Here is a 57,671-nt window from a genome sequence, read left to right as displayed (position 1 = left end):
CGATGCTGGTCTGGTCGCGCCGCGCGGCACGCTCGGCCGCGGCAATCTCGACCTCGCCGCCGGAAAACAGTTCTTCCTGCAAGATGGCGCCGGCGATCAGGGTCAGCGCGGCGAACAGGAAGAACTTCCACCACGACAGCTGGGTCACCCAGGTGGCGACGGCATCGAAGGCGCGGTAGAGCGACGACAGGATGCCGGAAAAATAGTGGTGGGTCGAGCTGCGCGCTTGCATGTCAGGTCTTGTCGTCGATTCGTGGCGCAGCGAGTGTACCGCGTCCCTGCCGCCCGGTGCCGCTACGCCTTGTATAAATGGCATGCTGGTGTCGCAGGGCGGCCAAATTGTTGGAATGTTGCAACTTTACCCCGCCTGGCGCCCCGCTGCATGCACTTTGCGACAGCCTGCACGATGCGGGGCGTGGAATGCACATCGCGGCACCGGGGCCGCTTGTCCGTTGCCAAAGGCGGCCATAAAACCTGACAATGGGAAACATTGCGCGGTATGATAAAAGCCATTCCCATGCTCTTTCGACGAAAGGATCCGCCGATGTCCGCCGCGCCAACCCCCGACCTTCCAAACAAATTCCGTCTCGTTACCCGCAGCGATTTCGATGGCCTGGTCTGCGCCGTCCTGCTCAAGCACCTGGACCTGATCGACGAGATCCTCTTCGTCCACCCGAAGGACATGCAGGACGGGAAAGTGGCGATCACCAGCCGCGACATCACGACCAACCTGCCGTACGTGGCAGGCGCCCACCTGGCCTTCGACCACCACCTGTCCGAGACGATTCGCAACAGCGGCCTGCGCAACAACCACGTGATCCAGCCCGACGCCCCCTCGGCCGCGCGCGTGGTCTGGGACCATTACGGCGGCGACAAGGTGTTCCCGCTGGCCTGGCAGGACATGATGGCCGCCGTCGACAAGGCCGACAGCGCGCGTTTTTCGCGCGACGAAGTGCTCGAGCCGGCCGGCTGGAACCTGCTGAACTTCCTGATGGACGCGCGCACCGGCCTGGGCCGCTTCCGCGACTTCCGCATCTCGAATTACCAGCTGATGATGGAACTGATCGAGGCCTGCCGCAACCATTCGATCGACGAGATCATGGCGCTGCCGGACGTGCAGGAACGCACCAGACTGTACTTCGAGCACAGCAACCTGTGCAAGGAACAGATCCGCCGCTGCGCGCGCGTGCACGGGAACCTGGTCGTGCTCGACCTACGCGAGGAAGCCACCATCTTCGCCGGCAACCGCTTCATCATCTACGCCTTGTTCCCCGAAACGAACATCTCGATCCACGTGCTGTGGGGCCTGAAAAACCAGAACACGGTGTTCGCCACCGGCAAATCGATCCTGAACCGGACGTCGAAGACCAACATCGGTGCGCTGATGCTGGAGTACGGTGGCGGCGGGCATGAGAATGCCGGAACCTGCCAGGTGGACAACGCGATGGCGGAGGACGTGCTGGGGGCCTTGATTCAGCGGATTACCAGCGAAGGTTGAAGCTGTTTTGCTAGCAGGGTGGGGCTGTTGCCTGCCCTGCTAGTGGTCTCTTGAATCCGCATGGACTCGGGAGTCCATCCTACGAGACACGCTACGTATCCGGGTTTCGTATGATCTCGCCGTTAGCGGTGACCGTAGGGTGGACTCTTGAGTCCACGCGGATCATGCACACCGCTAGCCCCACAGGCAACAGCCCCGAGGACCCTCGCACACCTTACGCCGGCATCCGGTCGCGCACCAAATCCCGCGCCGCCTCCACCGTCACCGGTTCGCTCAACAACACCCCCTGCAGCGCCTCGCACCCGTGCACCGTCAAAAACTCGCGCTGCGCCCGCGTTTCCACCGCCTCGCCGATCACCTGCATCCTGAGGTTGTGCCCGATGTCGATCAGCGTGCGCGCCATGGTGCTGCCGTCGCCGTCGGGTTCGTCGGCGGCGATCGCGTGCACCGATTGTTTCGACAGTTTCAGCTGGCCGACCGACAGCTCGCGCAGGAAGCCGATGTCGGTCATGCCCTGGCCGAATTCGTCGATCGACAGCGTCAGGCCGAGCGCGCGCAATTGCAGGGCCAGGTCGCGCACCTGGCCCGGGTTGCGCATCACCGTTTCCTCGCGCAGCTCGATCTGCAGGCTGCCCGGCGTGAGGCCGTGCGCCACCAGCCGCGCCGCGATCTTTGCCACGAAATCGTGCTGCCCGTATTCGCGCGCCGAGACGTTGACCGTGACCGGCACGTCGGTCACCCCGATCGCTTTCAAATCGCGCAGGAAGGCGCAGGCCTGGTCGAGCACCCAGGCGCCGAATTCGACGATGCGGCCGTTCTCTTCGGCTTCGGCCAGGAAGGCCGACGGCAGCAGCACGCCATGCTCGGGATGGCGCCAGCGCAGCAGGGCTTCGAAGCAGGTGACGCGGTTGCTGCGCGCATCGATGCAGGGCTGGTACAGCATGAACAGTTCGCCCCGTTCGATGGCGTGCGACATGCCGGCGTCGAGGCGCTGGCGTGCCTCGGTGGTCGATTTCATGTCGTTCGAAAAGAAATAGATCTCGTTGCGGCCGGTGGCCTTGGCGTGGTACATGGCGACGTCGGCCGAGCGCACCAGGTCGACCGAGGTGAGCCCGTCGTGCGGGTAGACCGCGACCCCGAGGCTGGCGCCGACTTCGATTTCCTTGTGCATGAACGACACCGGCTGGGTCAGGCCCTGGCGCAGGCGCTCGATCATGCGCAGCGTGTAGCGCAGCGAGGGCTGGTTGACCAGCACCAGTACGAATTCGTCGCCCGACAGGCGCGCCACCGTGTCGCTGTCGCGCACCGAGGCCTGCAGGCGCCGCGCGACCACCTTCAGCACCACGTCGCCGGCTTCGTGGCCGTAGGTATCGTTGATGGCCTTGAAGTTGTTCAGGTCGATCAGCAGGATGCCGACCAGCTGCTTCTGGCGCTGCGCCATGTGCAGCGCCTGTTCCAGCCGGTCCCACAGCAGGTTGCGGTTGGCCAGGCCGGTCAGGGCGTCGTGGTTGACCTCGTGCTCGAGGTGGGCGGTACGCTGCTTGGTCGCGGTGACGTCCATGATGACGCCGATGAAGTGGGTGCTTTCGCCATGCTCGCCCTCCACCGGGGTGATTGAAAGGTCGTTCCAGAACAGTTCGCCATTCTTGCGCATGTTGCGAAACACCACGTTGACGGGCCGGCGCGCGGCAATCGCCTCGTGCAACAGCAGGCGCTCGTTCTCGTCCATGCCGGGTGCGGCCATGAAGCGCGAGTCGCGCCCAATGACCTCGTCGGCGCTGTAGCCGGTAATGCGCTCGAAGGCGGGATTGACGTATTCGATCGGGCAGTCGCGCCCGTCCATGCCGGTGATGACGATGCCGTTGCTGGCCGCGTGCAGGGCGCGTTCGCGCAGGCGCAGCATGCGTTCCTGGTGACGGCGCCGGGTGATGTCGATCCCCATGCCGAACAGGTAGTGACCGCCGTTGCACTCCACCCGCGCGCCGCACAGCAGCATCGGCGTTTCGCGGCCGCTGCGGCCGATGACGTCGGCCTCGATGGAGACTTCCTCGCCGTTCTCGAACACGCGGCGGATGCTGTCGGCGATCAGCGGCCGCGTTTCCAGGTCGAACAGTTCGAGCGGGCTGGTGGCCGCCATTTCGTCGGGGCCGAGCTCGGTCATGCGTTCGTGGTTGCGGTTCCACAGCACGAAGCGGCCGGCGCGGTTGATCGCATAGATCGTGCCGGGCAGGAAGTCGACCACGGCCGCCAGCGGCGTGCGCCCGACCAGCACCGCGTCGGGCGTGGCATCGGTGTGGACGTTGTCGATGGCGGCGACCCAGAAGTGCGTCGCTCCATCCGCGCCGGTTTGCGGCGTCAGCGCCAGTTCGGCCTTGACGGTGCTGCCGTCGGCGTGGCGCAGCACGACCCGGTTGGTATGCCCGTAGTCTTCGGCAAGGCCGCGCCAGCGCTCGGCGCGGTCTTCGGGGGCTATGCCGACCAGCAGGGCGCCGAACGGCTGGCCGATGATCGTTCCGCTCATGAAACCGAGCAGCTTTTCGCAGGCGTGGTTCCAGCTCATGACAATGCCCACCCCGTCGACGAGAAAGGCGGCGTTGGCAGTCGGTACGGGCGTGGTCATGCTGGGCGCCTTTGGTTGGATGGCATCCTCAGTTGGACTCGTGCAGCCTACACCCGTTCCCCACCCTGTGTCGCGCTTGTTCCAAAACAAAAAGCCACGGCTGAGCGTGGCTTTTTGCGAAAGGACGAAGCGTCGTGGCTCAGGCCGCCGCGCTCTCCTGTTTTTCCGGCAGTGCGATCTGGTTGTCGACGCTGAACTGGTAATCCTTGAACACGTGCTCGGCGCTCATGATCTGGTAGTCGCCGTTGGCCAGCTTGTGGGTGGTGTCCTTCAGGCGATAGGTGTAATGGCCGCAGGTCCAGCAATTGTAGTTGCGCATGTGCGTGCACAGGCAGGTCTTGTCGAACACTGGCGGGTTCTTGACGTCCGGGTTGGCCAGCACTTCGCGGTTGTACGAATTGATGTAGGCGCAGTTGCCGGTGGCATCGAGCAGGTAGCCGTAGGATTCGCAGCCGGGACGGATGCCGGAACCGATTGCCGGCGTGCTTTTGAGCATGCGCATCGGGTAGCCGGTCGGCGAAATGCCGTTGACGATGATGTCTTCCTCGCTGGCGCGGAAGTATTCCTGCTTGACGCTGTCGGGCATGCCGCACTCGCGGGTGACGGTGAAGCGGGTCGCCACCTGCACGCCGCCCACGCCTTTTTCCAGGAAGGCCACCGCGTCGGAACCGGTGAACACGCCGCCGGCCGCGATCAGCGGGATGTCGATGTTTTCCGCGCGCATGTAGGCGAGGATCTCGTCGATGATCAGGTGCAGGTCGTAGTTCTTCCAGTCGAAGCCGAAGCCCAGGTGGCCGCCGGCGAGCGGTCCTTCGACGATGATGAAATCGGGTGGACGGTTCAGCTTCGCAACCTTACGCAGGAACAGTTGCAGCGCGCGCACCGAGGACACGATGATACCCAGCTTGGCTTCGCGGAAGCGCGGATGGTCCTTGATCAGCTCGAAGGAACCGAGGTGCAGGCCGGCCGACATGGTGATGCCGTCGATGCCGGCGTCCAGCGCCGAGGCCAGGCGCGTGCGCAGCGTTTCCTTGGGCGCGTTCATGGTCAGCTTTTCCATGCAGTTTACGAAAATCAGGCCATCGCCCTTTTTCGCCGCCATGGTCGCGCCCACGTGCAGGCGCGTTGCTTCGGCCAGGCGTTCGAGGTCGAACTGCACCACCGCCTTGTCCATGTTGTTGATGTTGAACTTGTAGAGCTTGGTCTTGTCCTTGACGAAGGTCGTGTCGAACTTGCGGTCCGAGACGTCTTGCACCATGGCATCCGAGATATGGCCGATGCCGCCCAGGCGCGCCGCTTCCAGCGCAAGCTCGGAGGTGGAAATGTCCACGCCCATTCCGCCGATCATGATGGGCACGTATTCTTTATTGCCCAGACGCAGGCGGAAATCATCAACACGTTTCATTGCTATCCTTAGACCCTCAGTTGCTACTAATTGCTCTAGCTTTGTGCAGCCTCAATTCTACCCCAAGCAAAAACGGGGTAGCGCGAGGTGTGCGGCGCTGGGTATGCGCCGGCGCCGGACGCTGCGCTTCCGATTTAATCGCGGAAATTATTGAACGCCAGCGGCAAGTCCTGGATGTCCTTGCGCAGCAGGGCCATTGCGGCCTGCAGGTCATCGCGCTTGGCGCCGGTGACGCGCACCGTTTCGCCCTGGATGCTGGCCTGCACCTTCATCTTGCTTTCCTTGATCGCCTTGGTGATCTTCTTGGCGTCCTCGGTCTCGATGCCGTTGCGCACCTTGATGACTTGCTTGACCTTGTCGCCGCCGATCTTTTCCACTTTTTCCGCGTCGAGGAAGCGCACGTCGACCTTACGCTTGGTCATCTTGTTGACCAGCACGTCGTACACCTGGTTCAGCTGGAAATCGGAATCGGCGAACAGCGTCAATTCCTTTTCCTTTTGCTCGACCTTGGCGGAGCTGCCCTTGAAATCGAAACGGGTGGTGATTTCCTTGTTCGATTGCTCGACGGCGTTCTTGACTTCGACCATGTCTGCTTCGCAGACCACGTCAAACGATGGCATGGTGGTTTCCTTTGGCTTGCTAATTTATAAGTGGCAGTATTTTAACGGACAAGCTGGAATAGAACGACCGTTTTCGCCGCCGGCGCCGGGCTTGTCACGGCATTGCCTCTATAATCGATTGGTTTCCGCCCCGCTAAATGCCAGAAATCCATGTCCACCGAACTCACGATCGAACACGACGTTTCCCTGCAAGCCTTTAACACCTTCGGCCTGGCGGCGCACGCGCGCCATTACCTGCGCGTGACGGACGCGTCCGATCTCGACGCGCTGCGCGCGGATGCGCGCTTGGCCGGCATGTCTTGCTTTATCCTCGGCGGCGGCAGCAACGTGCTGCTCACGCGCGACGTCGCGGCGCTGGTGCTGCACATGGCAATCGGCGGCCGTGAAATCCTGGGCGAAGTGGACGGCAAGACCCTGGTGCGCGCCGGCGCCGGCGAAAACTGGCATGCCTTCGTCGACTACACGCTCGAACAAGGCCTGGGCGGACTGGAAAACCTGTCGCTGATCCCCGGTACCGTGGGCGCCGCGCCGATCCAGAATATCGGGGCCTATGGCCTGGAAATCAAGGATGTGTTCCATTCGCTGACCGTCTACGACCTGGCCAGCGGCGCACGGCGCACCCTGGACGCAGCCGCCTGCCTCTTCGGCTACCGCGACAGCATCTTCAAGCATCCCGAGGGCGCCGGCCTGGTGGTGCTCGACGTTACCTTCGCCTTGCCGCGCAACTGGCAGCCGAACCTGCGCTATGCCGAACTGGCCCAGGCGGTCGAGGCCGCCGGCATCGCGGCGCCGACGCCGCGCCAGGTGAGCGATACCGTGATCGCGATCCGCCGCCGCAAGCTGCCCGACCCGGCGCAGATCGGCAATGCCGGCAGCTTCTTCAAGAATCCGGTGGTGCCCGCGGCGCAATGCGCGGCGCTGCTGGCGCGCTTCCCGCAACTGGTGCACCACCGCCAGCCGGACGGCAGCGAAAAGCTGGCGGCGGGCTGGCTCATCGACCAGTGCGGCTGGAAAGGGAAGAGTGTGGGTGCGGCCGGCGTCTATCCGAAGCAGGCGCTGGTGCTGGTGAACAACGGCGGCGCGACCGGCGCCGAGGTGCAGGCGCTGGCGCGCGCGATCCAGCACGACGTGCGCGAACGCTTCGGTGTCGAGCTGGAGCCGGAGCCGGTGTTCATGTAGATGTTGTAGGGTGGACTCCGTCCACGCGGTACACACGCTGCGATCCCGAAACGCAAATCAGCGCAGGATCGTCAGCGTTCCTGGTTGCCGTACGCAGGCGCTACGTTATTTGCACTGGTCGCCCACTGAATTACCGCCGTAGCGCGTGGACAGAGTCCACCCTACGCGCGAAACGCCGCCACCCGATTACGTCCACGCGACTTCGCCGCCAGCACGGCTTCGCCGGCCCGCGCCAGCACCGCCTCGAACATGCCCTCGTCCGACGGCAAGGTGGATGCCACCCCGACCGACATCGTCACGATGCGCCGCTCCGGCAGCGGATGCGACAGCCCCAGCCGTTCGAGCGCCGTGCGGCAGCCTTCGGCCACCTGCACGGCGCCGTCCAGGCCGGTGTCGGGCAGCAGGATCGCAAACTGCTTGCCGTCGTAGCGCGCGGCCAGGTCCGACGGGCGTTTCAGCTGGCCGGTGAGCACGCCCGCCATCCTGCGCAGGCACAGGTCGCCCGCATCGCGCCCGAGGCGGTGATTGAAATAGCCGAAGCTGTCGACGTCGCAGACCAGCAAGGAGAGCGGCTGGCCGTTGCGCCGTGCGCGCTGCCATTCGCCCTGCGCCACCTGGTCGAAGCGGCGCCGGTTGGGGATGCCGGTCAGGCTGTCGACGCCATCGATCCGGTCGAGTTCGGCCTGGGCGCGGGCCAGCAGCGCCTGGGTTGCCTCCAGGCGGCGCAGCGCATCCGCGCGTTCGGCCAGCGCCTGGCCGGCCTGCGCGTGGTAGCGCAGGCGCGCCAGCAATTCGGTCCGGGTCGGCAAGTCGGCCAGGTAATCGCTGGCGCCGGCGGCAAAGGCCGCATCGCGCCCGGCATTCTGCGCATGCGGCGCCAGCACCAGCAGGGGCAGGGCAGCGAGAACGGGATGGGCGCGGCAGGCACGGATGAAGTCGCCGCTGTCCTCGCGCCCGCCCAGTGCGCGCACCAGCACGCCGGGACGCAGGCTGGCCGCCTGTTCCAGCACCTGGACGGCATCGACCAGCACCAGTTCGATGTCGTCCGCGCCGGCCAGCATCTCGCGCAGCGCGCCGGCAAACGGCGGCGCGCCGACCAACAGGATGCGGTGTGGATTGTTCGGTGATGCAAAGGCAGGCGTTGCAAAGGGCATCGGTTCGGCGCAGTAGATTGAGGCGGCCCATTCTACTCTGAGGCAAAGCAAATTGTTGCATTACGCATACTTTGAGTGCCAACTTACAACGGTATGCGCGGGTGGGCCGCATTCGGCTATGCTGAGTTATGCTTTTGGTCCCATTCGCCAAGGAGAACAACAACATGAAAGCCATCGTCACCGGCCACACCAAGGGCCTCGGCGCCGCCATCGCGGCCGAACTGATCGAACGCGGGATTCCCGTGCTCGGCCTGGCGCGCAGCCACAGCGCCCACCCGGTGTCGGCGCTGCTGACCGAGATCGAGGTCGACCTGTCCGACAATGCCGCGCTGGCCGCCTTCCTGTCCGGAGACGCCCTGGCGAACTGGCTGCGCGACGAGGGCGCCACGCTGCTGGTGAACAATGCCGGCGTCGTGACGCCGGTCGGACCGCTGGCGCAGCAGGACCCGCTGGCCGCGCTGCGCGCCGTCACGCTGAACGTGGCGGCGCCGCTGGCGCTGGCTGCGGCGGTGGTGCGCGCCAGCCGCGGCGAGCGCCGCATCCTGCACATCTCGAGCGGCGCGGGCAGGAACGCCTATCCGGGCTGGAGCGTGTACTGCGCCACCAAGGCCGCGCTCGACCGTCACGCCGAAGCGGTGCTGCAGGACGGCGACGCGACGGTGCGCTGCTGCAGCCTGGCGCCGGGCGTGATCGATACCGGCATGCAGGCCGAGATCCGCGCCACTCCGGAAGCGGATTTCCCGATGAAGGAGCGCTTCGTGCAGATGAAGCAGGAAGGGGCGCTGGCCGCGCCGGAGGAGTGTGCGCGCAAGTTGGTGACCTTGCTGCTGTCCGAGGATTTCGGGCGCCAGGCAGTGGCCGACCTGCGCGACGTTTAAGTCGAGTCGGATGCGCACCGTAGGGTGGGCGCCCCTGTGCCCACGCGCTACCGCGGATGATCATCGGCGCTAAACGAAAAAGCCGCCTGAAGGCGGCTTTTGAAAACGCAGCGTACGCTTATTAACCGCGTTTCGCGCGTGCCTTCGCCGCAATCCGCATGCGCAGCGCGTTCAGCTTGATGAAGCCGCCGGCATCGGCCTGGTTGTAGGCGCCGCCGTCTTCGTCGAAGGTAGCGATGTTCATGTCGAACAGCGAATCGGTCTTCGAATCGCGCGACACGACGATCACGTTGCCCTTGTACAGCTTGACGCGCACCCAGCCGTTGACGGTCGCTTGCGTATGGTCGATCAGCGTCTGCAGCGCGACGCGTTCCGGCGCCCACCAGTAGCCGTTATAGATCAGCGACGCGTAGCGCGGCATCAGGTCGTCCTTCAGGTGCGCCACCTCGCGGTCGAGCGTGATCGATTCGATCGCGCGGTGCGCGCGCAGCATGATGGTGCCGCCTGGGGTTTCGTAGCAGCCGCGCGACTTCATGCCGACGTAGCGATTCTCGACCAGGTCGAGGCGGCCGATGCCGTGCTTGCCGCCGACGCGGTTCAGTTCCGTCAGCACTTCGGCCGGCGTCATGCGCTTGCCGTTCAGGGCGACGATGTCGCCGCGCTCGTATTCGATGTCGAGGTACTCGGCCTGGTCCGGCGCCGCTTCCGGGCTGACGGTCCAGCGCCACATCGATTCCTCGGCTTCCGCACTCGGGTTTTCCAGGTGGCGGCCTTCGAAGGAGATGTGCAGCAGGTTGGCGTCCATCGAGTAGGGCGCGCCACCGTTCTTGTGCTTCATGTCGACCGCGATGCCGGCGTCTTCCGCGTACTTCAGCAGCTTCTCGCGCGACAGCAGGTCCCACTCGCGCCATGGCGCGATGATCTTGACGTCGGGTTTCAGTGCGTAGGCGCCCAGTTCGAAGCGCACCTGGTCGTTGCCCTTGCCGGTGGCGCCGTGCGAGACGGCGTCGGCGCCGGTTTCGTTGGCGATCTCGATCAGGCGCTTGGCGATCAGCGGACGCGCGATCGAGGTGCCGAGCAGGTATTCGCCTTCATACACGGTGTTGGCGCGGAACATCGGGAACACGAAGTCGCGCGTGAATTCCTCGCGCACGTCGTCGATGTAGATGTTTTCCGGCTTGATGCCGAACTTGATCGCCTTGGCGCGTGCCGGCTCGAGTTCTTCGCCCTGGCCGAGGTCGGCGGTGAAGGTGACGATCTCGCAGCCGTAATTGTCTTGCAGCCATTTCAGGATGACGGAAGTGTCGAGGCCGCCGGAGTAGGCAAGCACTACTTTTTTGATGTCGCTCATGGAAATTCCAGTGTGGAGAGGGAGGTGGGGGTGTGGTCAGCCGGTCCTTGCGGACCGACGATCAAACAAAGGGTGCTGCAAAAAAATTAGTTGTCTTCAATGCGCCCGAGCAGCAGGTATTCGATCAGCGCCTTCTGCACGTGCAGGCGGTTCTCGGCTTCGTCCCAGACCACCGATTGTGGTCCGTCGATGACCTCGGCCGCGACTTCCTCGCCGCGGTGCGCCGGCAGGCAATGCATGAAGATCGCGTCCGGGGTGGCGCGCGCCATCTTGGCGGCGTCGACGATGAAGCCGTCGAAGTCCTGCAGGCGCTGCGCGTTTTCCTTCTCGAAGCCCATGCTGGTCCAGACGTCGGTGCTGACCAGGTGCGCGCCTTCGCAGGCGTCTGCGGGATTGTCGAAGCGGGTGTAGCGCGTGGTCGAGACCAGCGCCGGATCGAGGTCGTAGCCCTTCGGCATGGAGATGTTCAGGTGGAAGCCGAACACCTCGGCCGCCTGCAGCCACGAGTACAGCATGTTGTTGGCGTCGCCGATCCAGGCCACCGTCTTGCCGGCGATCGGGCCGCGGTGCTCGTAGAAGGTGAAGATGTCGGCCAGCACCTGGCACGGATGGTGTTCGTTGGTGAGACCGTTGATCACCGGCACGCGCGAATTGGCCGCGAAGCGTTCGATGATGTCCTGGCCGAAGGTGCGCACCATGATGATGTCGCACATGCGGCTCATCACCTGGCCCGCATCCTCGACCGGTTCGCCGCGCCCGAGCTGGCTGTCGCGCGTGTTCAGGTAGATCGCCGCGCCACCCAGCTGGTGCATGCCGGCCTCGAAGGAGAGGCGGGTACGGGTCGAGCTCTTCTCGAACACCATCACCAGCGTACGGTCGACCAGCGGGTGGTACACCTCGTAGGCCTTGAACTTGCGCTTGATGACCTTGGCGCGCTCGATCACGTATTCGAATTCGTCGAGCGAGAAGTCGGAGAACTGCAGGAAGTGCTTGATCGCTTTGGTGCCTGGCATATCGTGTTCTTCAAAGAGAGTATCCCTTTGATTATAAGGGTTTTGCTTGACGGTGTGGAAAGCGGCGTAGGGTGGACGGCTCTGCCGTCCACGCGGTGATAGTTTGCGTCCATTTCACCTGGTTCGAGTTCGGAGCCGATAACGATCGACGCGTGGACGGGGAACCCGTCCACCCTACAAAATCAATACAGCGTCTGCGCCGACTCGTGCAGCAGCTGCCCGTACAGCTCATGCCGGTGCCTGGCGATCTTGCCCTCGGCCAGTGCCGTGAGCACCGCGCATTGCGGCTCGGCCAGGTGGCGGCAGTTGTAGTACTTGCACCCGCCGAGGTAGGGCTTGAACTCGACAAAGGCGCGTTCGAGCATGCCTTCGGACAGGTGGTACAGGCCGAATTCCTGGAAGCCGGGCGAATCGATGATGGCGGCGCCATCCGGCAACCAGTACAGGCGCGTGAAGGTGGTGGTGTGCTTGCCGGTATCGAGCGCGGCCGAGATTTCGCGCACGGCGATGTCGGCGTCCGGCACCAGCAGGTTGATCAGCGAGGACTTGCCCATACCCGACTGGCCGATGAAGATCGACGACTGGCCGGCCAGCAGCGGGCGCAAGACCGCCAGCGCGTGTTCCGGGTTGGCGCGCGCCGATACTTCGTGCACCGGATAGCCGAGCGCGGCGTACACGCCGGCGCGTTCGCGCGCGCGCGGCAGCAGGTCTTCGACGTCGGTCTTGTTCAGGATCAGGTGCGCCTCGATGCCGGCCGCCTCGGCCGCCACCAGCGAACGCGAGACCAGGTCGTCGGCAAAGCCAGGTTCGGTGGCGACGACGATGAACAGGCGCGAAATGTTCGCCGCCAGCAGCTTCGATTTGTACTGGTCCGAGCGGTAGAGCAGGGTGGTGCGCTCGGCGATCTGTTCGATCACGGCCTGGTCGTTCGAGGTTTTCACCAGGTGCACCACGTCGCCGACGGCGACGTTCGTCTTCTTGCCGCGCGTGACGCACTGGAGTTTTTCGCCGTTCGCATTGGCCAGGTAATGACGCCCGTGGGCGGCGATGATGGTGCCGGTGAGGCTCGGTTGTTCACTCATGCGCGTGTCCGTTCTTCGTAGATTGCGTCGGCTTTCGCAGCGCAGATAAGGTCGTTCATGGAAATGGCGTTGCCCGCCGAGTGGGTCGTCCAGGCGACGATGCAGTGGCGGTAGCGCACGGTCAGTTCGGGATGGTGGTCCTCGAGGTGGATCATGGCGGCCAGCGCATTCACGAAGGCGATCGTCTCGTGGTAATCCCTGAATTCGAAAGAACGCACGATACGGTTAGCGTCGACCTGCCAATCCGGCACCTGCGCCATCGAGGCCGGCACCTCGGCCGGACTCAAGGCGGGCGCGCCGTGCGTGCAGCGCTGCTCGGCCAGCATCATGCCGCCGCCCCGTTCAAATGGGCGATCCGTACCGAGGCCGGCGGGTGCGAATCGTAAAAGGCCGAATGCAGCGGGTCCGGCGTCAGCGTCGAGGCATTGTCTTCGTACATTTTGACGAGCGCCGAGACCAGGTACTGGGCGTCGCTGTGCTTCGCCGCAAAGGCGTCGGCCTCGAACTCGTGCTTGCGCGAGGTGATCGCACTCAAGGGGCCGAACACGAAGGTAAAGATCGGTAGCACCAGCACGAACAGCAGCAGGGCCATGGCATCGTTCGGACCGGCCAGCTGCGGCATCACGCCCAGGCCGGTATAGAACCAGCTTTGTTCCTTGAGGTAGCCGAGCAGGGCGAGAAAGGCGAGCGACAGCGCGAACATCACGGCGATGCGCTTGACGATGTGCTTCAGCTTGAAATGCCCCAGTTCGTGCGCCAGCACCGCTTCGATCTCGTGCGGCGCCAGGCGCTCGATCAGGGTATCGAAGAAGACGATGCGCTTGGCCGCGCCGAAGCCGGAGAAATAGGCATTGCCGTGCGCGCTGCGGCGGCTGCCGTCCATCACGAACAGGCCCTTCGAGGCGAAGCCGACGCGCGCCATCAAGCCTTCGATGCGGGCCTTCAGGCTGTCGTCACTCAGGGGCGTGAACTTGTTAAACAGCGGCGCGATCACGCTCGGGTAGAGCACCATCATCAGGAGCTGGAAGCCGCTCCAGACCAGCCAGGTCCAGAACCACCACAGCGACCCGGTCGACTCCATCAATTTGAGCACGACCCACAGCAGCGGCAGGCCGATGGCGGCGCCGACCAGCGCGCCCTTGAGCATGTCGGCGATCCACAGCTTGACGCTCATCTTGTTGAAGCCGAAGCGTTCCTCGAGCACGAACTGGCGGTAGTAGTCGAAGGGCAGGTCGAGCAGGCTTGACGTGATCGCGAACGCGGCGATCAGCGCGATCTGATGTAGCATTCCCGGACCGGCCAGCGGCAGCAGGGCGTCCGAGATGGCCTGCAGGCCGCCCAGCAAGGTGAAGCCGACCAGGGTCAGGCCGCCCCAGAGCAGCGCGGCGATGCCGAAGCGGGTCTTGGCGACCGTGTAGTCGGCCGCCTTCTGGTGGGTCTCGAGCGAGACCTTGGCCGCGAATTCGCCCGGCACGCGGCCGCGGTGGCGCAGCACGTGGCGGATCTGGCGGTTGGCCAGCCAGAAGCGCAGCCCGAGCGTGAGCACGAAGAAAACGACGAACAAAACCGAAAACGCGAGTGAAGACATTCAGTGCCTGTGAGAAAATGCAGGATTGATTAGGCAAAGAGAGAATTATGTCACACCCAACCGAATCCGCCGCACCAGCAACCCCTGCGTCCACCGCCCAGCGTCCCAACGACATGAACCTGGTCTGGGTCGACATGGAAATGACCGGCCTCGATCCGGATACCGACCGCATCATCGAGATCGCCGTCGTCGTCACCGACATGCACCTGAACGTGCTGGCCGAAGGTCCGGTCTTCGCGATCCACCAGTCGGACGAAACGTTGAACAAGATGGACAACTGGAACAAGGGCACGCACGGCAAGTCGGGCCTGATCGACCGCGTCAAGGCATCGACCGTGACCGAAGCCGACGCCGAAGTCGCGCTGATCGCCTTCCTCAAGAACTTCGTCCCGGCCAACAAGTCGCCGATGTGCGGCAACACCATCTGCCAGGACCGCCGCTTCATGGCGCGCGGCATGCCGAAGCTGGAAGCCTTCTTCCACTACCGTAACCTGGACGTGTCGACGCTGAAGGAATTGTGCCGCCGCTGGAAGCCGGAACTGGCGTCCGGATTCAAGAAGCACCAAAAGCACACGGCGCTGGCCGACATCATCGAGTCGGTCGAGGAACTGAAGTACTACCGCGAACACTTTATCAAGATTTGATCGAAACCCGTAGGGTGGGCGGCTATACCCGGACACATGCCTGACCGCTGCCCGAATGCCGCCCACGCGTTCAACCCCATCTTGAGACTTCGCGACGGATCGACGGCCGGTTGAACGCGTGGGCGGCGCGCATGCCGTGGATACCCCACCGAAGAGGTGGAGCCGCCCACCCTACGGGTCTGTAATCAATGAACCCGGAGCAATTGAAGCTCCGACTACTGCCTGACTGTGGGACAATCCCGGCCATGCCCGGCCTCTTTCCCAACGATCCCTCGATTCCCCGCACCGGCGTGCGCGCGCTGCTGGCCGCCCACGACTGGCGCAGCAATCCGCTCGGCGATCCCGAATGCTGGCCGCCCGAACTGACGACTGCGGTCGGCATGTCGCTCAATTCGGCCTTCCCGATGTTCGTCGCCTGGGGACCGGACCTGCGCTTCCTGTACAACGACGCCTACGCGATCATCCTCGGCGCCAAGCATCCGCAGGCGCTGGCACAACCTTTTCAGCAAATCTGGGCCGAGATCTGGAGCGACCTGGTGCCGATCATCGACCGCGCGCTGTCGAACAAGTCCGCCTTCCACCAGGACCTGCCGCTGACCGTGGTACGCCAGGGCTTTCCGGAGCAGGGCTATTTCACCTTCTCGTATTCGCCGCTGCACGACGGCGCCGGGCGCGTGGCCGGCATGTATTGCACCGTCATGGAAACGACCAGCCGCGTGCAGGCCGAACGCCGCGCCGCGCTGGAACTGAAGCTGTCCGACGCCTTGCGCCCGCTCGGCGCCCCGGCCGAGGTGCTGGGCACGGCCGTGGCCCTGCTGGGCGAAGAACTCGGCTTGTCGCGTGCGCTGTACGGTGAGGTGGACGACGCCGCCGGCACCTTCGTCAGCCTGCGCCAGTGGACCGGCGCCGGCGTTGCCGAACTGTCGCGCGAACGCTTTGCGATCGACGATTTCGGCCCGACGCTGTTCACGGCGCTGCGTGCCGGCCAGACCCTGATCATCGACGACACCGGCACCGACCCACGCACCGCCGGCTTCCCCGAACGCTACCGCGAAGAGCGGATCGGCGCGCTGCTGACCGTGCCGCTGGTGCGCGATGGTCGCCTGGTCGCCTTCCTCAGCCTGAACCGCGCCGCGCCCTATCACTGGAGCGAGGACGACGAGCGCTTCACACGCGATACGGCCGGGCGCACCTGGGCCGCGCTCGATACGGCGCGCGTCCAGGCCGAACTGCGCGCCGAGCGCGACCGCAGCCGCTACATCTTCGACACCATCGGCGAAGGCTTCGGCCTGGCCGACCGCCACTGGACCATGCTGGAAATGAATGCCGAAGGCTTGCGCATCTGCGGACTGGCGGCGGAGCAGGTGATCGGCAAGAACCACTGGCAGCTGTTTCCCGAGGTCGAAGGCACGCCGGCGGCCGCCATGCTGCACCGGGCAATGAACGAGCGCGTGGCCGGCAGCGTCGAGCATCCGCTGGCCCCGGTCGGAGGACGGCGCGGCTGGAACGAAATCCGCGCCTTCCCCACCCAGGACGGCGGGGTCGCCATCTTCTTCCGCGAAATCACCGACCGCAAGCGCGCCGAAGAGGGCCTCAAGATGGCCGACCAGCGCAAGGACGAGTTCCTGGCCATGCTGGCGCACGAACTGCGCAACCCGCTGGCGCCGATCAGCGCGGCCGCCACGCTGCTCGACATGGGGGCGCAGAGCGAAACCCGGGTGCGCCAGAGTAGCGCCATCATCGGCCGCCAGGTGCGCCACATGACGCGCCTGGTGGACGATCTGCTGGACGTCTCGCGCGTCACGCGCGGCCTGATCGAACTGCAGCGCACCCCCCTCGACCTGCGCACCATCGTCGACGAAGCCGCCGAGCAGGTGCGCCCGCAACTGGCGGCGCGGCGCCAGCGCCTGTCGCTGCACCTGCCGCCACTGCCGCTGGTCGTCGAGGGCGACCGCGCGCGCCTGGTGCAGGTGGTCTCGAACCTGCTCGGCAACGCGGTCAAGTACACGCCGGACGAACGCGCGATCGAGGTCGAGTTGCAGGCGACCGACGGCCAGGCGCTGCTGGCGGTGCGCGACGAGGGCATCGGCATGGAGCGCGAACTGACCGAGCGCGCCTTCGACCTGTTCGCCCAGGCCAAACGCAGTTCGGACTGCTCGCAGGGCGGCCTCGGGCTCGGCCTGGCGCTGGTGCGCAACCTGGTGGCGCTGCATGGCGGCACGGTCGGCTGCGCCAGTGCCGGTCCGGGACAGGGCAGTACTTTCACGGTGAGCTTGCCGCTGGCGGCGCCGGCGGCCGGCGCGCTGGCGCCGCAGCAAGCGACGGCGGTCGCAGCCACCGCGGGGCTGACACTGCTGGTGGTCGACGACAACGTCGACGCCGCCACCATGCTCGCGCTGCTGCTCGAAGGCCAGGGCCACGAGGTCTTCATCGAACACGAGTCGCTGCGCGCGCCGGAACTGGCGCGCAGCGCCCGTCCCGACGCCTGCCTGCTCGACATCGGCCTGCCCGACGTCGACGGCAACGAACTGGCGCGGCGCCTGCGCGCGCAGCCGGAAACGGCGCACAGTGTGCTGATCGCCGTGTCCGGCTACGGCCAGGAACACGACCGCCGCGCCTCGCTCGCGGCCGAGTTTTCCCACCACCTGGTCAAGCCGGTGGCGTTCGAGGAACTGGCGCGCGTGCTGGCGACGATCGCAAGGGCGCCGGCCGCTGCCTAGATTTTTAACGCATCTGGGTGTAATTCACCGGTATCCAGCGGTAGCCTTTTCCTTCGGTGCGCAGGTAGCCCAGGCCTGGGAATTGCAGGTGGGCGCCGCCGACCAGGGCGCCATCCTTGGCCGCCGCATCGAACAGTCGCTTGCGCGCCGCGGCTGCTGCTTTCTGGTCGCCGTCGAATTCGATCGTCACCGCCGGATCCTCGAACTGCACCGCCGCCACGTGGATCAGGTCGCCGATCGCCACCATCTTGCGGCCGCGGCTTTCGATCACATAGGTCGTGTGGCCCGGCGTGTGGCCGTGCCCGCCCTGGGCACGGATGCCCGGCGCGAGCTCGACGTCGCCCTCGAAGGTCTTGAATTTGCCGGCTTTGACGTACGGGTCGAGTGCGGCCATCGCATTTTTGAACGTGCCCTTGCCGTCGGCGGGCGCCTTGTCCATTTTTGATTGGTTCAGCCAGTGGTCGGCTTCCACTTTCGACGCGCGCACGAGCGCGTTCGGGAAGGCCGCCTTCGACTGCGCGGTAAGGCCGCCCAGGTGGTCGCTGTGCATGTGGGTGAGATACACCTCGTCGACTTGTTCCGGGGTGTAGCCGGCCGCCTTCAGGCTCGCCTGGAGCTTGCCCAGGGTCGGCCCGAACAGCACGCCGGCGCCGGTGTCGATCAGGATCAGCTTGCTGCCGGTGTTGACCAGAAAGGCGTTGTCCGAGGTTTCCAGCGGCGCTTTCAGGTGCGCTCGCGCCAGCGTAGCGTTGGTCTTGTCGGCCTTTTGCGCCAGCAGCTTGTCGACCGGCAGGTCGACGGTGCCGTCGGACAGCGGCGTGACCTCGAAGTCGCCCAGCATCATGCGGAAGTAGCCGGGGGCCGGGGTTTTTGCCATCGGCGCGGCGGCGAACGACGGTGCGGCGATCAGGGCGGCGAGCAGGCACAGGGCAGGGCGGTTCATGGATTCTCCGTTGAGTAATGGTTGTATATCGTATATCAACCATGCCAACGAAATGCAAGCGCCGTAAACGCGTGGAGTCAGGACTCCACCCTACGATTTGCGCGATCCGTAGAGGATGTGAAAAAAACGTCAGGGCAAGGGATACGGCCGCCCGGCGCCGAGTCGAAGACAGTACGAGTGTACGGCGAGACGAGGCAACGCAGCCATGGCGATTTTTTCACATCCTCGTAGGGTGGAGTCCCGACTCCACGCGGTACACCGCCGGCACCGGTGGCAACGTCACCACCGGTGCCGAAGCAAAATTACTTGGCTTTGAACGCCTTCTTCAACGCATCCGCCGCAAACTGCTCCGCCTCCTTCGCCTTCGGCACCACCGCGCCCATGCCGAAGAACTCGTGCGTCACGCCCTTGTACTCCTTGTAGCTGACGGCCACGCCATCCTTCTTGAGCTTGTCGGCGTACGCCTTGCCCTCGGACAGCAGCGGGTCGATCTCGGCCGCGATGATCGTCGCCGGCGGCAGTCCCTTGAGCGACGCCGCCTTCATCGGCAGCGCATACGGGCTCTTCGGGTCGCCGCCGTAGTGGCCGAAGAACCAGGCCATCATCGCCTTGTTGAGCGGCTTGGCCTCGGCATTCTTCTGGTACGACGGCGTGTTCATGTCGTCGTTCACCACCGGATACACCAGCAGCTGGTGCAGCGGCAGCGCCACCTGTTTATCGCGCGCCATCATCGACACCACGGTCGCCAGGTTGCCGCCCGCGCTCTCGCCGCCGACCGCGACGCGGGCCGGGTCGCCGTTGAATTCGCGTGCGTGCTCGATTGTCCACTGGTAGGCGGCAAAGGCGTCGTTCGGCGCGGCCGGGAACTTGTGTTCCGGCGCGCGGCGGTAGTCGACCGAGACCATGATGGCGTTGGCCATCTTCGCCAGTGCGCGCGGGCTGGCGTCGTACACCTTGGTGTCGGCGATCACGAAGCCGCCGCCGTGGTAGTACACCATCACCGGGAACGGCCCCTTGCCTTCAGGGGTGTAGATGTGGACCGGGAAGCTGGCGGCGCCGCTGCCGACCGTCATTGTTTTCACCGTCACGCCGGGTTCCGGCGCGGTCGATTTCTTCATGTCGGTCAGGACTTTTTTCACGGCGTCGGCCGGCGTCGGCTGCTTGCGCGCCTCGTCCGGCGTCAGGGTTTCGATCGGCTTCGGGTTCAGGGCGGCGTGGGCGTCGAGCACCTTCTGCATGTGCGCATCGGCTTTCGGCGGCTTGTTGGACTGGGCCCAGGCGCTGGTGGCGAGGAGGGCGGCGCCGGCGAGCAGCGTGAGTGGCAGTGCTTTCTTCATGGAGGGCTCCTTTTTTTGTCGAATTTGACATCATGCGGCGCGGTGCGTCGCAGGTGAGTTCAGTGCACAGGATGAAGAGAGCGAGCTCGTCCGTCCGTGCGCGAACGCGCATTTGACATATTTGAGGATTCTCGCGAGGGCCTGCGGTTGCGAGGCCGATGTGGTGTAATTGCGGTCTTTGCTCTTTGCAGTTTTATGCGCGCAATATTTCAGCAATGGCTGCATGGCTTCCTGCCGCAGCCCCTTCCCAGTAGTAAACCCGAACGCATCCGCGCCACCATCGGCGCCTGTGTCGGCCTGTTCGTCACCGCACTCCTGACCCATGTGCTGGCGCCTGAGCAGGCGTCCTGGCTGATCGCCCCGATGGGCGCCTCGGCCGTGCTGCTGTTCTGCGTGCCGGCCAGCCCGCTGGCCCAGCCCTGGCCGGTGGCTGGCGGCAATACGGTGTCAGCCCTGATCGGCGTCGCCTGCGCCGCGCTGGTGCCGGACACGCTGCTTGCCGCGCCGCTGGCCGGCTGCCTGGCGATCGCCGCCATGTTCGCCTTGCGCTGCCTGCACCCACCCGGCGGCGCGGTGGCGCTCACTACCGTGCTCGGCGGCCATGCGGTGCATGAAGCAGGCTGGATGTTCGCGCTCAATCCCGTGGCCCTGAATTCGACCCTGATCGTCCTCGCCGCCATCCTCTACAACAACCTTACCGGACGCCGCTATCCGCACGCCCAGCATGCCGCCGACCGCAACCTGCACGGCACCGGCGACCCGGCGCCGAACGCGCGCCTGGGCATCACCGAGCACGACCTGGTTGCGGCCCTCGGGCGCTATGGCGAAGTGCTCGACGTCAGCCGCGACGACCTGCTCGCCATCGTCGACGACGCGCGCCAGCTGGCGCTGCAGCGCCGCTTCAAGGAACGCATCTGCGGCGAACTGATGTCGACCCGGATCGTGTTCGTCTCCCCGCGCGACACCGTCGAGCATGCGCGCGAACTGCTGCTGCGCTATCGCCTGCAGTCGCTGCCGGTCCTGGACGAGGTGCGCCACCTGCGCGGCGTGCTGGCCCAGGAAGACGTGCTGCGCCAGCTCGGCTGGGGCGCGCGCCTGCGCCAGCTGGTGCCGGGCGCCGCGCTGCGCGTGCAGGACGCGATGCAGCAGCGCGTGGTGGCGCTGGAAGTGGACGACCCGCTGGCGCAACTGGTGCCGCTCCTGACCGACAAGGGCTATCACCAGGTGGCGATCGTCGACAAGGAGGGCGCGATGGTGGGCCTGGTCAGCCAGTCCGATTTGCTGGCGGCGCTGAGCGAAGAGCGGCTCGAGACGGCGGCCTGAGTGGCGGACCTGACCCCGGGGGGTCTTACCCCGCCGTCACCAGCGCCACGAATTCCCCGACCGGCATCGGCCGGTGAAAGCGGTAGCCCTGCATCACGGTGCAGCCATGCGCGCGCAGGTAGCGCACCTGCACGTCGGTCTCGACGCCTTCCGCGATCAGGTTCAGGCGCAGCCCGCGTGCGATCGCGATGATGGCCAGGACGACGGGGTAGTGCGCTTCCTCGTCGACGATGGTCCTGATGAAGGACTGGTCGATCTTGATGGTATTGACCGGGAACCGGTGCAGGTAGGCCAGCGACGAATAGCCGATGCCGAAGTCGTCGATCGCCACCGAGACGCCGAGTTGCTCCAGCCGCCGCAGCTGGTCGATCGCGTGGTGCGGGTTGTCGATGCAGATGTTTTCGGTGACCTCGATCTCGATCTGGCCGGGGGCGATGCCGTAATCGGCGATCGCGCCGCGCATCTTGTCGTAGAAGCTGCCGCGATCGAGGGTTTGCGGCGCGATGTTGATCGACAGTTTCAGGTCGCCGCACACCCCTTTCCACGCGTGCACGTCGCGGCACAGGGCGTCGATCATCCAGTCCGACATCGGCGCCACCAGGTCGTTTTCTTCGGCGTACGGCAGGAATTCGGCGGGAAGGATCAAGCCGCGCGTGGGATGGTTCCAGCGGATCAGCGCCTCGACGCCGACGATGCGGTTGTCGGTGCTGTCGACCTGGGGCTGGTAGTACATTTCCAGTTCGTCGTTGGCCAGCGCCCGGCGCAGGCTGTGGCCGAAGGCGATCCGGCGTTCCAGCAGTTCCTGCGAGGACTGGTCGAAGAAGGCAAAGCCGTTCTTGCCTTCGCCCTTGACCTGGTACATCGCCGTGTCCGCATTGCGCAGCAGTTCGTCGAGCGATTCCCCGTGCGCCGGATAGACGGCGATGCCGATCGAGGCCGAGATGTGGGCGGTGTGTTCGTCCAGCTGGAAAGGCTGCTGCAGGCTGTCGATGATCTTGGCCGCCACCAGGCCGGCATCGTCATGCTGGTGCAGGTCCGGCAGCACCACGGTGAATTCGTCGCCACCCTGGCGCGCCAGCGTATCGCCTTCGCGCAGGCATGCCTTCAGGCGGCGCGCCACCTGCTGCAGCAACTGGTCGCCCTTGAAGTGCCCCAGCGTGTCGTTCACCAGCTTGAAACGGTCGAGGTCGATGAACATGACGGCCAGGTCGGTCTTTTTGCGCTTGGCCTGGATCAGGGCCAGCCCGAGGCGGTCCTGGAACAGGCTGCGATTCGGCAGGTCGGTCAGGATGTCGTGATAGGCCTGGTACGAGATGACCGCCTCGGCGCGTTTGCGCTCGGTGATGTCGCGCACGACGCCATAGGTACCGACGAAGCCCGGCTTGTCGCTCGCCCGGTCCTGCAAGTACATGCCCGAGGCGTTCAGCGAGATCGTGCGCACGGCAGCTTCCTGCTCAGGGTCCTGCACGGCGGCGCGTGGCGAACACTTCAGGCGCAGTTCGATATTGCGCGCGGCGCGCTCGTCGCCGCGGCGTTCGTTGAAGGCATGGTTGGCCAGTTCCAGGTCGTCTTCGAACACCAGCACCTGGTAAGGCTGGCCGATCAGCTGCTCGCGCTGGAAGCCGAGCAGGCGGCCGACACGGTCGTTGATATAGGTGAACCGCCCTTCATCGTCGAGCGTGTAGATGATGTCGGGCGAGGCGTCCACCAGGTAGCGGTACATCCGCTCGGAATTTTCCAGTTCGAGGGCGATATACCGGTTCGCCTGGCGCAGGCGCCGGCCCTCGAGCGCATTCCTCACCGTCGCCAGGATCTCTTCGAAGCTGTAGGGCTTGCGCACGTAATCGTAGGCCCCGCGCTTGAGCGCACCGATCGCCGCTTCGATCTCGACCCGGCCGCTGATGACCACGACGTCGACGTCGATCTTTTCGCGCCTGATGACATCCATGATCCGGTGACCGCCAACGTCGGGCAGGCACAGGTCGAGCAGCACCAGGTCGAAACGTGCGCTGGCGAGTTGTTCCAGCGCCTCTTTGCCCGTGCGGCTGGTCGTCACCTGTATGTCATCGTCGCGCAGCAACTCATGCAGGGAATGCAGCAAGCGCGGATCGTCGTCGATGATCAGCAGCCGGGATTGAGCGGCGCCGGAATCGAATGCATGCAGGTGTGGGGCAAACCCCGGGATCGGAAGAATTTCTGACTTGGCTTGAGACACGTGCATTGCATAAATTCTTAAAAAGGAGACAAATTTACCAGTTCAATGATGACAATGTGGCTAAATATCTAAAAAACAACGACTGAGGGTAAAAATCATGCTTGAAAAGCACGGCGTGCAAAAATCTTTGCCTCTAACGGACGCAACAAGTTACCGGAGCTGCTCGGTAGAATTAACAATTTACTGTCGGAATTTCTTACAGTATTAACATCATTGCTCAAAAGATGTTGCTTATTTCACTCTATGGTTTCCGGGTGGCACAATAATTGCTTATATGAACGAGTAGTTGTCCACTTAACCATTAGAGATTCAAGAAATGAAACAATTCACGAAGTTCGCCGCCGCTGCTGTCCTGTTTGCAAGCTCGGCTATTGCCAATGCCGCCCTCATCCCCAGCGCCAGCCCGGTGAAGTCGTTCGAAGTGACGTCAAGCAAGGCATTCAGCCATACCTTCGATTTCAACGGCAGCGCAGACTACGTCAAGGCAACCGATACCTTCACCGCAGCCTGGTTGACCGTGAATGTCAGCGACCAGGGCGGCAGCGAAACCTTCGCGTTTTTCCTGGACGGGATCCAGCTCATGGACGGCGCTGAGCCGCAAGAATTCAAGAACATCCCGAACGGGACTTCGCTGTCCTATTCGAAGCTGCAACTGAATCAGACGGCGATCGACGCCCTGAACAAGAATGGCGCGCTGACCCTGAGCGTCAGCATCACCAAGGGCAACGGCTCGTTCAATGTCGAGTCGTCGAGCCTGCTCGCGCAAACCAGCCGCCAGGTCGTCGCTCCTGCCGACGTTCCAGAGCCGATGAGCCTGGCGCTACTGGGCCTGGGCCTGGCCGGTATCGCCGGCATGCGCCGCAAGTCCTGAGTCATTTCCGAGCAGATCGCGGCTGCCTGCGGGCAGCCGCTTTTATTCGGACTGGAAAGCAAAAAGCCCGGTATTCCCGGGCTTTTCTTTTACAGCGGTGGCGTGCTGCGATTATGCCGATTCGGCTCCGCAGCACTTCTTGAACTTCTTGCCGCTGCCGCAAGGGCAGTCGTCGTTGCGCCCGACCTTCGGCGTCTCGTGGCGCACGGTTTCCACCGCAGCCTTGCGCAGGGGCAGCCAGAAACGGTAGATGGCCGGCAGGTTCGCTTCGATCTGCAGCGCCAGCTGGTGCGCCTTGGCCGGGTCTTCGACCAGCGGCAGTTCTTCTTCCTCGATCTCGTCGGCGCCCAGCAGGTACAGGGGGCGCATCAGTTCGGCGACCTCGGATTCCCAGATCGGCTGCCACGACCCCGGACGCAGTTCCATGCCTTCCCAGAAGCCCCAGCACCAGGCTTCGGCGTCGATCAGGGTCTGGCCGTTGTGCTCGTGCTCGCAGTAGAGCGGCTCGAATTCCTTCGGCGCGACTTCGAAGGTGATCAGCACTTCGTTCATGAAACGCATGATCAGGTTGAGGATGCGCTCTTCTTCCTTGCCGTTCTTCCAGGTCGGCGCGGCGGTGCCATCCTGGCCCCAGACGCGCGGCAGCCATTCGGCCGGCATGATGGTTTCCGGGCCGATCGCGATCGCGGTCAGGTAGCCGTGCAGGGTGTCCATCGTCATCGCGTCTTCCGGGCTGCGCTCGGAGAGGAGGAACTGGTCGAGTTCGTCGAATTCTTTTTCGCTGAGGGGCTGTTCGAGTTGCATGGTGTGCTCTTAAAAGGTTGGCGCTGTATTCGTGAAGTCCGTCGTGAAGTCCGCCAGTGTAACGCCTGGAAGGCGGCGAGCGTACGAAATAACGCGCCGCGCCGTACAATGCTGATATGCACAACGAGTCTATTTCTTCCGCAAAATCCGCGGCGCACCCGTTCTCGCGGCTCGACCCCAGCCGCGTGCTCGACGCCGTCGACAGTGTCGGCCTGCACGGCGACGGCCGCCTGCTGGCCTTGAACAGCTATGAAAACCGGGTCTACCAGGTCGGGCGCGACGAAGGCGAGCCGGTGGTGGTCAAGTTTTATCGTCCCGAGCGCTGGAGCGACGCCGCCATCCTGGAAGAACATGCTTTTGTCGCCGAACTGGTCGAACACGAAATCCCGGTAGTGCCGGCCTTGAGCATCGATGGCCGTACCCTGCACGAATTCGACGGTTTCCGTTTCGCCGTCTTTCCGCGCCGTGGCGGCCGCGCACCCGAGCTGGGCGACCCGGATACGCTGGAGTGGATGGGGCGCTTCATCGGCCGCATCCACGCGGTGGGCGCAGTGAAGCCCTACCTGCTGCGGCCCGAACTCAATCCGCACACCTTCGGGCGCGAGCCCTTCGATTTCCTGGTCCGCCACGATTTCCTGCCGCACGAACTGCGCGCGACCTACGCCAGCGTGGTCGAGCAGGCACTGGCCGGCGTGGCGCGCTGCTACGAACGTGCCGGCGCGCAGCCGACCCTGCGCCTGCACGGCGACTGCCACGGCGGCAACGTGCTGTGGACCGGCGACGGCCCGCATTTCGTCGACTTCGACGACAGCCGCATGGGACCGGCCGTGCAGGACCTGTGGATGCTGCTCTCGGGCGAGCGCGGCGACATGGTGCGCCAGATGAGCGACGTCCTGGCCGGCTACGAAGACTTTTGCGATTTCGACCCGCGCCAGCTGTACCTGGTCGAAGCCCTGCGCACCCTGCGCCTGATCCATTACGCAGGCTGGCTGGCGATGCGCTGGGACGATCCGGCGTTCCCCGCCGCCTTCCCGTGGTTTAACACGCAGCGTTACTGGCAGGACCGGATTCTCGAATTGCGCGAGCAGGTGGCGCTGATGGACGAGCCGCCGCTGTGGCCGGTTTGAACTCAGCAGTTTAAGCGCCGAATTGCGCCGATTTCATCGCGCAGTTCGGCGTGCCATGATTGTCGGGTTTCGTTGATAATGAGTCAGCAAACTTAGCGACCGCTTTAGTGCCCGCGACAACCCGAGAGCCATCATGGAACCGACCCCACACGACGATACCGACTTCACCATCGACATGCCCGCCTCGCACGCGGCGCCGGTTCCCCAGACCGCGCCGGCCGACCGGGGCGCCGTCGAAAAGATGGCGATCAAGGAAGCCATCGCCCGCGTGGAAGCCGAAGCGAAAGCCAACGTCGCCGCCGAAACGCGCGCCCATGCCGAGGCGCGCGCCCGTTCGCTGGCCGAGGAGCGCGCGGCGCTCGACGGCGCCGCCGCCGCCGCCGCCCTGGCCAATGCCCAGGCCTCGGAAGAAGTCATCGAACTCAATCGCGACCGCCTGGAAACCCTGCGCGCCGCCGCCCAGGCCTCGAGCGAACGCCTGGAAGCGATGCGCATCGAGACCGCCGAATTGCGCGCCCGCGTGCAGGCCGATACCGAAGGGCGCCTGGCCGTCGAAGCGCGTGCGCGCGCCGCCGACGAAGCGCGCCGCCGCGCCGCCGAGCAGATGGAAGCCGAAGCGGCGATGGCCCAGGAAGCCGCGCGCGCCGCCGAAGAACTGCTGGTGCAAACCGAGGAAGCGCGGCGCCAGGCCGCCGAACGCGTCGCCGCCGTGCAGGCGGCGCGCGAAGAGGTGCTGCACAGCGCCAGCGCCGATGCGCGCGTGGCCGTGCTGGCGCGCGAACGCGAACGGGCCGAAAAGGCCGCGCGCCAGACCGCCGAAAAGCTGGCCGAGGTCGAAGCCGAAGCACTGGAACTGGCGCTGCAGCGCGAGCGCGCCGACCAGGTCGCGCTGGCCTCGGCCTTTGCCCGCGCCACCGCCGAAGCGCGTGCGCTGGAAGAAGCACGCGCCCTGGCCCACGTCGAACACGAACGGGCATCGATCGCGCAGTCGCAGGCCGATTCGACCAAGGTCGCCGCCGACACCCTGCGCGCGCGCCTGCAGCTGGAAAAGGAATTGCGCGACGCCGCCATCCACCGTGAGCGACTCGAGCAAACCGCCGCCGCCACCGCCGCAGCACGGCGCGAAGCCGAAGCGCGCATCGCCGAGGCCACCGAAGCGCGCATCGAGGCCGACCGCCAGTTGCGCGAACTGGCGCTGGCGCGCGCCGAAGCCGAACACGAAGCCGGCCTCGAAGTGGACACGCGCGTGCAGGCCGAAGCGGCCGCGGTCGAACACGCGCGCCGGCGTGCCGAGGCCGACCGCGCCGCCGCGCTGGCAGCCGACGCCGACACCAGGGAACAGGAACGCGAACGCGCCCTGGCCGAGGAGCGCGCCGCCCAGGCCCAGGCCGCGGCCGATGCGCGCGCACGCGCCAACGCCGCGCAAGAAGCCGAACTGGGGCTGGCCGCCGACGCACTCGCGCAGGAACAACAGGCGGCAGCGCTGGCCGTAGCGCGCGCACAGCAGGCCGAGACCCTGGCCGCCGCCGAGCGCGCCCGGCTTGACGCCGAAAGCGCGGCGCTGGCGCAGATCCAGGAGCGGCTGCAGGCCGAGCAGGAAATGACGCAACTGGCCGCCGCACGCGCCGAGCTCGATGCAGCCCAGGCGGCCTCGCTACGCGAGCAAGCCGATGCCGAGCGGCGCGCCGTGGCGGCGCAGCAGGCAGCGCTCGACGCCCAGCGCCTGCAGGCCGACAGCGTGATCGAGGAAGCGGCGCAGCGCGAAGCCGCCGCTAGCGCGGCCCAGGCCGAAGCCGATGCCGCCGCCGAACTGGCGCGCCTGCAGGCGCAACGCGCCGCCGCCGAGAGTGCACGCCTGGCGGCCACCGAAGCAGCGCTCGAAGCCGAGCGCGAGGCGGTCGCGGCGGGACGCGAAGCGCTGGCGCTGGCCGAGCAGCAGCTGGCGGCGCAGCAGGAACAGCTGGAACGCGACACGCGCGCGAACGCCGCGGCGGCGGCGCGCCTGGCCTCCGAACAGGAAGCGGCGCTGGCCGCGCGCGTGCGCCAGGAAGCCGAAGAAGAAACGGCGCGCCTGGCGCGCGAACACGAACTGGCGGAACGCGCCGCGGCGGAGGCGGCACTGGAAAAACGCGACGCCCAGCGCGCGCTGCTGAAACACGCCCAGGCCCACGCCGAGATGCAGCGCCGCACCGCCGCCACCACGCACCAGATGGCCGACGCCCGCCGCGAACTGCTGGCGCTGGAAACGAAGCGGCTGGAAGAGCAGGCCGCCGAACTGTCGGCCACCGAAGACGCCATTAACGAACGCCACGCCGAAGTGCGCCAGCGCACCGCATCGGAAAACATCACGCGCGAAGTGCTGGGGCGCTTGAAGAAGCAGCCGTCGGCGCAGCAGGCGGCGGCCAGGCTGGCGGAGGTGATCATGCACCAGAGAAGGTCGAGCGGGGAGTAGGGCGTAAGAGATGTGTAGGGTGGACGGCTTTGCCGTCCACGCGTTCGACGCACGTATGTATTGCGGCGTACTTCTTTTGCGCCGTTTACGCGTGGACGGGGGACCCGTCCACCCTACGATTTGCGTAACAAATCACCGAATGCTGGTGATTCACACTTCATATCACCGCGCCACCTGCGGCGCATCGCTCGGCGACACCGGCGACACCGGCCCGGTATTCACCGTCTCGACAAAATACTCGGTCTCGCCAAAGCAGCTGGTCGGCACGCCCTTGTGCTGCTCGTAGCTGATCTCGACGCGCTGGCCCATGGTCGACTGCAGCTTTTGCACCAGACTGTCGTCGCGCACGGTAAAGGCGAAGCGTTCGGGAATCGCGCCCGGCATGCTCGAGAGCAGGATTTCGCCTTCCCAGGTCTTGCACAGCCAACCCTTTTTCGAAAACTTTTGCAGGTAGCCGGCACGCGTGCCTTCGGAATACGACCAGGTCAGCGTGAACCAGGTATAGATGCCGCCGATGACCACCAGGGCGGCGACGAGGGACAGCAGGATGGCGATGGCGCGTGGCGGCAGGGCTTTCGGCATGGTGTCGAGAGAAATGGTGGAATGGTGGAAGAGGGCGCTCGGCGGCGCGGTGGCGTCATTCTGCCACGCGCGCCCCGATTGTCAAAATGGCAGGGCGCATGCGCGCCGTCGTTTAAGGAGGGCTTAAGCGCATCTAAGCAATTTCTTCTTTCTCATGCGCTCCTTCCAGCTCGGCGCGCTTGCGGTAGCGGATCGACGACCACAGCGACACCACGATGAACGCCAGCCCCGACAGGCCCGTGAACCATTCCGGAATGTGATAGTGAACGTTGGCGAACATGATCAGCGCCAGGATGCCGATCGCATAATGGGCGCCATGTTCGAGGTAGACGAACTCCTGCAGCGTGCCCTTGTAGACCAGGAACACCGTCATCGAACGCACGAACATCGCGCCGATCGCCAGGCCCAGCATGATGATGACGACGTCGTTGGTGATGGCAAAGGCGCCGATCACGCCGTCGAAACTGAACGAGGCGTCCAGCACTTCCAGGTACAGGAAGCCGCCGATACTGCCCTGGGAAATCATCTTGCCGATGGCCGGGTCTTCTTCCTCTTCTTCCAGCAGGCCGCTGATCCAGTTGACGCCGATATAGATCAGCACCCCGGTCACGCCGGCGATCAGCACCGGCAGCTTGCGCGCCTCGGGCATCAGGGTCATCGCGAAGAACACTGCGAGCAGGGTCAGCAGCGTGGCCAGGCCTTCCGAACCGTACTTGCCGACCTTTTCCTCGATCCAGCCGAGCCAGTGCAGTTCCTTCTGGTCGTCGAACAGGAAGTTCAGGAACACCAGCATCAGGAAAGCGCCGCCAAAGGCCGAGACCTCGGCATGGTGCTCGGTCAGGTGGCGCGAATATTCGTTCGGCGTCTCGATCGCCATGTGCCAGACGTCGAGCAGGCCGAGACCGGTGGCGACCGACACGATCACCAGCGGGAACAGCAGGCGCATGCCGAACACCGCCACCAGGATGCCGACCGTCAGGAACAGCTTGCGCCAGAATTCGTTCCAGTGGCGCAGCACCGAGGCATTGACGACCGCGTTGTCGAACGAGAGCGACACTTCCAGCACGCCGAGCACCGCCGTGATACAGAGCGCGTTGGCGAGCCCCGCCATGCCGCCGTGCTCGTAGCCCCACCAGCCCGCCAGGGCCATGAGGACGACGGTCACAATGATGGATATCCTGAAATGCCGCATGGTGAAACCCCTCGCGCAAATGATTCAATGAGATTATTGGTTGAAATGCCACAGTTTCAACAATCTTAACCGTAGCTTAAGGGATGTGGCGCAGCGCAGGTCGCTGTGCCGCTCCCCTACAAGGCATTGCTTCTGCGATAATTCTGGCCGAGAGAACTTAACTACTGGACAAGGATTTCATGGACTTCGCTTACCTCGTTACACCCCTGCTGACCTGGCTGGTCGTCGGCCCGATCAAGTTCCTGATCAATAGCGCGCGCCAGCGGCGCTGGGCCTTCAATCTGGTCGGGAATGGCGGCTTTCCCAGTAACCATAGCTCGGTCGTTACGAGCATGGCGACCCTGATCGCGCTGCGCGAGGGGATCGATCACCCGGCCTTCGGCGTTGCCGTAACGCTCGCCTTCATCGTGATGATCGACGCCAACAGCCTGCGCCAGCACGTGGGCCGCCAGGCCGCCGCCATCAACCGCCTCGCCGTCGCCGTCACCGGCCACACCACACTGCGCGAACGCATGGGCCACACCCTGGTCGAAATCTGCGGCGGCATCGTCACCGGCATCGGCATGGGTTTTATCGTGTTTCACCTGTTCGGCGGATAATCATCCATTATCCCGGGGCAATGCCCCGGGCTCCCGTACGGCGAGGTGCATATGCAGTTCGTCGCGCCATTTCGCAGTTCATCCCTCCAAAATAACAACGGGCGTGATCGTCAATTGACGGGTCGGCCTGCCTCCTAGATACTGCGCGCTGACTGATTCCATCCAATTTCTATAAATACGTCAGAGTCCAACTGGGAGATTTTTCAATGCTGCGCAACACTTTACTTGTCCTCGCCATCGCGTCCGCCCTGGCCGCCTGCGGCAAGGATGGCAAGGACCCCGCCAAGCCGGGGGCCACGGCCAATGCCAAAGACAATAAACCGAGCCAGCTGCTGGTCGCCCCGCAAGACTTGCTGACGATCTCGACCGATTCGCTTGCCTCCGGTCCCGTGATCACCGGCTCGATCCAGCCCGAACGGCGCGCCGACCTGCGTGCCGAAGTCTCGGCCGTGGTACTGCAGGTACTCAAGGAAAATGGCGAGCCGGTCAAACGCGGCGACCTGCTGGTGAAACTCGACGAAACGGCAATCCGCGATACCCTGGTCTCGGCCGACGCCGGCGTCACCGCGGCGAGCCAGGCGCTGGACCAGTCCAACCGCCAGCTCGAGCGCCTGAAAACCCTGCGCGCCTCGGGCATGACCTCGGCCGCGGCCCAGGACGAAGCCGAAGTGCGCCGCAACAGCGCGCTGAGCGAACTGTCGGCGGCGAAAAGCCGCGCCGCGCTGGCGCGCCAGCAGATCGCGCGCACGATGGTGCGTGCGCCGTTCGACGGCATCGTCAGCGACCGCAAGGTGTCCAGCGGCGACACCGCCACCGTCGGCAAGGAGCTGGTGAAAGTCATCGATCCGACCAGCATGCGCTTCGAAGGCCGCGTCTCGACCGACAAGATCGGCACGATCAAGGTCGGCCAGCAGGTCAAGTACCACATCAACGGCTACGGCAGCCAGCAGTTCACCGGCACCGTGAAACGCATCGACGCTTCGGCCAACAACATCACGCGCCAGGTCGAGGTGCTGGTCGCGCTCACCGGCGAGCAGCCGCGCGTGGCCGGCCTGTACGCCGAAGGCCGCATCGACGCCGAGAGCTCGAACGTGTTGATGCTGCCCGAAAGCGCCATGGTCAAGGCCGGCGACAAGACTTATACGTGGCGCGTCAAGGGCGGCCAGCTGTCGAAAGTCGACCTGCAGACCGGCGTGCGCGACCAGCGCACCGGTAACATCGAGATCAAGGCCGGCCTGGCCGCCGGCGACACCGTGCTGCGCAACCCGAGCTCGAACCTGAAGGATGGCCAGAAGGTCGAACTGGCGGGCGCCACGCCGGTGGTAGGCAAGACGGTCGCGGCCGCCAACTCAGTTGCCACGACTGCGCCGGCCAAGGGAAACTAAGCCATGTTCCTTTCCAATTTCTCTGTCAAGAAGCCGATCGCCACGATCGTGCTGATTCTCGGCATGATGTGCATGGGCTTGCTGGCCCTGTCCAAGCTGCGCGTCAACCAGAACCCGGACGTCGAGATTCCTGTCATCGTCGTCAGCATTCCGTATCCGGGCGCCTCGCCCGAGACGAGCGAGCGCGAGATCATCGACCGCCTGGAAAAGCAGATGCAAAGCGTGCAGGGCGTGACCGAGGTCGAGTCGTATGCCAACGAAGGCAGCGCCACGCTGGTGCTGCAGTTCGACTTCGACCGCAACCTGATCGAAGCGTCGGACGACGTGCGTAACGCCATCTCGGCGGTGCGCTACAAGCTGCCGACGGAGATGCGCGAGCCGATCCTGCGCCGCGTCGATCCGTCGTCGCAGCCGATCATGGGACTGGCGCTGTCGTCCAAAGGCCAGACCCATTCGGAACTGTCGCGCCTGGCCGAGGACGACCTGGCCGACCGCTTCCGCGCCATCGACGGCGTGGCGACCGTCAACGTCAATGGCGCCCTGCGGCGCGAGTTGTCGGTGCTGCTGCGCGCCGAAAAACTGCGTGAATACAATGTCTCGGTGTCGGAAGTGGCGAACGCGCTGCGCAACCAGAACACCAATGCGCCGGTCGGCAAGGTGCGCGGCGAAATGGACGAGAAGGGCATCCGCCTGATCGGCCGCATCGAGCGTCCGGAAGACTTTTCCCAGATCGTCGTCAAGCGCAATGGCGACACCATCGTGCGCCTGAACCAGGTGGCCGAGATCCAGGATGGCTTCGCCGACATCGACAGCGCTTCGATCCACAGCGGCAATCCGAACGTCGGCATCCAGATCATCCGCTCGCGTGACGCTTCGACCGTGTCGATCGCCAAGAAGGTGCGCGAAGAAGTCGCCAAGATCAACAAGGAACTCGGCAAGGGCACCGAACTGACGATTACCCGCGACGGCGGCGAAGAAGCGCAAAGCAGCCTGAACAACGTGATCGAGTCGCTCGTCTTCGGCGCGGTGCTGACCGTGTTCGTGGTGTACGCCTTCCTCAATTCCTGGCGCTCGACCCTGATCACCGCGCTGTCGCTGCCGACCTCGGTGCTGGCGGCGTTCATCGCCGTCTGGCTATGCGGCTTCACCCTGAACTTCATGACCCTGCTCGGGCTGTCGCTGGCAATCGGCGTGCTGATCGACGACGCCATCGTGGTGCGGGAAAACATCGTGCGCCACATGGAAGCGGGCGCCGACCGCCGTACCGCGGCGCTGGTCGGTACCTCCGAGATCGGCATGGCGGTGGCCTCGACCACCTTCTCGATCATGGCGGTGTTCATTCCGGTCGCCTTCATGCCGGGCGTGTCCGGCGAATGGTTCCGGCCGTTCGCACTGACCGTGACGTGCTCGGTGCTGGTCTCGCTCGGTATTTCGTTCACGCTCGATCCGATGCTGTCGGCCTACTGGGGCGATCCTCCGGGCCACCACCATGCGCCGAAGAAGGGCATCTCGAAAGTGCTGGGGCGCTTCAACGACTGGTTCGACCACCAGGCCAGCCGCTACGGCAACGTGATCGCCTGGGCGCTGCACCACCGCCGCTGGATGGGCGTGATCGCGCTGGCCAGTTTTGCCGGCGCCATCGCCCTGCAAATGACGGTCGGCGGCACCAGCTTCCTGCCGAAAGGCGACGGCAACAAGATCATGATCGAGGTGCGCACCCCGGCTTCGTCGAGCCTGCAGTACGCCCGCCTCAAGATGCAGCAGGCGGAGGCGCTGGCGCACACCATTACCGAGGTGCGCGCGACCGACGTCGTCGCCCGTCCGAGCGGCGGCTCGATCTATATCGAGATCGGCAAGCGCAATACCCGCAACCGCTCGGCCGCCGAGATCGGCGCCGAACTGCGCACGAAAGTCGCCGCGCTGGTCGGCGCCGAGTACACCGTGCTCGACGACCTGAACGGCGGCGGCAAGCCGGTGCAGGTGGAATTCACCGGCGCCGACTCGCGCAAGCTGATGGAACTGACCTCGGCCTACATGGACAAGCTGCGCCAGGTGCCGGGCGCGGTCGACGTCACGCTGTCGCAGCAGGACCCGAAGAACGAGCTGCAGATCGAGCTCGACCGCGGCCTGGCGAACTCGATGGGCGTCTCGGTGGGCGACGCCGCCACCGCGCTGCGCGTGGCCTTTGCCGGCATCGAAGTGGGCGACTGGGTCGACCCGACCGGCGAAACGCGCGACGTCGCGGTGCGCCTGCATCCGGAAGACCGCGTCGATATCGAGAACATCGAGCGCCTGCCGATCGCGATTGCCGGCACCAATACCATGGTGCCGCTCGAGCAGATCGCCCGCATCAGCATGGGCAAGGGTCCGTCCGAGATCAAGCACAAGGACGGCCAGCGCGTGATCACGGTCTCGGCCAACGCCCAGGGCCGCTCCAGCGGCGAAGTCACGGCCGACGCCATGAAGCTGGCCAAGACCTTCGACTTCCCGCCGGGCTATGGCCTGGCGCTGGGTGGCGCGGGTAAAGACCAGCAGGAACTGTTCGCCGAGATGACCACTGCGCTGCTGGGCGGCATCGGCCTGATGTACCTGATCCTGGTGATGCAGTTCGGCTCCTTCACCGCGCCGCTGGGTGTGATGATGTCGCTGCCGCTGTCCCTGATCGGCGTCGTGCTGGCGCTGCTGATCACCGGCGGCACCCTGAACCTGATGAGCTTTATCGGCATCATCATGCTGATGGGCCTGGTGGCGAAGAATGCGATCCTGCTGCTGGACGCGGCGCGCGCGCTGGAAGCGGAGGGTTATGGCCGCGAAGACGCGCTGATGAAAGCCGGCCGCATGCGTCTGCGCCCGATCCTGATGACGACCTTCGCGCTGATCGCCGGCATGCTGCCGGTGGCCCTGGCGCTGGGACCGGACGGCAAGTTCTACCAGCCGCTCGCGGTCGCCATCATCGGCGGCACCATCACCTCGACCTTCCTGACGCTGCTGGTCGTGCCGACCTTCTACGACAGCATCGAGATCGCACGCGACCGCATGGCCGCCAAGTTCCGTCATCGCGCCGAACGCTGGCACGCGCTGCCGGCCTTCCTGGTGACCTTCGTGGAAGCGATCCTGACGCTGGTCTTCGTGCGCCTGGTGTTCCGCCTGATCGTGCGTGCTTTCCGTTTCGTGACAGGCCGCGGCCGGACCAGGACGGTGCCGCTGGCCAAGGCGCCTGTGGTGAAAATGACCGAAGGCGTCTGATCGGTCTGGACATAAAAAAACCCGCGCAAGCGGGTTTTTTTTCGTTCACGACGTGACATTGCTGCCACGGCTGGTCGGCTTTTTTTCTTTCGCTAGAACAGACCCGTAAGGTGGGCGGCTGTACCCACAAGCGTGAACCCACGCCAGGCTTGGCGCCGCCCACGCGTGCAACGCAAGCGGAGCGCGGACGCATGCACGCGTGGACGGGAAACCCGTCCACCCTACAACGCGGCCGTAGGGTGGTCGGCTATACCCAACGGCGTGAAACCATGCTGCGCTGATGCCGCCCACGCGTTAGCAAACGCGGAATCTGGGCGTAAAAAAACCCGCGCAAGCGGGCTTTTTTATGGCCGGTGGACTTAATGAATACTGCCCGCGCCGCCCGAACCTTGCTTGGTGGAACCTGGGCCGGTGCCGGTGGTGTCGCCGGTGTGGCCGGTGCTCTTGGTGCCGGCGGCCGGTGTGCTCTGCATCGGCGCACCGCCAGGGTTGGCGCCGCCGGTGGTGTTGCCGCTGCCGTCGACCGGCTTGACGCCGTCGAAGCCGCTGGCGCCGCCCGAGGCGCCCAGGCTGTCGGTCTTGGTGCTTTCGCCCTCACCGACGGTGCGCGGCGTGACGTTGGTGTTGTATTCGGTCGAAGAGAGGCCGGTGTCGCCGGAATTGCCGGTAGCGCCGCTGACGCCGGCGGCCGAGCCGGCGCCTGTGCCCTCGGTGCGGCTGGTGACGTGCCCGGCATCGCCGGCGCCGCCGAAGCCCGAATCCTTCTTGGTGCAGGCGCCGAGCATGGCGGCGAGGAGGGCGGCGGTCAGGACGATTTTCGGTACTTTCTGCAGTGTGTTCATGGTGAAGCTCCTGGTTCGATGGCGTGCCGTTGCCGCTTGACAGGGCAAGCGGTGCCCGGGGATGGATGCATTGTGGCAGCGACCGTGGGCGGTGACTGTGCGCTGTTTGACAAAGCAAAACACTCAGGCGCAGGCAGATATGCTGGGCACGGTCTGCAATCGAGAAGGGGAAGCGTGAATGCGGGGAGACGTTGCGGAATCCAAGGTGACAGCCGAGGTGACAGCCGCAAGGATGGCGATGACACGCTGCGTGTCATGGGAACTGCAGGGAACGCCGGCGTAAGAGCTGCCGGCCAAACAAAAAAACGCGGAGCCCGCGTTGTGGGGCTCCGGTTTGTGGACAGTCCAGCGCCGATTAACGGCCGGTGCTGGTGCCCGTGGTGCCGGCGCCAGCCGAGCCGGTGCCGGTCGAGTCGGTGCTGTTGGTGGTGCCGCCAGCGCCGGTGGTGCCGGTGGTGCCCGACGTGCCCGAGGTACCGGTAGCGCCAGTGCCGGTGGCGCCGGCGCCGCTCTGGTCGGTCATGGTGCCGGTTGCGCCGGTGCCGGTGGTGTCGCCGGTGGTGCCCGTCGCGCCGGTGGTGCCGGTTGCGCCGGTGCCGGTTGCATCGCCCGTGGTGCCCATTGCGCCGGTGCCGGTGGTGCCAGTGCCGGTTGCGCCGGTACCGGTATCACCCGTGGTGCCGGTGGTGCCGCTCGTGCCGGACGTCGAGCTCGGCGAAGTTGCCGAGGTGTCGCCGGCGGTGCCAGCCGTATCGTTCTTCTTGCATGCACCCAGCATCGAAGCGAGCAGGGCGGCGGTCAGCAGGATTTTTGGTGCTTTGGTGATTGCGTTCATTATTTAACTCCTCGTTCACGTCTATTTTGTACCGAAGTCTCCAGGTGAGGCGGTGGAGAACAACGGCGCCAGTTCGGCCTTACCATGAACCTTCTTGAAAACCCCGGCTACCCGGCGCTTCTTTCGTGTTCATTAGCAAAACCCTCAGGGAACCGACGCAACACGCGGCCCCGTTCAGTGCACGAATTCGACTGTAAAAATTAGACTGTCGTGATAAGCGCCAGTTCATCGAATTGCGCACTTCTTGCTTTGTTCCGCGATCCTGCATGCGGAATTTGATACCGGTCAAACAGCTCCCTATTCAACCGTTCCCCCGGCGTAGCCAGATGGTTGGTACAGATGCCTTTTTTTCAAGGCGCCTTTTTGTCTTCATTGCCGTCAATTTTTCGGCCGCCGATCGATTCGAGCAGCGCCGGAATCTCGCCCGGGATCTCGCGTGCCAGGTAGCCCAGCACACCCATGCGTTCCGCCAGGCGTTCGCCGGCGCGCGCATGCAGCGCCACGCCCCAGCAGGCAGCCTGCTCCAGGGTGACACCGCGCGCAGCCAGGCCGGCGATGATGCCGGCCAGCGTGTCGCCCGAGCCGGAAATGGCCAGGCCGACATTGCCGCCTTCGTGCTGCCACAGTTCACCCCCGGGCGACGCGATGACGGTGCGCGCGCCCTTCAGGGCGACGACGGCGTTCCAGGCGGCGGCCGAGGCCAGCGCCCGTGCATCGGGACCGGACACGATGTCGCATTTCTCGATGCCGGTCAGGTGCGCCATTTCGCCGCAGTGCGGCGTGACGATGACCGGTTGCGCGAAGCGGTAGGCTTCGCCCGGCGCCCAGTCCGCCGGCGCATGCAGCAGCGTGCCCATCGCGCAGGCGTCGAGCACGACCGCGGTGTCGCTCCCGTGCAGGCGTGCCAGCAGGCCGTGGACCAGTTCGGCGGCGGCCGCTTCGTCCTGCATCCCCGGACCGATCAGGATGGCGTCGATGCGGTCGGCCAGCGGATCAAGCACGTCGACCGCGTCGGGCAGGAAGCCGCCGGCCTCGGTTTCGGCCAGGCCGATCACGCGCGCCTCGGGCATGGCCAGGGCCACCAGCTGGGCCACGCTGGCGCCGGTGGCGACCGTCAGCTTGCCGGCGCCGGCGCGCAGGGCGGCGGTGGCGGCCAGGATCACGGCGCCCGGCATTTCGCGCGAGCCGCCGAGGATCAGCACGTGGCCGCGCTGTTCCTTGTCGCCCTCGGCGCCCGGCATCGGCAACGGCCAGTCGCGCAGCAGTTGCGTAGTGACGTCATGCACGGCCTGAGGAGCGTGAAGGGCGTTCATGGGGAATCAGGCTTTCGGCGCGGACGGCACGTCTTTGCCGACCGTGACCGGCGTGCCGGTGTCCTCGAGCGGCGCGACGAAATTCACGAGGCGCACTACCAGGCGGCCATGCTTGCCCTCGGCCGGATCGAAAGAGTAGGAAGTGACCGAGCAGTTCGGCACGTCGCCGGCGCGATCGAAGGCGAGGATGGTCGCTTCGTCGAGGCGCTCGAACAGGTAGCGGAAGCAGTTGACGATGACCTGGTGGGCGACGATGACGACACGCTCGTGGCAGTAATCGCGGCTGAGGGTATCGAGCACGCTGCGCAGGCGCAGGATGACGTCGGCCCAGCTTTCGCCGCCGGGCGGCCGGAAATAGAACTTGCCGACGTGCTGGCGCTGGGCGTACAGGTCGGGATATTTGTGGGCGATGCCGTGCGTGGTCAGGCGGTCGAGGATGCCGAATTCCTTTTCGCGCAGGCGCTCGTCGGCATTCACGGCCAGCAGCGACTCGCGCTCGAGGCGGCGCATGATGATCTTGGCGGTCTCGGCCGCGCGCACGTACGGCGAATGCAGGACGACGTTCGGGCGTTGCTCCTGCGGCAGGCTGGCGAACCAGGAAGCGAGGGCTTCGGACTGGCGGATGCCCAGTTCGGACAGGGGCACGTCGACGTCGCGCTCGGCGATGTCGATTTCGTGCCCGGCGGCGGCTTCGGCGATGTCACGCGCGACGTTGCCGGCGCTTTGCCCGTGTCTGATCAGCCAGATTTCCTGTGGCCACTTCTGTTCCATTACCTGTCCGTCGTTGATGTTGACATGACATCATCATAGACGGATTCGACAACGGGTCCGCGCACGATTCCGTGCGCAAACTATTATCTTTTTTTAAACGTTGTTTTTCTTCAGGCGGCTTGTTCCTCGCCGTCCAGATTGGTTTCCGCGTCGCTATTAAACACCGCCATGTTGGTCGCGCCGAGCACGCGCGAGGTCAGGGTGCCGGCCGTAATCGAGCCGCTCACGTTGAGCGCCGTGCGCCCCATGTCGATCAACGGTTCGATCGAGATCAGCAAGCCCGCCAGCGCCACCGGCAGGTCGAGCGCGGACAGCACGATCAGGGCGGCGAAGGTGGCGCCGCCGCCGACGCCGGCCACGCCGATCGAGCCGAACACGACGATGGCCAGCAGCGGCAGCAGGAAGGCGGCGCTCCATGGATCGATGCCGACCGTGGGCGCGATCATTACCGCCAGCATGGCCGGATAGATGCCGGCGCAGCCGTTCTGGCCGATGGTCGCGCCGAACGAGGCGGCGAAGTTGGCGATGCCCTCGGGCGTGCCCAGGCGCGTGGTCTGGGTCGCCACGCTCATCGGGATCGAGCCGGCGCTGGTGCGCGAGGTGAACGCAAAGGCCAGCACCGGGAAGATTTTCTTTACGAAGCGCGCCGGATTCAGGCCGCTCATGGCCACCAGCAGCAGGTGCACGCCGAACATCAGGATCAGCGCGCTGTACGAGGCCAGCACGAAGCCGAGCAGGTTCAGGATGTCCTGCAGGCTGGACCCGGCGACGACCTTCGCCATCAGCGCGAACACGCCATAGGGCGTCAGGCGCAGCACCAGGGTCACCATGCGCATCACGATGGTATGGGCGACGTGCACGAAATGGCTGAAGGAGGCGAATTCGGCCGGCTTCTTGGCGGCGATGCCGGTCGCGGCGATGCCGACGAATACCGAGAAGAACACGACGGCGATGGTCGAGGTCTTGCGCGCACCGGTCATGTCGAGGAAGGGATTGGCGGGAATGAAGGACAGCAGCATCGACGGCAGCGAAATTTCCTTGGCCGTCGACAGCGACCCCTGCAGGTATTCGCCGCGCGCCACTTCCGCCGCCGAGGCGGTCAGCCCGACGGCGGTGAGCCCGAACAGCTTGGCCATCAGGATGCCGATCATCGCCGCCACCGCCGTGGTGGCGATCAGGATGCCGATCGTCAGCGCGCTGATCTTGCCCAGCGAGGCGGCGTCGCGCAACTTCAGGATGGCGCCGATGATCGACACCATGATCAGCGGAATGACGATCATCTGCAGCAGCCGCACATAGCCGCTGCCGACCACGTCGAGCCAGGCGTTGGTGGCGGCGACCGTGGGCGAGGCCGCCCCGTAGATCGCCTGCAGCGCCGCGCCCAGCAGCACGCCCAGGCCCAGGCCGGTGAAGACGCGTTTGGTGAACGAGGCGTGGCCGGCCTGCATGCGGTAGAGGAGGGCGCACACGAGCAGCGCGACGGCCAGGTTCAGGATCAGGGGCAGGGTCATGGCGGCCTTAGTAATACAAGAGTGATACGGAAATTAACTTATGGCATTTTAAAGGCAAACGGCGGGAGGCGCAGAAGATAGGGATTACCTGCGCAGGGATTAGCTGCGCAGGGATTGACTGCGGCTCAGGCGAACACCGCGCGGTTGCGCTCGACGAGCGCCGGCACGGCATCGGCCTCGACCGGCCGGCTGAACAGGAAGCCCTGGTAGTCGTCGCAGGCAAGGCCGCGCAGGATCGCCAACTGCTCCTCGGTCTCGACGCCCTCGGCCACCACCCCCAGCTTCAGGTTGCGCGCCAGGTTGACGATCGAACGCACGATGGCGGCGCTGTCGTCGTCGCGGCCCAGGTCGCGGATGAAGGCACGGTCGATTTTCAGGCGCTGCACCGGGAAGCGTTTCAGCGCGGCGAGGCTGGAATAGCCGGTGCCGAAATCGTCGATGGAGAGTTCGACCCCGAGTGCGCGGATGGCATGCATCAGGGCGTCGACTTCGCCACCCTGGCCCATCAGGGCGGTTTCCGTGATTTCCAGTTCCAGGCAGGCAGGATCGATGCCGCTGTCGCGCAGGCAGCGTCCGACCATCGGGATCAGGTCCTTCCGGTCGAACTGGCGCGGCGACAAGTTGACCGATACTTTCAGCCCGGCCCCCGCGGCATTCCAGTGCGCCACCTGGCGGCAGGATTGCTCCAGTACCCAGGCGCCGATCGGCACGATCAGGCCGGTTCGTTCGGCCAGGGGAATGAAACGTACCGGCGACACGTCGCCCAGTTTGCCGTTGTTCCAGCGCAGCAGCGCCTCGAGACCGACGATGCGCCCGGAGCCGATTGCCACCTTCGGCTGGTAGACCATGCGCAGCTCGCCGCGTTCGAGCGCGCGCCGCAGTTGCGCCTCGACCGTGAGGCGCTCATCGAGGTCGAACTGGGCGCTTTCGGAAAAGAAGTGGATCGTGTCGCCCTCGAGGCCGTTGCGGTTGCGGGCGCTGTCGGCGCGCCGGAACAGCTCGTCCGCGTCCTGCCCATCCTCGGGGAACACCGAGACGCCGATGCGCGGGCCAACGAAGAACTCGCGTCCGTCGACGCTCAGGGCTTGCGACAGCCGCCGGTGCAGCGCGATCGCGAACTCCTCCAGCTCGCCTCGGCCGTGGTGGGCGTGGACGGCCAGCGCGAATTCGCCGTCCTTGATGCGCGCCACGCCGGCCGCGCGCGGCAATTGTGACTGGAACAGGGAGCCGAGCTCACGCAAGGCGGCAGTACCGGCGTCGATGCCAAGCAGGTCGCTGATTTCGTGCAGGCGCGCCAGCGACACCACGAGCGTCCCGAGCTGGGTGCCCCTGGCCGCGGCGTCGGCAAGCTCGGCGCCGAGCAAGTGGCGGAAGTGCGCCTGGTTCGGCAGCCCGGTCAGTGCATCGAAATTGGCCAGGTAGGCCAGGTGCGCTTCGGCCCGTTCGCGCTCGGTGACGTCGGTCAGCAAACTGACCAGCTGCACCTGGCCGGCGGCGTCGAGCAATGGCGAGGTTTGCTGGATGACGGTGCGGGCATCGCCGCTGCTGTCTTTCACGGTGCCGGGCGCCTCCTCGGCGCGGCCGCTGGCAAGCACGCGGGCATAGCGCCGCTCGCGTTCGGCGGTGCCGTCAGGGTCGAACAGCTCCGCTTCCGCATGCCCGGCGATCTCCGCCGGTGGCCGGCCCACGAAGCGCGCGAAGGCCTCGTTGCACATCACCAGCCGGCGCTCGCCGTCGAGCACCCAGATCGGTGTGCGCACCGCGTTCAGGATCGCCGCCAGGTAACCGGCGCTCCTTCCCGCGCGCGCCTCGCTCGCTTCCAGGCGCGCGATCAGGGCTTGCTGGCGCCGCGCATCGCGCGCCACGCGCCAGGCCAGGAACACGGCCACCATGCAGACCAGGGCCAGCAGCGACACGGCCGTCCACAGCCTGCCGTACCACGAAGCCAGCGCGACCGACTTGTTCATACCGCTGATGATCACCAGCGGATAGTTGCCGACGGCATCGTAACCGTAGAGCCGGACCTGTCCGTCGACGGGGCTGACGGTCTCGAAGGCGCCGCGCCCGGCATGCGGCAGGTAGCGCCGGAACAGCGGCGTGTGGCTGAAGGATTTGCCGATGTTGTGCGGCAGGGTGGGGCCGCGCACCAGCATCGTGCCGTCGCGGTGGAGCAGCGTCACCGATCCGCCCGCGCCCAGTTCGACCAGGCTGTAGATGCGCTCGAAACGCTCCGAATCGACTTGCGCCAGCACCGAGCCGAGGCGCCGTCCGGCGGCGTCGCGCCAGGGGCGCACGACGTTGATGATGCCGCGTCCGGTAGTCGGATCGATCGCGGAAATGCTCACCTGCAGCGCCGCGCCAGGCTGGCCAGCGTCGGCGGGAAGCGCAGGCGCCGCGCCTGAGGACATGGCCGTTGCCAGCAAGCGCCCCTGGCGGTCGAAGACGTACAGGCCGAGCAAGTACTCGCGCGCCGCGCCCTGCACATCGGCGTCGTCCAGGCGCACCGGCCCGGTGCGTGACGACGGGATGTCGCTGCGCTCGACCTCGCGCATCGCTTCATCGACAGCTTGCGCCACGATCAGCGTCTGCGCCGAAAACGCGATGGACAGGTTGCGCAGGGTGGTTTTCTGTTGCCGCACCGTGTCCTGGTAACTGACCTTGAGCATGGCGGCAGTGCCGAGCACCAGCGCCAGCATGAGAAGTGCGGTCAGGGTGCCCAGGCTGATCAGCGAACGGGGACCCGGGTGCGGCGGCCTGGCCGCTGGCGGGGATGGACCGCGTGATGTCATGGTCGGCGCATCGATCTGCCTCGTGGGCGTGGAATCCTGGTCATGGCGTGTTGCGTGAGGCAACGGCGGGCGTCCGGACCCTCTGCCGGACAAGGGCTGCCTTGTCGCGTTGCCTTGTGCAGATTATGCAGCAAGGTGCGCGTACGCGGCATGTAACAGAACTGAGCAGTGCGCAGGCAGTGCCTGGGCGTGGACGGAAAGCCGTGCGGAATCTGCCGCGCGACGGGGCGGCGGCCGTAAGAAACGCGAAAATGCAAAAAGCCCACGAACCGAAATTCGTGGGCTTCCTGTGTATTCGTGGTAGGCCGTGCGGGATTCGAACCTGCGACCAACGGATTAAAAGTGCCAGTAGCAGCCGCGATTACACGGGCTCGGTCCAGGCATTATATCCCGCTGCGCGAGGCATTTCCTTGCTCCGCCAGACTCATGAGTGAATGACTACGTTTAGGCTGAGCAGGGTTGCAACTTGACGCTGATGGATTCTGTTTGACCGTATTGTCTGTAGCCCCGACCAGAGAGCGACCAGAACCTCTCTTCGCGATGGCAGGCCGAGTCAATCATCAGGGAGCCGTTGCGATGTGGAGGCATCTGCACACCAGCACGCCAGCAGAGTGCAGGGTTGGCTTTCGAGGCCATCACGGTGTTAGGAGCGCGTTCGATTGACCGATTTCGGAAGGGAGGCCCTGCTCGGATACCAGCCATGCGGTGGCGGGTTCCTCCGGTCCGCCTCCGGTCGGAGTCGTGGTTTTGTTGAGTTTATTCGTGAAAGCACATGGCTGTGGCGGCTGGCTCGAGTGTAAAAGACTCCTATCTAATCGAAGATATCAGCTTGGGCCAGATCCTGCGTCTGTAAACAGGGAATACAGCAGCGCTTCCTTGAGCGTTACGTTCTTCCTTGCAAACCAGGAAAATTCGCTATAAAGTTGCCAACATCTCAACTCCTTGTTTGTGCAATTCCTTCATGCGCAAACTAGTCACTATGCAAAATCCACCGTTGGCGGCGAGCGATGCGACATCCGCCAAGCCTTCAGACCCCATCTCACCATCGCCTGCTTCGCCGACGACGATTCTGCAGCACACGGCCGTGCCAGCCGAGCCGAATGTCTATGTGCTTGGTTCCTATGAAGGTCGTGTAACCATACACTCACAGCAGATCCGTGCGCTGAATTTGCTGTACGCGTTGAAGGCCACGGGTAAGCTCGACAAGGTAGCGTCGCGCGTGGCCGTTGTAGGCGGCGGCATCGCCGGCATGACGGCAGCGATTGCAGCGGCGAAGCTAGACGCCAACGTCACAATTTTCGAGCGTCACCCGCAGTTTTTGCACAATCTGCGAGGATGTCATACGCGGCATCTGCACCCGAATATTTACGACTGGCCGCATGAGCACGCTTTGGTGGACGCCACCTCGCTGCCCTTCATGAATTGGCGCGCTAATACGGCAGACCAGATTGCAAGAGACTTGCTCACCGAGTGGTCGTCGCATGTCCAGACCCACGGCATAATCACCCATGCATCGGCTGCGGTCATGCTAAGGGCGCCCGCCCCGAACGGCACACGGCGCATCACGGTTACCTCAGGCGACATCGATGAACCCCAGTTCGACATTGTGATCCTGGCCGTTGGTTTCGGCGTCGAAAAATCGGTGCTTCTCCAACCCCTGCGCTCATATTGGCGCGACGATTCCTTGCACCAGCCTGAGATTGAAGTGCGCACGGCGCCCACCAAATATCTGGTGTCCGGCAATGGTGATGGCGGACTGATCGACGTGTTGCGCCTGCGGCTCGTCGATTTTCGGCATGAGGACCTTATTAAGGAATTTGGCGATCTGCAACGCCTCGATGGGGTCATCGCGAAGCTGAAAGATATTGAAACGGATGCAAAAAATTCTATTTGCACTGGCGCCGATCCTTCCGAAAGTATGTATTTTGCATACAAAAATCTGCCAGTGACATCCGAATTCGATGCTCATCTACAAAGCAAGCTGCGCAAGGATACACAAGTCATTTTCAATTTCCCCGACTGGCCGTTTTCTTATAACTCATCGATCCTTCATCGCTTCTTGGTATCACGACTTTTAAAAATTGATGCCGCGATCACCATCCTCCCAGGCCAATTACTCTCGGTCGAAGGACACGAACCCAATCTGACCGCCCGATTCAAAACTGATTCGGGCGAAATTACTCGCGAATTCGATCGGCTGGTAATCAGACATGGCCCGCAAGCAGCATTAGGAAGGGATTTCCCGCATTCGAATCAGCAGTTCGAGTCTATCCTCCGTGCACGAAATGCCTTGGATGAAACGCGTATACCGGCGTGGCCGCAGGATTTCTGGGGCAAGCCTGCGGCACCGCAACCTGACGAGGCGGTACCGCCTTTAGCGAAGGCGACGGTCGCCTTTACAGGCTTCGGAGCCAAACGGACCGCGATCGGCATGCAAGCAAGGCTATTGCGGGACGAACTGCTGAGGGGCGCGGTGACGGGCCTGGAAGGTAAGATCAACCAGCTTGAATCCAAGGAACGTAATTTCCTTTTGGACTCACTTGGTACGAGTGCGCTGACAGAAGAGGGCGGCTTGAAAGCATTTGAACAGCTTCTGTCTGCATCAGACTTCAGCGCCGATCAATTACGGCCGTACCTGTCGCAGTTGGTGAAAGATGCATTGTTCCGGAAGTCGGCAGTACGTAAAGCCCAGGTATTAGCACTTGGCGCAGAAGTCTTGCAAACGTTAGACGAGGATCTGCTTGGAGCATTTTTCTCGGATATATTCGATATCGTCGACAACGACCAATTTAGCGAGGTAAATGTGTTAGTGCCTGCCTTGGTCGAGGTTGATACTGTGATTCCTACACGGTTGTATTCGCGATATGTATCCGTGCTCATCAATCAATCGCGGTCCAATGCCATCTACGGAGCGCCAGCCGCCAAAAAAGCACTGTTCAATCTGGATAGTGAGGTGATAAAGGCCTTCTTGCGAGCAATCGATTTAGATTATCTCAATCAATTCCCGCAACGCGAGCAACTGCAGAGAGTTCTTGATGCCTACAAGAGCGATTTCCCGGAAGAAAACGCAAGTTTGCTCAATGACTTTATAGGCCTTGAAGAGTTTGAGTTTGACGAGCGCTATAACCGATGAGTCAAGAATACGCGCGTGGCTGAGTATAGAAAAGGCGTCTTCGTGGCGCCTTGGCCTTAGTAAAAAGCCTATTTCAAGACCGACTCGATGTGAACGCCATTCCTCCTGCAGCACCAGCCCGGTCTTCTGTTTCCCTAATGCCAGTGAAACTTTTTGTCCTGTCCAGGTATCATCGAGGGGAAAGATTTAAGAGACGCAGCGTTCGACAATCTATTCGCGATATCCGCAGACGGGCGCACGATTAAACTTTTTCGTACCGGGACCATCCACCGATTGAAGACTACAATCGTCAGCTACGAGTGGATTTTTGAGGATAGCGCGCCTACCCAGCACATCCTGCACACCAACCGCTTAGTCCAGATGTGGAAGCTGCTCAAAAAATTAGGTGATATGCCTTAGGGAAATATGCATCACTCCCCCTTCCAATACATGGGCGTTATGTTTTGAGTGATTCAAACAGACCTCTGAGAGCTCAGTAAATGCCGGTTTAGCCGACAACGCTAATTGGATAAAGGCGGCTGGCATCGGAAAGAAATCAGCTTCGATGCGTATATCATTAACCCCGCTAAACTGAAGATGTGACGCTGAGTGAGCTGCAGCTGCACTAGGATCATAGTCGAACCGAAAGTGTCCAGTGTTCGCAGGGTGTATCTTATGACTTTCAAGTAGCTCAACGATATTAAACAAATGCTCAAAAACCTCAACATTGTCAAGGTCAGCCGCTAATGCTGCCCCATCCAATAGCCCCTCAGCGTCCTCTTCAGTCGGTACAGGAGGAGGGAAATATGCAAGCCTTCCTGACAATAATTTGTCATTGTCATCAAAGCGGTAGTAAATTTGAAAAAACGAACCATCAGAAAGGAGTAGCGAGTATTGTTGCCTATCGAGTAGCCACTGATACTCGAGCGGGTAATACTTTCGCGCCCGAATTCCTGGTATCCTAGGCGACCAACTTACTGCCTTCTCATTCGCTTGAATTTCGATGTTATCAATCTGGATTACTGATGCCAGACTCTGTCGAATATACTGAATATTTTGGCTAATAGCAGCGAACTTCATCCTACTCATCCATTGATTGCCTAATTGCCTTAGCTAGCTCAGGATTTTTCTTCATCAATTCAACAATTTCCTGCATCTTGTTGAGTTCATTATCAGACATGCTTAGCAGCGCACGGCTCGGCAACTCATCTTTAGATGGGCACACAAAGTGAAAAGCTGGAAAATCTTGGTATATAGAAGTCAGTTCGCTAACAAGAGATTTCATGTCGTCGCCGATGCCCGCAATGTAGCACCACCCTCGTGAGCGAGTCACCGCCACAAAAAATGCGTTCCTCATCCTTAGGGTAACGTCTTTCGACACCTTATGTGCGTTTATAACGAACACAATATTGGCTTCGTTGCCCTTTGCTCTGAAAGTTGTTGAGATTGTTACGTAACCCTTTGGCTTGAAAACGTCTGCGCTCTCAAAAAATCCAGGTAAAACTGACTTTATCCCCTGCGAAGTCAACGCCCGCTGCATTCCCAACATTGAATCACGACCACTTGAAAGATTTACGATGATTACTTCTTCTGGGGCCACGCCTTGCTCTCTGATCACCACTGATACTTCTTTAGCAACGCTATGCCATTGCTCCTCTTCCGACGAGCACTGGATAAATTGAAGCAACTCTTTCGGATCCCGTTCGCTTTCTCGTAATAATCTTTCGAGCTTATTTTTGCTGTTCTCATCTGGACGTTCCAGAGTAACTTGATCGCCGGGATTGATCATCAAACTATGAGGCTCTACCACACGATATCCGAGTGCAGTCCAATCCCCAGGACTATAGAACATCGCAGTCTTCTTGGGGGCGTAGAGTCCGAGAGCAACCCCATGTGCTGCCATCAAAATCGGCCTAGGAGTTCGATAGCAGTTGGAAAGCACAAAGTCTTTAGCAATGCCGCCTTCGTATTCTCCTTGAAGAAGTGAATCCGGTAGATTTGGCTCACCTAATTCATTTTTCCCAAATAATTCTGACGGTCCCTTCATATCTACATCGCGCAAAGACTGGAACTCATCGTAGGCCCAGATGATTCGCTTTTCTTCAGGCCCACCTTTTGTAATTCTGTACACTGTTTCGAAAAGTTCTGGAGGCAAATCTTGGGCCTCATCTATGAGAACTAAATCGTAGATCGGCTCCAATGCGTTTCCCGCTTGTTGAAGGAAGCGCCGATAAATTGTCGCAAGTCCATCAGAGGAACTGCGAACATCGGTCCAGGTTAGTGGTGTGATTCCATACTCTTCACAGAGCTTTGAGTAAAGCCCAGCACGCTGCTTTCCGCCCCAGGCGTGGAGTACATGCACATGTTCGTCAAAGTCTGGTGCTTTTTTAGCTTCGACAGTGTAGTAGCGGGATATTAAAGATTGAATCTGGTTATATAGGCTCTGAGTATTGAATAAGTACAATATCTTAAACTCAGGAAACCTTTTATGTGAAATTGCGGCCTTGAGGGAGAGGACAACTGTTTTGCCGGTCCCTGCTAACCCGCGAATCCTTTGCGGTCCCGGCGGCAATTGTAGTGACGCAACACGTTGCGAATCGTCTTGTTTGAATACGGTTTGCAAAGAGCTTTGAATAAAGTCGTTTTTCGTCACTAGCGGCGGATTAACCACTAAGCTCGGCTTTACGCCATATACAAAAGTTCCTTCAAGCAGCGATAGTATACGCCCCAATTTTTCTTCGTCGCATTGAAACTCTTGCGGCACTGAATTAAGCCAGTGAGACAGATCGCTAAAATGAATTACATCGATATCTGCAATTTCCGAAAATTCAGGCCATGATTTCACTTCAGCGATATCGTTCGCGCAAAATACAGCGCAAGTTGTAATTGGAACGGTAATGTTGCGTGCTTTTCTATCGTAGAGGGCCAAGTCATTCTTAAGGCGGCTGATTAGGTCTCCCGTATACAGCTCAAGAGTCAAGAAGCGACTTGGAGAGCGGTGCGAGTTTTCAAAATCCCAATAGTAGGATTCCACACCTTCAAATTGGTTCGTTACCCTTTCTTCGATCAAGTCTAGCAAAATTACGCCATGCTCGCGCGTGACGATTAGAAAAGAGGGAATTTCTTCATCTGATGCTCTGCCCAATGTAGTAAGTCGATAGGCGCAGTACCCTTCACAATTTACGAACTCGCGTCTTATGAGTTCGGCGGCTCGTGTGTGAAACGGTAAGTGCTCAAGTGCTAGCGAACCAGCTAAATATTCGAATTTTTTTGGCATTTTGGGTACTGATGTTCAGATGCAAGTTCAGTATGATGTCACTCAAGGTGCAGATTTTCAAGAATAATATGACCCTTCTCAGGCCTGTAGAAGCTCGAGAGCCGAGGCATCTTCCCCCGTGCCTGATCTCGCTGAGCGCCGTTTCTCAACCTGGGAAACCATGCTCGCATGTCAGGGTACCGCTCTACTGCGTGGCCTGCCTCGACGTAGCGCAGCGAACGGTTCAAACCTACTTTGGGCAGGAAGCAGGCCGTATTTCATGATGAGTCTCGACCGGCGCAAGCGGCTGCAAGCACAGTACGTCTTCGCTGTTGCAGCTGGGGAAAGTCGAGGCGATGCTCGACCAGATCATAGAGGACCCTTCAGAGCAATCGGTCAGCTCGTCAACTTGGACCATTTTTCGTGCGGCAGCGGCGATTTCACTCTCCCTTGTTAGAGAGAACTCCGCTGACCTTGGGCGGGACGAGATCAGGACGATTGCACTTAAGGGAGCCTGAATTTACGCCACTGCAGTGCATTCGGCATGTACGTGCGTAGAAGGTCAAGAGGGCAAACGCCCTCTGTGCAGCCTGCACACGCTGCACACCTCTACAGCGTCAGTAGTAGAAGCCGTAGTCGAGCTCCTCATAGCGTAGCGCGTCCACGAAAATTTGGTTTGGATCTGGGGACCGGCGAATGTCCGATACCTTCAAGAAGATGGGCTCAGAGCGTTCGCCTGTCTGCCCGTTGTATGGCTTGCCCGTTAGGAACTCGGGGTTGTCGAGGACAAGTAGCGACTCGTCCACGCGAATTTCGATTTCGACAAAACCGTCATCTGGAGCATTGCCAAGTATCTTCCCTAACCCGACGATGTGGACAACCACACCTTCCGACAGGAGGGCATCCATCACGGCCACGTTACCGCTGTAGTTGCCCGCCTCGTGTGCTGCATCGAGAGCCGATAAGTCTATTGTGTAAGAGTTGAGCGGGTTCTGGTAGTAGGCAGCGCCACCAGCATTCGTATTCAGCGGTTCCCCGGACCAGTATTTAATGATTTCCTTATAGCGAGGGGGAAGTTGAGGGGCTTTTTCGAAGACACAGCCCCGGAGGTTTTCTGGGAAGCTCACCCGTTCAGAGTAGTTTGCATCAGTGGCCCGAATGGCTGCAATGAACACAGCGTTCTCCGGCAACGGGGCAGGGCACCGCTCGTGGGTAGTCTTCAGATAATAGCCAGCCTTTCGCCTGAGGTCGGTCTCCTCGCTGTCTTCCAGGCAGCAGCGGTCGTAGTAGTCGAGATCCTTGATTGCACGGACGGTGTCCATCGCTTCATTGGTTGTGTAAATTGTGGCAGTCATTAAGTAGTCTTTCTGCTATTAGTTGGGGATGGGGCAGTCGATGATCGTGAAGCCCTTACGCAGCAGCTTGAGCTTGTGCCTCTGCTCGATCATTGGACGGTGGGGGGCGAAATGGGACAGGTTGCGCGGTGCGGTAACGCGACTGGCTCGCTTCGCCTGGATGGCGGCCCTGATGGCCGGCCCACCAATACCGGCATCGAAGTAGAAGCGACCGTTGCTGTACGCGACGCGATCGATGTCGTACTGCGGCCCCTCGACGGCAAATTGCATTGCGTGGAGGTGGGACCGCATCAGCACAAACTGGATTACCTTGTCGCTTCGTCGAGACTTGCCGATGAAGTAGCGCGGACCGTTTCCGGTTCTGGGCAGTTCCTTGAACACGTATTCGAAGTCGTCTCGGAGGTCGTCCAGTGCTCGCAGATCGATTACTATCAGGTCGATATCGGTGAAGTCGGGATGTACCGTCGGGCAGATGATGTGCTTTAGCAGGCCGCCGAATATGTACAAGTGAGGCGCACGCATCAGGTAGCGCACTAACCGCACGGTTTCGCGGTCTGTCGAGTCATTGTCAGCCATGGTTCGGATTGGGCAGCCTATTTCTTGCCACGCCGCGTTGCCACTTTTTCGTCGTCGCTAGGAAGCGCCAGCTGTTCGTTGGCGTCGGTTTTCTCTTCCTTTTCCGCCGGCTTAGCGTCGACCGGGTGACCAGGTTCATCGAGCATGGACGCTTTCCAGGCTGTCCAATCGCCGGCTATAACGTGACGGCCTTCGGTGTCCGGTGCGAGGGCAAGCAAGCCTTCGGCGCGCAAGATAGCGGCGAGGAATCCGGCGTTATTGCTTGAGCGGCCCATGAACACCGCCTGGAGCAGCTTGGAAGGGAAGGGCTGCTCTGGAGGGTGCAGGGAGAGGCAGCTTTCGACGTCATCGAATACCAAGATTTCCTTGCTGTAGTAGCCGCCGCCTTCGTTCCCGATGATCTGGAACATCGGCTGCTTCCGCTCACTGTCGGTCAAGATTTGGTAGTGGATTGCGCCCTCAGCGTGCTTGCCCAGCTTAGGGGCCTTGGCGGTCTTGACGGTAGAGGCGCCGTTGATGCTGGTTGTATCTGTTTGGTTCATTTTGCTTTCTCTGCTGGTCGTGTGACTAGATGGGATAAGACAAGGCCCAGACCGATACGCGGCCTGGGCCTCTGGAGATGCGGGTGAAAGTGCGGGAACGCTCGTCGCTACTAATTGGCTGGCGCCTGAAGCTCAGTGTGAACGTCAAGTCCAGACTGCTCGGCAGGAATGTCTGTTTGAGGTCGGGCACCTCGATTGGGAAGTTACTCGGCCGCGTCGTCAGCGGCATCTCTAGGAACGCTTTGCTCGACCATTGCGAATTCGGGTTTGCGGTGGACTTCTTCATTGCTCATGACTCCTTGGGTTACGCTGAAATGGAAAAGCCCCTTGTCCTGCGATCGGACAAGGGGCTTTAGATAGCTACTGCAAAAAAATAATATACGCCTGAATTACTTCTCACTTCGGCGTTCGGGCACCTAACCGCCGACCTGCACATCTGCACAGCCAAACATTCAGTTCATGAGGTGTGGACGCGCAATGCGAGGACGCTGACATGGCGTTACGGGGGAACATGGCTAAGATACCCGGCAAGATACCCGGCAGGACGAGCCCCCCCCATATAGTTCGTGATGGCGCAAATGAGCCTTCCGCTTATTGCACGTGCGCTTCAAGAAGGCTGCTGACCCTACGGTGAATGTTCGGCAGCCAAACTAAGTTCCTGATCCCCGAAGTCATGATTTTCTAGGGCGGGCAACTACTGAATCAACGCTCAGTCGCGCTGCAAATCGCGCTCGTCCTTGACGGAACTTGACTGAACGGGATGCGGTGCAGGCGGTGGTTGGTTATAGTTGATCCCGGTAGTCCTAGTAGAGGACTATCAACATGCCGCCAGAGACAAATACCTACCATTTTTCGACGAAGTTTTGCTTTACAAAAGCCAGCCTTATTAATGGTTCGGCCTCGTTCCTTGCCAATAGCGACAAGGCCCAGCTCGATTGTTACGACACGAAATGCGTCGGGCTGATCGCTGTGATGTATCGAAGCGGACGCATCAATTTCCGTGCGCGCTTCACGCTGCATAACAAGCGCCTCTCACTAGCGCTCGGAGACTACAGCTCCCAGTTTCCGGTCGAGCAGGCCCGGCTCGCATGCGCGGCTGCGCGCCTCCAGGCAGCGCAGGGCATCGATCCGCGCGAGCCCAGCCGTATGGGCCTGACGTTCAGCCAGCTTTGGTTCGATCATTATTATCCGGCTGAGAGGGCTCGTAAGCGCAGCATCAAGGATGACGTTCAGAAGGTCGACCGCCGGCTGTTGAGTGAATTTGGTCACATGCCCTTGGCGGCGATCAAGTCATCGGACATTGTCGCGTTTCTCGACAGGCTGCTGGAGCGCGAGCGCTTGTCGCCCGCGACGGTTAACCGCTACCTCGCTTTGATCAAGGCGATGTTCCGCCACGCAGTCGAGAACGATCTTCTCTCGAAGAGTCCTGCCAAGCACATCCGTTCGCTTCAGGAGGAGAACATTCGCACCCGCGTGCTCAGCGCAGACGAGCGGCTAGCGTTCAAGTCGGCCTGCGAGCACGAGACCAACCGGGCTGCCGCATCGCTATTCATGCTGCTCTACCTGACGGCCGCACGGCTTGGCGAAGCGTTGGCAGCGAAGGTGGAAGACATCGATCTGGATAGCTGTGTTTGGTATCTGCCCATGACCAAGTCGGGGAAAGCCGCGCATATCTGCCTCAGCTCGGCAGCGGTGGATCTGCTGCGTCAGGTAATCGGAAAGCGAAAGGCCGGGTACCTCTTTCCTGGCAAGGACCCAGCAAAGCCTATGACGAGGCCCGCGAAGGCGTTCGAGCGTATCTGCGCAAGCTCAGGTATCACTGGCTTTACGATCCATGACTTGCGTCGCAACTGGGCCTCGATGGCTGTCAACGCGGGCGTCCCCTTATATACCGTGTCCAGGGCGCTGCGCCACGCGTCGCCCCTGGTCACGGCTGCACGATATGCACACCTCCAGGACCGAGCATTGATCGATGCGAACAATCTCGTCGGTGAGCTCATGTGAAATGATGAACTCAGATGTCGCATTCGAGCAACAAGGCGAAAATATTTTCGCCTTTTCGCGCCCTCGGAGGTCGTGCTTTTAGCGCTGGAAAAGGGCAAGAAAATCGGCTTGCCCGGCTGAAGTACAGGCACGCAAAGCCGATTTTCCGACGCGCGAACGAAACTTCTGGATGCAATCTTTTTGCGCGCGTGGAGCCTAGGAACACCTAGGGCGCAGGCTTGTCCGACTTTTTGATTTACTCTGTAAGGCTATGTTTTTCAAGGACTTTTATTGTATTGCGGATCGTCCTATGATGGTTTCGTTGGATTCTTTAACGCAACCAAACGGGAAGCATGCAATGCAAAGACTGAGCAGTTATTTAACGACGAAGGAGGTGGCGGCCATGTTGCGCATTGCGCCGCAAACTTTGGAGAAAGCGCGTTCCACCGGACTGGGGCCACAAATCCCATTTGTCAAGGTGGGGAGGGCAGTACGGTACGCGAGCGACGACGTGGCCGCGTGGATCGAGTCGAAAAAAGACGTATAGGAAGCAAGATGAACAAACCAAGCAGTGCGACTGCGCCGAGAGGTAAAGTCGGCAAATATTTCATTCAGAACGGTTCAGTACAGTTCGATCAGGCAAAAGATAAACAACTTCCCGTCATGATGGGCGAGGCATATGTGGCCGGCTTTGTATTTGACCACACCTCGAAAACGGTCAGCTATGCAATTGCGGTCATACCACACGTCCACTTCCTGGCGCCGTGTATGGTCCGCGTAGAGGCATCGACGCTGTCGAACCAGAAGGAAATCTGTGGGATTCTTGGAGAGCGGGGCATCGTGATCTGCAATGCGTCGCATGTTTCCAAGTATCTGGTAGCGTCAGCAAGTGAGCTCGGAAAAAGCGGCCCTCGCGAACTCGTAAAGAGGCCGGGTTGGATCGCTGGGCGTCGCGGATACTTCACGGGCAGCAAGTTGATCGCTGCAAGTGGGCTCGATGCTGACGCGTATTGGTTCGAGTGCTCGAACACCGCCGTGATGTACTCGCGTGGGGACCTGGACACCTGGCGCGAACAAATCGGTACGCTGATCGTTAACAACCCGATCATGCTGTACACGACGTGTCACGCGATTGCGAGCCTTTTCTTGGCCCACCTTAGGCTGAGTTCGAGCATCGTTAATTTAGTTGGCGGGAAGGGCCTTGGCAAGACGACTGCATTGCAAGGTGCCGCAAGCGTCTTCGGAAATGCCATCGATCCGGCCCAGGGAGCTCAGGCGGAGGATCCTGCCTACATCTCGCGGTTCCACGGCACCATGAACGGTTACGAGCCATTACTTGGCCAGTACAGTCCTGCACCCGTGCTGCTCGATGAGCTGACTGAAGCGAGCGCGGCGGTTACCCGCGACATGTGTTACGGGTTGACGTCGGGACGCGCCAAGATTCGCCTCAGGCCAGACGGCAAAGCAGCATACCGCGAAAGCTGGCAACTGAACGTCATCACGTCGGCGGAAGAGTCGATCTATGAGTTGATCGCGAAGATTGGGCGGCCGATGCGTGGTGGTGAGGCTGACCGGGCTATTGACGTTCCGGTTACGGATGTTGGCGTACTGAACTGCTACGAACCCTTCAAATCGTTCAACGCTGCAACGAGTCACCTCAAGCGCGCCTGCAGTGAGCAGTACGGTACACCTGTCGAGTCCATCATCCAGTTTTGCTGTGACAACCCGGAGCAACTCGGCGAGATATTAGCGATGTCCGATGACATCGAGGACGAACTCCTGCCTGCGGACTGTGGCCCTGGCGAGCGCCGTGTAGTAAAGAGGTTCGCTGCCGCTGTGGTGGCTGGTCGCATTGCAGTAGCGGCCGGCGTCTTCGATCAAGGCGCGCTGGAGAAAATCGATGCTGCTATCAAGTTGGTCACCGAGCTGTGGTGGGGTGCGAGAGCTGGGGCTTTAGAGCGTGTTCGTCGCTTTCTTGAAGAGAATATCGACAAGGTTGAGTTCGGCAAGCCCGATCTTGAATCCGAGGTCGTTGCGTTCGTCGACGAGAACTACATTGTCTTTCCGAAGGACGTGTTCGACCGTGAGTTTGGCGAAGACGCGGAAAGTATGTTGAATGAGCTGAACGGATTAAACGCACTGAAGCAGGAACAAAAGGGACGTCACGTGCACCGCTTCCGCAACGGTCAGTTCCGGGGTTATGCGCTTTTCAGCAAACGGGTGTGGCCGGAAATGAATCAACGCGCTGCCTGAGACACGTGTATCCACTAGTGGAAAAAAAATCGCTCAAGTGCTTGCTTGAGCGATTTTTCGTTTACGTTGATCGCCCAGCTTGCGGCTGGGCTTTGGCGATCACAGCCGATACCTGCGCGCTGGCCTTACGGAGATTATCCGAGGCCATATGTGCATATCGAGTTGAAGTTTTGCTATCAGAGTGCCCGAGTAAATGTTGCACCTCATATAATGTTGCTCCATTGTTAATCGCCAGGCTAGCGAAGCTATGTCGCAGGTCATGAATACGCAGATCGCTTATGCCCGCCCGTTTCAGCACTCGCTTGAATCCTTTGTACGGATTGCAGATGGCTTCACCCACGTTCTTGCCTGGGAACACATAAACATGACCAGCAGGTCTATCGCGTTGGCGAAGCAACTCGATCGCACTATCGTTTAGCAAGACAAATCTGCTCTTGCCGCTTTTGGTGTGCGGTAGGAACCATTGCCCTTTGTCGAGGTCGATCGCGTCCCAGCGGGCGCTCAGCACCTCACTGCGGCGCGCACCGGTCATGAGTAGGAAGCGCAGCGCGTCGGCCAACGGGCGGTTCGGTTCCTCGTCCAGAGCGGTCAGAAACGAACGGAGTTCACGGTCCGACAAGTAACGCTGCCGTTGGTTTGTAGTGGTCTAATGCCCCCGGACACCTCGATAGGTGGATAATTCACCTTCGAAGGAGTTTACATGAC

45 protein-coding genes (1 of these 45 running past the window's edge) are annotated in these 57,671 nt (G+C 62.4%); 16 read left to right on the top strand and 29 right to left on the bottom strand.

Features of this window, described 5'->3' with window-relative positions; genetic code table 11:
- Window positions 1-232, bottom strand: partial view of a sensor histidine kinase gene (locus IFT60_RS22860; RefSeq protein WP_192056101.1) — the 5' portion only. The gene continues 1,046 nt to the left of window position 1, outside the view; the window shows 232 of its 1,278 coding nt (coding positions 1-232); the start codon lies at window positions 230-232; its stop codon lies off the left edge, out of view.
- 312 nt (window positions 233-544) lie between these two features.
- On the opposite strand from IFT60_RS22860, the gene IFT60_RS22855 reads away from it, so the two are divergent.
- The gene (locus IFT60_RS22855) at window positions 545-1,498 is read left to right on the top strand and encodes an exopolyphosphatase (protein WP_192056099.1); all 954 of its coding nucleotides are present in this window, start codon (window positions 545-547) and stop codon (window positions 1,496-1,498) included.
- 214 nt (window positions 1,499-1,712) lie between these two features.
- Here the strand turns inward: IFT60_RS22855 and IFT60_RS22850 are convergent, their stop codons facing one another.
- The 3 genes from IFT60_RS22850 to IFT60_RS22840 form a co-directional block, all read right to left on the bottom strand.
- Entirely contained in the window at window positions 1,713-4,118 is a 2,406-nt protein-coding gene (locus IFT60_RS22850; RefSeq protein ID WP_192056097.1) for a sensor domain-containing protein, read from the bottom strand.
- Window positions 4,119-4,257: 139 nt separating this feature from the next.
- Window positions 4,258-5,523: a nitronate monooxygenase gene (locus IFT60_RS22845; RefSeq protein WP_192056095.1), complete on the bottom strand. Its 1,266-nt coding sequence runs from the start codon at window positions 5,521-5,523 to the stop codon at window positions 4,258-4,260.
- Window positions 5,524-5,657: 134 nt separating this feature from the next.
- A complete protein-coding gene (locus IFT60_RS22840) occupies window positions 5,658-6,143 on the bottom strand; it encodes a YajQ family cyclic di-GMP-binding protein (RefSeq protein ID WP_192056093.1) in 486 nt (161 codons plus the stop codon).
- A gap of 150 nt (window positions 6,144-6,293) precedes the next feature.
- Between IFT60_RS22840 and murB the strand changes: the two genes are divergently transcribed.
- The gene (gene murB / locus IFT60_RS22835) at window positions 6,294-7,322 is read left to right on the top strand and encodes a UDP-N-acetylmuramate dehydrogenase (RefSeq protein ID WP_192056091.1); all 1,029 of its coding nucleotides are present in this window, start codon (window positions 6,294-6,296) and stop codon (window positions 7,320-7,322) included.
- 161 nt (window positions 7,323-7,483) lie between these two features.
- Here the strand turns inward: murB and IFT60_RS22830 are convergent, their stop codons facing one another.
- Entirely contained in the window at window positions 7,484-8,476 is a 993-nt protein-coding gene (locus IFT60_RS22830) for a diguanylate cyclase domain-containing protein (RefSeq protein ID WP_192056082.1), read from the bottom strand.
- Between the two features lie 164 nt (window positions 8,477-8,640).
- Between IFT60_RS22830 and IFT60_RS22825 the strand changes: the two genes are divergently transcribed.
- Window positions 8,641-9,354 carry an SDR family oxidoreductase gene (locus tag IFT60_RS22825; RefSeq protein WP_192056072.1) on the top strand — a complete coding sequence of 238 codons (714 nt, stop codon included), beginning with the start codon at window positions 8,641-8,643 and terminating at the stop codon, window positions 9,352-9,354.
- A gap of 121 nt (window positions 9,355-9,475) precedes the next feature.
- On the opposite strand, the gene IFT60_RS22820 is transcribed toward IFT60_RS22825, so the two are convergent.
- The 5 genes from IFT60_RS22820 to IFT60_RS22800 all read right to left on the bottom strand — a co-directional run bounded on the left by IFT60_RS22820 (window position 9,476) and on the right by IFT60_RS22800 (window position 14,388).
- Entirely contained in the window at window positions 9,476-10,705 is a 1,230-nt protein-coding gene (locus IFT60_RS22820) for an argininosuccinate synthase (RefSeq protein ID WP_192056070.1), read from the bottom strand.
- An 86-nt stretch (window positions 10,706-10,791) separates the two neighbouring features.
- The gene (gene argF, locus IFT60_RS22815) at window positions 10,792-11,718 is read right to left on the bottom strand and encodes an ornithine carbamoyltransferase (protein ID WP_192056068.1); all 927 of its coding nucleotides are present in this window, start codon (window positions 11,716-11,718) and stop codon (window positions 10,792-10,794) included.
- 182 nt (window positions 11,719-11,900) lie between these two features.
- A complete protein-coding gene (rsgA, locus tag IFT60_RS22810; RefSeq protein WP_192056066.1) occupies window positions 11,901-12,800 on the bottom strand; it encodes a ribosome small subunit-dependent GTPase A in 900 nt (299 codons plus the stop codon).
- The gene (locus IFT60_RS22805) at window positions 12,797-13,129 is read right to left on the bottom strand and encodes a 4a-hydroxytetrahydrobiopterin dehydratase (protein ID WP_192056064.1); all 333 of its coding nucleotides are present in this window, start codon (window positions 13,127-13,129) and stop codon (window positions 12,797-12,799) included. The genes rsgA and IFT60_RS22805 overlap by 4 nt, the downstream gene beginning before the upstream one ends.
- A complete protein-coding gene (locus tag IFT60_RS22800) occupies window positions 13,126-14,388 on the bottom strand; it encodes a M48 family metallopeptidase (protein WP_192056062.1) in 1,263 nt (420 codons plus the stop codon). Before IFT60_RS22800 ends, IFT60_RS22805 begins: the two co-directional genes overlap by 4 nt.
- Before the next feature lie 113 nt (window positions 14,389-14,501).
- On the opposite strand from IFT60_RS22800, the gene orn reads away from it, so the two are divergent.
- Complete coding sequence (orn, locus tag IFT60_RS22795) at window positions 14,502-15,032, top strand: oligoribonuclease (RefSeq protein WP_374001261.1); 531 nt, start codon at window positions 14,502-14,504, stop codon at window positions 15,030-15,032.
- Between the two features lie 245 nt (window positions 15,033-15,277).
- Entirely contained in the window at window positions 15,278-17,752 is a 2,475-nt protein-coding gene (locus IFT60_RS22790; protein WP_197986435.1) for a hybrid sensor histidine kinase/response regulator, read from the top strand.
- Between the two features lie 4 nt (window positions 17,753-17,756).
- On the opposite strand, the gene IFT60_RS22785 is transcribed toward IFT60_RS22790, so the two are convergent.
- Complete coding sequence (locus IFT60_RS22785; protein WP_192056058.1) at window positions 17,757-18,695, bottom strand: MBL fold metallo-hydrolase; 939 nt, start codon at window positions 18,693-18,695, stop codon at window positions 17,757-17,759.
- Between the two features lie 302 nt (window positions 18,696-18,997).
- Window positions 18,998-20,032, bottom strand: coding sequence for an alpha/beta hydrolase (locus tag IFT60_RS22780; protein WP_192056055.1), 1,035 nt, complete (start codon window positions 20,030-20,032; stop codon window positions 18,998-19,000).
- Between the two features lie 195 nt (window positions 20,033-20,227).
- On the opposite strand from IFT60_RS22780, the gene IFT60_RS22775 reads away from it, so the two are divergent.
- Window positions 20,228-21,355, top strand: a complete 1,128-nt coding sequence (locus tag IFT60_RS22775) for an HPP family protein (RefSeq protein ID WP_192056053.1) — start codon at window positions 20,228-20,230, stop codon at window positions 21,353-21,355.
- A 25-nt stretch (window positions 21,356-21,380) separates the two neighbouring features.
- Here the strand turns inward: IFT60_RS22775 and IFT60_RS22770 are convergent, their stop codons facing one another.
- Window positions 21,381-23,576 carry an EAL domain-containing response regulator gene (locus IFT60_RS22770; protein WP_192056052.1) on the bottom strand — a complete coding sequence of 732 codons (2,196 nt, stop codon included), beginning with the start codon at window positions 23,574-23,576 and terminating at the stop codon, window positions 21,381-21,383.
- Between the two features lie 310 nt (window positions 23,577-23,886).
- On the opposite strand from IFT60_RS22770, the gene IFT60_RS22765 reads away from it, so the two are divergent.
- The gene (locus IFT60_RS22765) at window positions 23,887-24,441 is read left to right on the top strand and encodes a PEP-CTERM sorting domain-containing protein (RefSeq protein ID WP_192056051.1); all 555 of its coding nucleotides are present in this window, start codon (window positions 23,887-23,889) and stop codon (window positions 24,439-24,441) included.
- A gap of 111 nt (window positions 24,442-24,552) precedes the next feature.
- Here IFT60_RS22765 and IFT60_RS22760 read toward each other — a convergent pair whose 3' ends face one another.
- Window positions 24,553-25,245, bottom strand: a complete 693-nt coding sequence (locus tag IFT60_RS22760) for a UPF0149 family protein (protein WP_192056050.1) — start codon at window positions 25,243-25,245, stop codon at window positions 24,553-24,555.
- Between the two features lie 116 nt (window positions 25,246-25,361).
- Between IFT60_RS22760 and srkA the strand changes: the two genes are divergently transcribed.
- Window positions 25,362-26,372 carry an SrkA family protein kinase gene (gene srkA, locus IFT60_RS22755; RefSeq protein WP_192056049.1) on the top strand — a complete coding sequence of 337 codons (1,011 nt, stop codon included), beginning with the start codon at window positions 25,362-25,364 and terminating at the stop codon, window positions 26,370-26,372.
- Window positions 26,373-26,505: 133 nt separating this feature from the next.
- Window positions 26,506-28,824, top strand: a complete 2,319-nt coding sequence (locus tag IFT60_RS22750) for a coiled-coil domain-containing protein (protein WP_192056048.1) — start codon at window positions 26,506-26,508, stop codon at window positions 28,822-28,824.
- A 162-nt stretch (window positions 28,825-28,986) separates the two neighbouring features.
- Here the strand turns inward: IFT60_RS22750 and IFT60_RS22745 are convergent, their stop codons facing one another.
- Both IFT60_RS22745 and IFT60_RS22740 read right to left on the bottom strand, forming a co-directional pair.
- Window positions 28,987-29,406 carry a DUF8785 domain-containing protein gene (locus tag IFT60_RS22745; protein WP_192056046.1) on the bottom strand — a complete coding sequence of 140 codons (420 nt, stop codon included), beginning with the start codon at window positions 29,404-29,406 and terminating at the stop codon, window positions 28,987-28,989.
- Window positions 29,407-29,539: 133 nt separating this feature from the next.
- Window positions 29,540-30,598 carry a DUF475 domain-containing protein gene (locus tag IFT60_RS22740; RefSeq protein ID WP_192056044.1) on the bottom strand — a complete coding sequence of 353 codons (1,059 nt, stop codon included), beginning with the start codon at window positions 30,596-30,598 and terminating at the stop codon, window positions 29,540-29,542.
- Window positions 30,599-30,777: 179 nt separating this feature from the next.
- On the opposite strand from IFT60_RS22740, the gene IFT60_RS22735 reads away from it, so the two are divergent.
- The 3 genes from IFT60_RS22735 (at window position 30,778) to IFT60_RS22725 (ending at window position 35,828) form a co-directional block, all read left to right on the top strand.
- Window positions 30,778-31,197 carry a divergent PAP2 family protein gene (locus IFT60_RS22735; RefSeq protein WP_192056042.1) on the top strand — a complete coding sequence of 140 codons (420 nt, stop codon included), beginning with the start codon at window positions 30,778-30,780 and terminating at the stop codon, window positions 31,195-31,197.
- A gap of 206 nt (window positions 31,198-31,403) precedes the next feature.
- Complete coding sequence (locus IFT60_RS22730; protein ID WP_192056041.1) at window positions 31,404-32,582, top strand: efflux RND transporter periplasmic adaptor subunit; 1,179 nt, start codon at window positions 31,404-31,406, stop codon at window positions 32,580-32,582.
- Window positions 32,583-32,585: 3 nt separating this feature from the next.
- The gene (locus IFT60_RS22725; protein WP_192056040.1) at window positions 32,586-35,828 is read left to right on the top strand and encodes an efflux RND transporter permease subunit; all 3,243 of its coding nucleotides are present in this window, start codon (window positions 32,586-32,588) and stop codon (window positions 35,826-35,828) included.
- Between the two features lie 359 nt (window positions 35,829-36,187).
- Here the strand turns inward: IFT60_RS22725 and IFT60_RS22720 are convergent, their stop codons facing one another.
- The 6 genes from IFT60_RS22720 to IFT60_RS22695 form a co-directional block, all read right to left on the bottom strand.
- Window positions 36,188-36,670, bottom strand: coding sequence for a hypothetical protein (locus tag IFT60_RS22720; RefSeq protein ID WP_192056039.1), 483 nt, complete (start codon window positions 36,668-36,670; stop codon window positions 36,188-36,190).
- 355 nt (window positions 36,671-37,025) lie between these two features.
- Window positions 37,026-37,505, bottom strand: a complete 480-nt coding sequence (locus IFT60_RS26865; RefSeq protein WP_192056038.1) for a hypothetical protein — start codon at window positions 37,503-37,505, stop codon at window positions 37,026-37,028.
- A gap of 350 nt (window positions 37,506-37,855) precedes the next feature.
- On the bottom strand, window positions 37,856-38,818 hold the full coding sequence (locus IFT60_RS22710; RefSeq protein WP_192056037.1) for an NAD(P)H-hydrate dehydratase: 963 nt from the start codon (window positions 38,816-38,818) through the stop codon (window positions 37,856-37,858).
- 6 nt (window positions 38,819-38,824) lie between these two features.
- Window positions 38,825-39,589, bottom strand: a complete 765-nt coding sequence (locus IFT60_RS22705) for a histidine phosphatase family protein (RefSeq protein ID WP_192056036.1) — start codon at window positions 39,587-39,589, stop codon at window positions 38,825-38,827.
- A 110-nt stretch (window positions 39,590-39,699) separates the two neighbouring features.
- Window positions 39,700-41,100, bottom strand: coding sequence for an L-cystine transporter (locus IFT60_RS22700; RefSeq protein WP_192056035.1), 1,401 nt, complete (start codon window positions 41,098-41,100; stop codon window positions 39,700-39,702).
- Between the two features lie 125 nt (window positions 41,101-41,225).
- Complete coding sequence (locus tag IFT60_RS22695) at window positions 41,226-43,889, bottom strand: bifunctional diguanylate cyclase/phosphodiesterase (RefSeq protein ID WP_192056034.1); 2,664 nt, start codon at window positions 43,887-43,889, stop codon at window positions 41,226-41,228.
- Window positions 43,890-44,850: 961 nt separating this feature from the next.
- On the opposite strand from IFT60_RS22695, the gene IFT60_RS22690 reads away from it, so the two are divergent.
- Complete coding sequence (locus IFT60_RS22690; RefSeq protein ID WP_197986434.1) at window positions 44,851-47,022, top strand: NAD(P)-binding protein; 2,172 nt, start codon at window positions 44,851-44,853, stop codon at window positions 47,020-47,022.
- A gap of 381 nt (window positions 47,023-47,403) precedes the next feature.
- On the opposite strand, the gene IFT60_RS22685 is transcribed toward IFT60_RS22690, so the two are convergent.
- The 6 genes from IFT60_RS22685 to IFT60_RS22660 form a co-directional block, all read right to left on the bottom strand.
- Window positions 47,404-48,081 (bottom strand): DUF2290 domain-containing protein, encoded by a 678-nt coding sequence (locus IFT60_RS22685; RefSeq protein ID WP_192056033.1) that lies wholly within the window; start codon window positions 48,079-48,081, stop codon window positions 47,404-47,406.
- Window position 48,082: 1 nt separating this feature from the next.
- Window positions 48,083-50,278 (bottom strand): DEAD/DEAH box helicase, encoded by a 2,196-nt coding sequence (locus tag IFT60_RS22680; protein ID WP_192056032.1) that lies wholly within the window; start codon window positions 50,276-50,278, stop codon window positions 48,083-48,085.
- Window positions 50,279-50,874: 596 nt separating this feature from the next.
- Window positions 50,875-51,612 (bottom strand): hypothetical protein, encoded by a 738-nt coding sequence (locus IFT60_RS22675; RefSeq protein ID WP_192056031.1) that lies wholly within the window; start codon window positions 51,610-51,612, stop codon window positions 50,875-50,877.
- 18 nt (window positions 51,613-51,630) lie between these two features.
- Complete coding sequence (locus IFT60_RS22670; protein ID WP_192056030.1) at window positions 51,631-52,188, bottom strand: hypothetical protein; 558 nt, start codon at window positions 52,186-52,188, stop codon at window positions 51,631-51,633.
- Between the two features lie 17 nt (window positions 52,189-52,205).
- Window positions 52,206-52,730, bottom strand: coding sequence for a hypothetical protein (locus IFT60_RS22665; protein ID WP_192056029.1), 525 nt, complete (start codon window positions 52,728-52,730; stop codon window positions 52,206-52,208).
- 25 nt (window positions 52,731-52,755) lie between these two features.
- Window positions 52,756-53,016, bottom strand: a complete 261-nt coding sequence (locus tag IFT60_RS22660) for a hypothetical protein (protein ID WP_192056028.1) — start codon at window positions 53,014-53,016, stop codon at window positions 52,756-52,758.
- A 536-nt stretch (window positions 53,017-53,552) separates the two neighbouring features.
- Between IFT60_RS22660 and IFT60_RS22655 the strand changes: the two genes are divergently transcribed.
- From IFT60_RS22655 to IFT60_RS22645, 3 genes are all read left to right on the top strand, one after another.
- The gene (locus IFT60_RS22655) at window positions 53,553-54,734 is read left to right on the top strand and encodes a tyrosine-type recombinase/integrase (protein ID WP_192056027.1); all 1,182 of its coding nucleotides are present in this window, start codon (window positions 53,553-53,555) and stop codon (window positions 54,732-54,734) included.
- A gap of 250 nt (window positions 54,735-54,984) precedes the next feature.
- Window positions 54,985-55,260 (top strand): helix-turn-helix domain-containing protein, encoded by a 276-nt coding sequence (locus IFT60_RS27120; protein WP_374001257.1) that lies wholly within the window; start codon window positions 54,985-54,987, stop codon window positions 55,258-55,260.
- 8 nt (window positions 55,261-55,268) lie between these two features.
- Complete coding sequence (locus tag IFT60_RS22645; protein ID WP_192056023.1) at window positions 55,269-56,966, top strand: DUF927 domain-containing protein; 1,698 nt, start codon at window positions 55,269-55,271, stop codon at window positions 56,964-56,966.
- A 61-nt stretch (window positions 56,967-57,027) separates the two neighbouring features.
- On the opposite strand, the gene IFT60_RS22640 is transcribed toward IFT60_RS22645, so the two are convergent.
- Window positions 57,028-57,585: a site-specific integrase gene (locus tag IFT60_RS22640; protein WP_229511104.1), complete on the bottom strand. Its 558-nt coding sequence runs from the start codon at window positions 57,583-57,585 to the stop codon at window positions 57,028-57,030.
- Between the last annotated feature and the right edge of the window lie 86 nt (window positions 57,586-57,671).

This window comes from Massilia sp. CFBP 13721 (genome assembly GCF_014842025.1).
GTDB lineage: Bacteria > Pseudomonadota > Gammaproteobacteria > Burkholderiales > Burkholderiaceae_D > Telluria.
The sequence above is the reverse complement of the archived record's forward strand: the minus strand, read 5'-3'. Positions and strand labels throughout refer to the sequence as shown.

Excerpts from the sequence above, each read along its gene's own strand:
- IFT60_RS22855 (WP_192056099.1), top strand. The coding sequence starts at position 545 with ATGTCCGCCGCGCCAACCCCCGACCTTCCAAACAAATTCCGTCTCGTT.
- IFT60_RS22850 (WP_192056097.1), bottom strand. The coding sequence starts at position 4,118 with ATGACCACGCCCGTACCGACTGCCAACGCCGCCTTTCTCGTCGACGGG.
- IFT60_RS22845 (WP_192056095.1), bottom strand. The coding sequence starts at position 5,523 with ATGAAACGTGTTGATGATTTCCGCCTGCGTCTGGGCAATAAAGAATAC.
- IFT60_RS22840 (WP_192056093.1), bottom strand. The coding sequence starts at position 6,143 with ATGCCATCGTTTGACGTGGTCTGCGAAGCAGACATGGTCGAAGTCAAG.
- murB (WP_192056091.1), top strand. The coding sequence starts at position 6,294 with ATGTCCACCGAACTCACGATCGAACACGACGTTTCCCTGCAAGCCTTT.
- IFT60_RS22830 (WP_192056082.1), bottom strand. The coding sequence starts at position 8,476 with ATGCCCTTTGCAACGCCTGCCTTTGCATCACCGAACAATCCACACCGC.
- IFT60_RS22825 (WP_192056072.1), top strand. The coding sequence starts at position 8,641 with ATGAAAGCCATCGTCACCGGCCACACCAAGGGCCTCGGCGCCGCCATC.
- IFT60_RS22820 (WP_192056070.1), bottom strand. The coding sequence starts at position 10,705 with ATGAGCGACATCAAAAAAGTAGTGCTTGCCTACTCCGGCGGCCTCGAC.
- argF (WP_192056068.1), bottom strand. The coding sequence starts at position 11,718 with ATGCCAGGCACCAAAGCGATCAAGCACTTCCTGCAGTTCTCCGACTTC.
- rsgA (WP_192056066.1), bottom strand. The coding sequence starts at position 12,800 with ATGAGTGAACAACCGAGCCTCACCGGCACCATCATCGCCGCCCACGGG.
- IFT60_RS22805 (WP_192056064.1), bottom strand. The coding sequence starts at position 13,129 with ATGATGCTGGCCGAGCAGCGCTGCACGCACGGCGCGCCCGCCTTGAGT.
- IFT60_RS22800 (WP_192056062.1), bottom strand. The coding sequence starts at position 14,388 with ATGTCTTCACTCGCGTTTTCGGTTTTGTTCGTCGTTTTCTTCGTGCTC.
- orn (WP_374001261.1), top strand. The coding sequence starts at position 14,502 with ATGAACCTGGTCTGGGTCGACATGGAAATGACCGGCCTCGATCCGGAT.
- IFT60_RS22790 (WP_197986435.1), top strand. The coding sequence starts at position 15,278 with ATGCCCGGCCTCTTTCCCAACGATCCCTCGATTCCCCGCACCGGCGTG.
- IFT60_RS22785 (WP_192056058.1), bottom strand. The coding sequence starts at position 18,695 with ATGAACCGCCCTGCCCTGTGCCTGCTCGCCGCCCTGATCGCCGCACCG.
- IFT60_RS22780 (WP_192056055.1), bottom strand. The coding sequence starts at position 20,032 with ATGAAGAAAGCACTGCCACTCACGCTGCTCGCCGGCGCCGCCCTCCTC.
- IFT60_RS22775 (WP_192056053.1), top strand. The coding sequence starts at position 20,228 with ATGCGCGCAATATTTCAGCAATGGCTGCATGGCTTCCTGCCGCAGCCC.
- IFT60_RS22770 (WP_192056052.1), bottom strand. The coding sequence starts at position 23,576 with ATGCACGTGTCTCAAGCCAAGTCAGAAATTCTTCCGATCCCGGGGTTT.
- IFT60_RS22765 (WP_192056051.1), top strand. The coding sequence starts at position 23,887 with ATGAAACAATTCACGAAGTTCGCCGCCGCTGCTGTCCTGTTTGCAAGC.
- IFT60_RS22760 (WP_192056050.1), bottom strand. The coding sequence starts at position 25,245 with ATGCAACTCGAACAGCCCCTCAGCGAAAAAGAATTCGACGAACTCGAC.
- srkA (WP_192056049.1), top strand. The coding sequence starts at position 25,362 with ATGCACAACGAGTCTATTTCTTCCGCAAAATCCGCGGCGCACCCGTTC.
- IFT60_RS22750 (WP_192056048.1), top strand. The coding sequence starts at position 26,506 with ATGGAACCGACCCCACACGACGATACCGACTTCACCATCGACATGCCC.
- IFT60_RS22745 (WP_192056046.1), bottom strand. The coding sequence starts at position 29,406 with ATGCCGAAAGCCCTGCCGCCACGCGCCATCGCCATCCTGCTGTCCCTC.
- IFT60_RS22740 (WP_192056044.1), bottom strand. The coding sequence starts at position 30,598 with ATGCGGCATTTCAGGATATCCATCATTGTGACCGTCGTCCTCATGGCC.
- IFT60_RS22735 (WP_192056042.1), top strand. The coding sequence starts at position 30,778 with ATGGACTTCGCTTACCTCGTTACACCCCTGCTGACCTGGCTGGTCGTC.
- IFT60_RS22730 (WP_192056041.1), top strand. The coding sequence starts at position 31,404 with ATGCTGCGCAACACTTTACTTGTCCTCGCCATCGCGTCCGCCCTGGCC.
- IFT60_RS22725 (WP_192056040.1), top strand. The coding sequence starts at position 32,586 with ATGTTCCTTTCCAATTTCTCTGTCAAGAAGCCGATCGCCACGATCGTG.
- IFT60_RS22720 (WP_192056039.1), bottom strand. The coding sequence starts at position 36,670 with ATGAACACACTGCAGAAAGTACCGAAAATCGTCCTGACCGCCGCCCTC.
- IFT60_RS26865 (WP_192056038.1), bottom strand. The coding sequence starts at position 37,505 with ATGAACGCAATCACCAAAGCACCAAAAATCCTGCTGACCGCCGCCCTG.
- IFT60_RS22710 (WP_192056037.1), bottom strand. The coding sequence starts at position 38,818 with ATGAACGCCCTTCACGCTCCTCAGGCCGTGCATGACGTCACTACGCAA.
- IFT60_RS22705 (WP_192056036.1), bottom strand. The coding sequence starts at position 39,589 with ATGGAACAGAAGTGGCCACAGGAAATCTGGCTGATCAGACACGGGCAA.
- IFT60_RS22700 (WP_192056035.1), bottom strand. The coding sequence starts at position 41,100 with ATGACCCTGCCCCTGATCCTGAACCTGGCCGTCGCGCTGCTCGTGTGC.
- IFT60_RS22695 (WP_192056034.1), bottom strand. The coding sequence starts at position 43,889 with ATGACATCACGCGGTCCATCCCCGCCAGCGGCCAGGCCGCCGCACCCG.
- IFT60_RS22690 (WP_197986434.1), top strand. The coding sequence starts at position 44,851 with ATGCGCAAACTAGTCACTATGCAAAATCCACCGTTGGCGGCGAGCGAT.
- IFT60_RS22685 (WP_192056033.1), bottom strand. The coding sequence starts at position 48,081 with ATGAAGTTCGCTGCTATTAGCCAAAATATTCAGTATATTCGACAGAGT.
- IFT60_RS22680 (WP_192056032.1), bottom strand. The coding sequence starts at position 50,278 with ATGCCAAAAAAATTCGAATATTTAGCTGGTTCGCTAGCACTTGAGCAC.
- IFT60_RS22675 (WP_192056031.1), bottom strand. The coding sequence starts at position 51,612 with ATGACTGCCACAATTTACACAACCAATGAAGCGATGGACACCGTCCGT.
- IFT60_RS22670 (WP_192056030.1), bottom strand. The coding sequence starts at position 52,188 with ATGGCTGACAATGACTCGACAGACCGCGAAACCGTGCGGTTAGTGCGC.
- IFT60_RS22665 (WP_192056029.1), bottom strand. The coding sequence starts at position 52,730 with ATGAACCAAACAGATACAACCAGCATCAACGGCGCCTCTACCGTCAAG.
- IFT60_RS22660 (WP_192056028.1), bottom strand. The coding sequence starts at position 53,016 with ATGAAGAAGTCCACCGCAAACCCGAATTCGCAATGGTCGAGCAAAGCG.
- IFT60_RS22655 (WP_192056027.1), top strand. The coding sequence starts at position 53,553 with ATGCCGCCAGAGACAAATACCTACCATTTTTCGACGAAGTTTTGCTTT.
- IFT60_RS27120 (WP_374001257.1), top strand. The coding sequence starts at position 54,985 with ATGTTTTTCAAGGACTTTTATTGTATTGCGGATCGTCCTATGATGGTT.
- IFT60_RS22645 (WP_192056023.1), top strand. The coding sequence starts at position 55,269 with ATGAACAAACCAAGCAGTGCGACTGCGCCGAGAGGTAAAGTCGGCAAA.